This is a genomic window from Myxococcus sp. AM010, from assembly GCF_013372585.1.
GTDB classification, from domain to species: Bacteria; Myxococcota; Myxococcia; order Myxococcales; family Myxococcaceae; genus Myxococcus; species Myxococcus vastator.
Genome location: NZ_JABXEO010000015.1, coordinates 1 through 57,233, shown reverse-complemented (window position 1 = coordinate 57,233; position 57,233 = coordinate 1). Strand labels below are relative to the sequence as shown.

Here is a 57,233-nt window from a genome sequence, read left to right as displayed (position 1 = left end):
CTCGATGAGCTGCTCGCGAAGGCCACCCCCACACCGGCGAAGCGCTGACCGGAGGAGAAACCCCATGTCCACGAATCCGAACGAGGAAGCGCTGGAAGCACTCGCGGCGGCGCGATGGCGCGTGGCCGGCGTGCTCACCGTGACGACGCTGGCGGCGTACCTGGGCTTCATCCTCCTGGTGGCCTTCGACAAACCGCTCATGGGGCAGCAGCTCGTCCCGGGTCTGTCCGTTGGCATCCTGCTGGGCGCGCTGGTCATCGTCGCGGCCTGGGCCCTGACGGGCATCTACATGCTGTGGGCGAACGGGAAGTACGACCGCGCCCTGCACCAACTCCGCGGTGGGAAGTGAGGCAGGCATGAACCCGGCAGAAACGACGACGCAGCTCGGCCAGCCCAACGCGACGGCCATCCTGTTCTTCCTCCTCTTCGTCGGCATCACCCTGGCGATTACGTACTGGGCGGCGCGCAAGACGAAGACGACGTCCGAGTTCTTCGCCGCGGGCGGCGGCGTGAGCGCGGCGCAGAATGGCTTCGCGCTCGCGGGTGACTACATGAGCGCCGCCAGCTTCCTGGGCATCGCGGGCCTGGTGGCCACGTCCGGCTTCGACGGGCTCATCTACTCCGTGGGCTGGCTCGTCGGCTGGCCGGTCGTGACGTTTCTCATCGCCGAGCCCCTGCGCAACCTGGGCAAGTACACCTTCGCGGACGTGGTGGCCTACCGGCTGAAGCAGACGCCGGTCCGGCTGTCCGCGGCGGTGGGCACGCTCACCGTGGTCAGCTTCTATCTGATTGCGCAGATGGTGGGCGCCGGCAACCTCATCCACCTGCTGTTCGGCCTGTCGTACGAGATGGCGGTCGTCATCGTGGGCGCGGTGATGATTCTCTACGTGCTCTTCGGCGGGATGATCGCCACCACGTGGGTGCAAATCGTCAAGGCGGTGCTGCTGCTCGCGGGCGCCACGGGCCTGGCGGGCATGGTGCTGTCAAGGTTCGGCTTCAGCCCGCTGCGGCTCTTCAACGAGGCAGCCACCCGGTACGGCGCGGAGGTGCTGGCCCCTGGAAAGCTGGTGAGCAACCCGCTGGAGGCCATCTCCCTGGGGGTGGCGCTGATGTTCGGCACCGCGGGCCTGCCGCACATCCTGATGCGCTTCTACACGGTGCCGGACGCGAAGGCGGCGCGCAGCAGCGTCTTCTACGCCACGGGGCTCATCGGCTACTTCTACCTGGTGACGTTCATCCTGGGCTTCGGCGCGTCCGTGCTGGTGGGCCGTCAGGCGATTACGGGGGTGGACAAGGGCGGCAACATGGCGGCGCCCATGCTCGCCGAAGTCGTGGGGGGGACGGGCTTCCTGGGCTTCATCTCCGCCGTCGCCTTCGCCACGATTCTGGCGGTGGTGGCCGGCCTGACGCTGTCCGGCGCGGCGGCGCTGTCCCACGACTTGTGGTCCAGCGTGGTGCGCAAGGGCCAGGCCCCCGAAGCAGAGCAGCTCAAGGTGGCCCGGCTGGCCAGCCTCTTCCTGGGCGTCGTGGCCATCATCCTGGGCGTGGTCTTCAAGGGGCAGAACGTGGCCTTCATGGTGGGGCTGGCCTTCGCCATCGCGGCGAGCGCCAACTTCCCGGCGCTGCTCCTGTCCATGGCCTGGAGGAAGTTCACCACGAATGGCGCGGTGGCCAGCATGCTCACGGGCGCCATCAGCTCGGTGCTCTTCATCTTCCTGTCCCCCACGGTGCAGGTGGACCTCCTGGGCAACACGTCCGCGCTGTTCCCGCTGCGCAACCCGGGCGTCATCACCATCCCCCTGGCCTTCCTCGTGGGCGCGGCGGTGTCGCTGCTCTTCCCCGAGCACGCGTCCGCCGCCCGCTTCGCCGAGGTGAAGCACCGGATGCACGTGGGGGCGCCCCTGCCGGCCCCCGCGGCCTCGAAGCCGGAGGTTGGGCCGTCCCGCCCCGCCGCCAGCGAGGCCAAGGCCTGAGGACGGGCATTCCCCTGGGACACGGGTCGCCTACACTGGGCCCGTGTCCAGAGCCTCAGAGCAGGGCCCCTCCGGGGGCCTCCGCGGTCGGTTGCATGAAATCATCTTCGAGGCGGAGACGCCCGCGGGCAGGGCGTTTGACGTCGGCCTCCTATGGGCCATCCTCTTCAGCATCATCGCGGTGATGCTGGAGAGCGTCGCCTCGGTGCGGGCCCAGTACGGGAACGTGCTGCTCGGCGTCGAGTGGTTCTTCACGGGCCTGTTCACCCTGGAGTACCTGCTCCGGCTCTTCTCCGTCAGCAAACCGCTGCGCTACGCCCGCAGCTTCTTCGGGCTGGTGGACCTGCTGGCGCTCCTGCCCACCTTCCTGAGCATCCTGGTCCCCGGGGCGCAGTCCCTGTTGGTGATTCGGGTGCTGCGGCTGCTGCGCGTCTTCCGCGTGCTCAAGCTGACGCACCTGCTGGGGCAGGCGGAGGTGCTGCTCACCGCGCTGCGCGCCAGCCGGCCGAAAATCACCGTCTTCCTGGGCACGGTGCTGACCATCGTCGTCATCATGGGCACGCTGATGTACGTGGTGGAGGGCCGGGAGAACGGCTTCGACAGCATCCCCCGCGCCATGTACTGGGCCATCGTCACCGTGACGACGGTGGGCTTTGGCGACATCACGCCCAAGACGGTGCCCGGACAGTTCATCGCGTCCATCCTGATGGTGATGGGCTACGGAATCATCGCGGTGCCCACGGGTATCGTCTCCGTGGAGCTGGCCGCCGCCACGCGGCACGCGGTGGACCACCGGGCGTGCCCTGCCTGTGGCCAGCAGGGGCATGACCTGGATGCCCATTTCTGCAAGCACTGCGGGCACGGGCTCTAGGTCGCGGGCGGCGGGCATGGCGCCGCGGGGCCGGCCTCGATCGCCTGGGCCACGTCCCGGCGGCCGCGGGCTTCCAGGACTGGACGGAGGCGGAACGGGCGTCCGCTTCCGGCCGAGGCCTCCGACAGGGCGAAGTTTATCGGTGGAGCCCAGGCTCCCGATGCCCTGGAGGCAACCATGTTCTTCCGCCAGCTCTTCGACACGACGTCGTCGACGTACACCTATCTGCTCGGGGATGAGGAGAGCGGAACGGCGCTCCTCATCGACCCCGTCGCGGAGAAGCTCGAACGGGACCTCACGCTGCTGCGGGAGCTTGGCCTCTCCCTCACCCACGTGCTCGACACGCACGTGCACGCGGACCATGTCACCGCGTCCGGCCTGCTCCGGGCTCGCACGGGGGCCAAGGTGGTGGGCGGCGCGGCGGGGGCTCCGTGCGCCGACATCCATGTCAAGCATGGCGACACGCTGCGCGCCGGGGCCTTCACGTTCCAGGTGCTCGCGACGCCGGGCCACACGGATGACAGCGTGAGCTACCTGTTGGGAGCGCGTGTCTTCACCGGGGATGCCCTGCTCATCCGTGGCAATGGCAGGACAGACTTCCAGAACGGGAATGCCGGCACGTTGTACGACTCAATTACTCGGGTGCTGTTCGCGCTTCCGGACGAGACGCTCGTGTACCCCGCGCATGACTACAAGGGGCTGACGGTGACGACCATCGGCGAGGAGAAGCGGCACAACCCGCGCGTCGCCGGCCGGAGCCGCGAGGGCTTCATCCAGCTCATGAACAACCTGGACCTGCCGAAGCCCAGGCTCATCGACGTGGCGGTCCCCGCCAACCGCGCTTGTGGACTGGCGGGCACCCGCCACGTTCATGGGCCGACCTGAAACAACAAGGCAGCGAGCCCCACTCAGACATCACGCGCCCCTGCGACTCCAGGGCAGGTACGTTGATGCCAAACGCACAACTCGCTGAAACATCAAGCCTAAATGCGGGCCCCGGCGTTCACTCCGCACCACGGCAGGTAGGATGCGGTCCCATGCCTCGCACCGCGCATAGGCCGCTGGAAGTGGATGAGGAGAAGCTCGTTCTTCAATTCCCCAGCCTGGACCGCAAGGCCGTGGGTGCTTTCTTCACGCCAGCGCCGCTGGCGGAACGCACCCTCGCGCTCGCGCTCCAGCACGTGGGCGGAGGACCCCTCACCGTCGTGGACCCCTCATGCGGCGCGGGTGCCTTCCTCACCGCCGCCTCGCGGCTGCGGCCCGGCGTCCGGCTCTGCGGCCTGGAGCTGGACCCCGAAGTCGCCCGTCTCTGCCAGGCCCGCGTGCCCGAGGCCACCGTGCGCGCCGGAGACGCGCTGCGCGACGGACTGGCGCCGCTGCTCGACACCACGCCGCCGGAGCACCAGGAGCTGTGGGTGGGCAACCCGCCCTACAACGGCACCTCCTCCGTGCTGAAGGACCCGGGCACCTATGCCCGGCTGCGCGCCCTGCTCCCCCTGGCGCTGATGCCCGGCACCAGCCTGCGCGACGACTTCGCCTTCTTCCTCCTGGTGGCCGCGCACCGGCTGGCCACCCGCCCGGGGGCGCTCGCCTTCATCACCCCAGCGAGCTTCCTCGACGCCTTCATGTACGCGCCGCTGCGCCAGTCACTGCTGGAGACGCTCTCCCTGCGCGAGGTGGTGGACCTGGGCCCCGGCGCCTTCGCGGGCACGCAGGTGCGGACCTGCATCACCGTCTGGAGCTCCCTCCCGGGCCCCCACCCCGCCTCGCGCTTCGAGCGGCGCGGCATGGGCCAGCACTTCACCCCCGAGCCCCCCGAGTGGCGGCTCGCGCCCACCGCGCCCGAGGCCTCCGCCCTGGATGCCCGCTGGCGGCAGAGCGGTGAACCCTTGACGCGGCTCGTCCCCGTCAGCCTCCCCGGCGTGAAGACCCGCTTCGACGAGCTGCTGGTGGACGCGGACCCGGAGCGGCTCCTCACGCGCGTGAAGGACTTCGCCGCCACGACGGAAGAGGCCCTGCCCGAGTTCGCGAAGGCCCATGGCCTGCCCGAAGAGCTGATGCCCAAGCTGCGCGCGTTGAAGGCCGGTCCACCGCTGGAGGTGGACGCCAGCCACGTGCGGCCCTTCTACCGCTACGGCGGCGCGCGCCACCGCGGCAGCGTGCCGCCCGAGGCCCGCGCCTACTGCTACCTGGACCGGCGGCTCGTCCCTCGCGGCGACCACCGGCTGCGCGGCCCCTATGACCCGCACCTGGGCGCGGTGAAGCTGCTCTTCAACGTGCGCGAGCTGCCCCTGTCGGCCGCGCTCCTGGAGGACGAGGGCTGCGTGCATGACCATCGCCACGCGCGCTTCGCCCCGCTCTACGTGCCACAGCGCCTGCGCGACGAGGGCCTGGGCCTCACCCGGTCCGTGAAGACACGGGACGAGCTGGGTCCGCTGGTGCCCAACCTCTCCCCCCGGGGCCTGGCCTGGGCCGAACGTCTGGGCGGCCCCCTGCCCGCCTTCCAGGCACTGGTCCGCTTCCTCAACGGGCCGGAGGTCCAGGGCATCTGGGCGCCCGCCTTCGGCGCCTCCCGCGTGGTGCCCGTGCCCCTCACGGAGGAGTGAGCGCTACAGGGCACATGGCTCGGAGGCCCGCTTGCTTTCCCCAGCGGCGGGCACGGGCAACCGCTAGTGTCCACCTTCGCTCCGTAGCGCATGACCTCAGGAGGAAGACACACCCATGAAGATTCGAGCCCTGCTCACCGCCGCCGCACTGACCGCCGCCCTCCCCGCCCTGGCGCAGGAGGACGCGGGCACGCCGCCGCCGGCCAAGAAGACGCCGCCCAAGGGCCAGAAGGCCAAGGCCCAGGTGAAGAACTCCGAGGGCAAGGACGTGGGCGAAATCACCCTGGAGCAGACCAAGCAAGGCATCCTCATCAAGGGCAAGCTGAGCAACCTGCCCCCCGGTCAGCACGCCTTCCACATCCACGAGGTGGGCAAGTGCGAGGCGCCCGCCTTCACCACGGCCGGCGGCCACTTCAACCCCAGCAAGAAGGCCCACGGGCTGCTGGCGCCGAAGGGCAAGCACCACGGCGACCTGCCCAACCTCTACGTCGCGCAGGACGGCACGGTGCAGTTCGACATTTTTTCGCAGAACGGCCTCACCGTGAAGTCGCTGTTCGACAAGGACGGCTCCTCGGTGATGGTGCACGCCAAGGAAGACGACTACCACACCGACCCGACGGGCGACGCGGGCGGCCGCATCGCCTGCGGCGTGGTGGAGAAGACGTAGTCCGCCCCACACGGGCAGCAACCGGGCCTCTCCCTCGCACGGGAGAGGCCGCCGTCACACGTAGCCGAAGCGCCGGCGGGCGAACCACTCCGCGCCCAGCAGCGCGATGAGCGCCACCAGGTAGTACCAGCGGTCCCACAGCGGCTGATCCCTGGCGCGGCCCACCTCCACCACGGGAGGGTCCAGCAGCGGCACGTCCGGGAGGCCGTCCCGCGGCAGCTTGTAGGACTTGCCGCCCGTCTCCTTCGCGAGCTGCGCCATCAGCTCCGGCCGCACGGACGCGTCCGACAGCTCGGGCCCCACGGCGCGCACGGCCACCGCGTCCTCGCCCTTGCCCAGGTCCGTCTCGCCCTTCTTCGCGGAGGCCAGCAGCTTGTAGGGCCCGGGCGCGGGGGGCTCGAACTCCAGCCGCACCACGCCGTCCGTCCCCGTGGTGCCCGTCTGCACCGCCACCGGCTTCTGCGTGGCGACGGAGAAGAGCTCCACCCGCACCTGCGCGTCCTGCGCCGGCTGGTAGTCCGCCAGCCGCGCCTGCACCACGACGCCCACGGGCCGGCCCGGCTCCACGGACGGAGGGTCCGCCGTCACCTTCAGCGTCGTCAGGTCCGGATCTCTCACCAGCCACCGCAGCGCATTGCCCCAGAAGCGGTCATACGCGCGGCTGGGCGAGCCATCCTTGTGCGCCGCGAAGGCCCAGTACCAGGAGGCGTCCGTGGCCATCACCAGCGAGCGCCCGCGGCCGTAGTCCCACACGGCCACCAGCGGCGCGTTCTTCCCGCCCACCGTCAGGTGCGGGTGGTCCAGCAGCACCGTGGCCCCCGGGCGCGCCTGCGTCAGGTTGGCGCCCGGGATGGGCGGCAGCTCCGCCCACGCGGCCTCCGTGCTGGCGGCGCCCATGCCAATGCCCGTCACCGGGTGACGCAGGCCTTCGGGTGTCAGGCGCGGCTTGAAGGCGTCCAGGTTGGCGGGGCCCGTGGCCACCACCGGCAGCGCCTCCATCAGCGTGGGCATGGTGGCGCGGCCTTCGCCCAGCACACTGTCGCCGCCAATCATCACGAAGGCGCCGCCGTTGTGCACGTAGCGCTCCAGGTTGCGCTCGTACTCGGCGATGGAGAGCGACGGGTCCGAGTGCCCGAAGTTCTGGAAGATGACGACGTCGAAGGTGTCCAGCTTCGTGTCGAAAATCTCCTCCATGGGGAACGGGATGAGGGACAGCTCGCGCTGGTCGTTCACCACGCCCGGGTCGTCCGACAGCGTGCGCAGGATGTAGAAGGACACTAGGTCCACGTTGGCGTCCTGGCGCAGCAGGCCGCGCAGGTAGCGCTCGTCCCAGGAGGGCCGCCCCACCACCAGCAGCACGCGCACGCGGTCCCGAATCACCTTCAGCGTGAAGGAGCGGGTGTTGTTCTCCGCCACGGCCTCGCCCGGGAAGGTGGGCACCGTCATCGTGTAGACGAAGCGCCCCGTCTGGTCCGGCGTGAAGGTGAAGGCCACGGGCTTCACGTCGTCCGCGGACTCCATCCGCACCACCTTGCTGGCGACCGTCTTGCCTTCCTGGCTGAGCACCACGGGGATGTCCTGCCCCGCGAAGCCGCGGCCGTGAATCTCCACCTCCACGGTGAGCGAGTTGCGGACGAAGGCGAAGTCATCCACCTTCAGCCCCTCCACGGCGACGTCCTTCAGCGTCTCCTGGCCCACGGTGAAGGTGGAGACGGGGACGTTCAGGTCCGCCAGCGCCGCGCGCGCCCGGCCCACCACGCCCGCCTTGAGCTCGGTGTTGTCCGCGCCGTCGCTGAACAGCAGCACCCCGGACAGCTTGCGCGAGCCCTGCCCCGCCCCCGCCGCGGCGCGCACCGCCGCGAGCAGGTCCGTGGTGCCCGCGCGCGCGGGCGTCTTCAGCGCCTCTGGCGTCATCGGCGCCAGCTCCGGGTCGAAGCCATACAGCTCCACCGTGAAGCGGTCCTGCAGCTCCCCCAGGCGCGGCGCCGCCCGCTCCAGGAAGTCCGCCACTTCCTCGGAGCGCGTGCGTCCGCCCACCTCCGCGGGGAAGCTCATGGACGCGGAGCGGTCCACCAGCACCGCGACGCGGTTCTTCATGCGCGCCACCTGCAGGTGGCGGATGCCGGGCTCCAGCAGGAAGAAGAGCGCGGCCAGGCCGGCCCCGGCGCGCAGGGCCCAGAGGAGGACCCGGCGCCCGCGCGAGGGCTCACGGCGCACGCCCCAGGCGGCCAGCGCCACGCCCAGCGCCAGCCCCAGGGCGAGCAGGACCAGCGCCCACGGTGGCAATGGCGAGAGGGTGACGAGCTTCCAGGCGTTGAACGTGGGGGAGTTCATCCAGGCTTTCGGCGGAGGGCCGGTGCTTCAGCGCCGCTTGTTGAGGATGAGCGGCAGGTGGACGGCATCGTCCTTGTAGTCCAGGCAGAGGGCATACATGCAGACGTTGATGCCCAGCCGCACCGCCAGCTCCCGCTGGGGCTCGCCACCCGGCGAGACGTCGAACTCGAAGTCACCCGACTCGTTGCGGCTCCACGCCCCGGCCAGGTCGTTCTGCGAGTACAGCACCGCGGTGCGCCTGCCCAGGTTGCAGCCCATCAACTGGGGCTTGTTGAGCACCCGCCCGGGCGCCGCGTCCAGCAGGAAGAAGGACTTGAACACCACGTGCTTCGACGGCACCTCGGCCAGCGGGCTCTGGGGCAGCACCCGCGCCAGCTCCCGGCGGAAGGACGCGTCGAAGCCGGCCCCGTCGCTGGCGTCGTTGGCGTCCGCGAGCATGAAGCCGCCGTACGTCAGGTAGCGGCGCAGGTTGGCCACCTCCGCCTCCTCCAGCGGGGGGAACTCCCCCTCGCCGCCGAAGTAGAGGAACGGGTATTCGAAGAGGTCCGGCGAGCTGAGCGGAAACGGGCGCGCGTCCGGGACGACCTCCACGGAGGTGCGGCGCTGGAGCTCCCAGGTGATGCGGCGCAGGCCGGACAGCCGCGTGTCCCAGCGGCCCTTGTGACGGGCCACGGCGGGGATGAAGCGGTTCTTCTCACCGAAGGCATGCGCCCGCCGGGCCAGCAGTGGGGCGAGCGCGGCGGTGCCGAGCAGGAGGTTTCGACGGGTCAGACGCCGCGCGGACATAGAGCGTATCTATATACCGTCGACGGGTATGCGCATTCCCCGGTATAGAACGGCGTCATGGCGAAAGGCGGACAGACGCCCCCGGCGCCCGGCTCGGCGGAGGCACAGGCCGCCACCGTCTTCGTGCGCCTGCTCGTACTCGCAATCGTCCGATACGCGTAAGCTTCGGCGGACCGCATCAAGGAGAATCTGCCATGGAAGGCCTCCTCCAGGCCCTCGGGGCGTACCAGACGTTCAATCCCACCGGCTGGGTCGCCATCTACCGGATGCTGCCCATGTGGGCCGGCATCGTGTGCTGTATCGCCGGCGTGACGCTGCTCGTCGCCGGTGGGGGCAAGCTGTTCCGCGTGCTCGCGGGCCCCATTGGCGCGGTGATGGGCCTGCTGTGGACGCCCGTGCTCGTCATGAAGCTGGGCCTGCCGGACGTGGCGAAGATGGCCACCATCGCCGCCGCGGTGCTGATGGCGCTGGGTTTCCTGCTCCCCACGGCCATCACCTTCCTGGGCGTGGGCGTGCCGCTGGGCCTGGTGGCCGGGCAGATCGCCGGGCAGCAGGACTTCCTGCTGGGCTTCGTGCCGGGCTTCATCATCGGCGGGCTGGCGGGCGCGATGCTGCAACGCCCGGTGGCCGCGGTGGTGGCCTCCGCGGTGGGGGCGTGGATGCTCGTCATCGGCGCGCTCGCGGCGCTGCACCAGGTGGGCGGCGTGGTGCAGGCGGTGGCCGGCAAGCCCTGGGGCGTCATCATCGCCGCGGGCCTCTTCGCGGTGGCCGGCGCGGTGTACCAGCTGGCCGTCCGGCCCTCTCCCGAGGAGGCGGACAAGCTTCGCGGGGAGCGTGAGCGGCTCAAGGTGCGGCAGGCGGAGCAACATGCGCTCGAAAAGCGGTGGGGGGTCAAGTAGCCCCCAGAGGCAGGTGGCCGTGCTTTACGTCCACCTGCCCGGGGCGTAGATTCCGCCGCCTTTCCCCCCGGAAGGATTGATGGGTCAGGCCAGGCGTCAGGAGAAGCAGCACGAGTCCCCCAAGGAGTCCGCTCCCCGGCAGGAGCCTCCCGCGAGCACCGCGTGGGTGAAGCCGACGGGACTGACTCGCAAGGGGTGGGCCGTGCTCGTCGGCCTCATCCTCGCCATCCAGTTCCCGCTCATCCACTACGCGCTGCTGCGCGGCCAGCCGGACGCGCGAGCGACGGTGCCGTATTCCCAGGACTTCTCCGACGCGGGCGTGGTGGAGCGCGACTTCTTCTCCACGGGGGGCTACTGGCGCGTGCTGCGGGGCGAGCTGCTCGCTCCCGGCGTGAAGAACAACCCGCTGTGGCTCCAGGCCGCGCTGCCGGAGGACGTCGCCGTGGAGTTCGACGTCCGCTCGGAGCTGCCCGCCGGGGACATCCGGGTGGAGCTCTTCGGCAACGGCAGGGACCCCGCCTCCGGCTACGTGCTGGTGCAGGGCGGCTGGAACAACTCCATGTCCGTCATTGGCCGGCGCGACATGAACGCGCAGTCGCTGGACGCGCTCAAGCGCCGGGCCGTGCGCTCCGGCGTGGACGACGTGGACCTGAAGGACAGCGGCATCTTCAAGGAGGACACCAAGGTTCGGGTGGAGCTGCGAGGCCAGCCGGTGCAGGCGGGCCGCACGTACCACTGGCGCATCGAGCGCCGCGGCACGCTGCTGCGCTGGTTCGTGGACGGCGAGCTGCTGCTGGAGCTGGATGACCCGTACCCGCTCAAGGGCCCCGGGCAGGACCGGCTGGGCCTGTCCGGCTTCGAGTCCCAGATTTTCTACGACAACCTGCGGGTGGACACGCCGGACCGGCTGCCCTTCACGGCGGCGCCGCGCGCGCCCACGCCGCCCCCCGGCCCCTACGCGGACGACTTCAACCGCGACACGCTGGGCGACGCGTGGAACGTCACCAACCCCTCCGCGGTGAAGCTGGTGGACGGGGCGCTGGTGGTGGAGCTGATGCACAACCGGCCGGTGTGGCTGAAGCAGCCCATCCCCACCAACGCCACAATTGAGTTCGACGCCTGGACGGACAACCCGGAGGGCGACATCAAGGTGGAGGCGTGGGGTGACGGGCGCTCGTTCTACGCGGGCGACCTGCGGCTGCAGTACACCGCCACCGGGTACGTCATCATCTTCGGTGGCTGGCGCAACACCCAGTCCGCCATCGCCCGGCAGAACGAGCACACGAATGACCGGGCGGTGCGCGACGGCGCCGCGGTGGTGCCCGGCAAGCGGCACCACATCAAGATTACCCGCAACGGCGGCACCCTGGCGTGGGAGCTGGATGGCCAGCCCTACCTGACGCTCAAGGACCCCGTCCCGCTGGAGGGCCCGCGCAATCAGTACTTCGGCTTCTCCGGCTGGAAGAACCGGGTCCACTTCGACAACTTGAAGATTCAGCCGCTCGCCCCCTAGCGGTGAAGGACAATCCCACGTGCGCAGAGTAGGCATCTTCGGCTGGGGCGTCGTCGCCCCCCGGTCCAGGAACATCGAGGCGTTCGAGCGCAACCTCTCGTCGTCCGAAAGCTGGCTGTCCCCCTTCAACGGCTTCGGCCCCGACAACTTCCTCGTCGGAATGCCGGAGTTCGACCTGGCCGACTACAAGCCATGGATTGACGCGCGCTTCCCGGGCAGCCGCTTCTCGCAGCTCGAGCGGAAGATGGGCCAGCCGACGCAGTTCGCCATCGGCTCCTTCATCCAGGCCCTGGCACAGAACCCGGGCCTGGAGCAGGAGCTGCAGGCGCTGGGGCCCCGCGCGCACGTCTACGTGGGCACCGGCCTGGGCGACCTGCCCACCATCCGCTCCATCTCCCTGGACCTGTACCGCGCCCAGCGCCGGTGGGACCGCTTCTGGTCCGCGCCGGAGCGCAACGGCGCCCTGCGCAAGTGGCGTGAGACGCAGGAGCCGCTGCCCGGCCTCCCGCCGGAGCCCTCCACGGTGGACGAGGCCACGCGTGACGAGGCCGAGGACGCGTGGTGGCACTTCTGGGCGGGCCGCTCGCCGGAGCTGCGCGAGTACCTGGACGAGCTGCGCGAAATCGAGGCCATTGGCGTGCCCGAGGACGGCGACGTGGAGTCCGCCAAGCTGGCCGTCATCAAGGAGAAGCGCACGCGCAACGCCCGGCTCCAGAAGAAGTGGATGTCGCCGGAGCCGCCGTGGAACGCCGTGTCCTCCAACGTGCTGTGGAACATCCACAACACGCCGGCCTCGCAGATTTCGATGATGGGCCGCATCACCGGCATGACGTTCGCCCCGGTGGCCGCGTGCTCGTCATTCGGCTACGGCCTGCGGCTGGCCATCAACGCGATTCAACTGGGCCAGGCGAAGGCCGTCGTCATGGGCATGACGGACCCGCCGCCGATGCCACTCACGGTGGGCGGCTTCTACAACGCCCGCGTCATCTCCGCGGACGCCGCCATCTCCAAGCCCCTCACCGCGCTGCGCGGTACGCACATCGCGGGCGGCTCGGTGGTGTGGGTGCTGGGTGACTTGGAGCACTTCACGGCCAAGGGCTTCAAGCCGCTGGGCATGGAGCCCATCGCGGTGGGCGTCACCGCGGACGCCGACCACATCATCACCCCGTCCAAGGAAGGCCCCACGCTGGCCATCCGCGAGGCCCTGGCCGCGGCCGGCTGCGCCCCGGAGGACGTGGGCAGCTGGGACTTGCACGCCACCGCCACCCCGGGCGACTACCTGGAGGTCCAGAACCTGCGCGACGTGCTGCCCGAGCAGGTGCTGATTACGGCGCGCAAGGGCACCTTCGGCCACGGCATGTCCGCCGGCGGCGGCTGGGAGCTGACGGCGCAGTACCTGGGCTACGGCCAGGGCCGGGTGTTCCCCACGCCGCTGAAGGAAGCGGAGCTCAACAAGCAGATTTCCCGCGTCCACGGCCGCTACGTCTTCGACGAAGCCGTCGACGCGCCCGCGGGCTGCGCGGGCAAGCTGTCCATGGGCGTGGGCGGCATCAACGCCTGCGTCATCTCCCGCCCCTGGTCGAAGTAGGGGCGGGGCCCGCCGCGCGACTCAGGGGTGTGCGGCCAGCGCGTCCGCGTCGAAGCGCGCGGCCGCCTCCGGGTCACTGCGGCGGAGAATCTCCAGCTCGATTTCCAGGTCCCGGAAGTAGTTCTGCCGGGTGGGGAGGACGCCGCTGGCCTGGCTGTCGTTGACGGCCTGGGCGTAGTCCTCGTCCGTCTTGATTTCCCTGTCCACGTAGCCCACGCCAATGGACTGGGTGACGCGGTCCCCGCGCATCACCCGCAGGGCCGTGCCGCCGCTGGTGAGCACGATTCCCTGCACCAGGAAGCGGGACGCCGTGCCTGGGCCCAGGCTGCCACCGCCAGAGTCCAGCCACTCCGTCTCCAGCACGTAGCGGCCGGGCATCTCCTTCCAGGAGTAGCCGTGGCTGCGCAGCACCTCCTGGACGTGGGGCCACAGCTCCGCCAGCTCCTGGCGGTAGACGTGGTCGGCCGCCTTGTCGCGCACGTAGCTCTTGCGCAGGGAGCCGGAACAACCCGTGAGCGTCAGCAAGGTGGCGACGACGAGACACACTCCCGCGAGGCGGGTTGAGCGGTGCATGAGGGGTCCTCTGAAGGTGAGAGGAGAACGGCCGGACGCCCCCAGCATATCGCCAGTGCCCGGCCAGATGCCCCGCCCCCCCGTCAGGCCTTGGGACTGGCCACCAGGTCGAAGTCCGGGATGTGTTCACGCATGAACTCACGCATCCGGTTGATGAGGGCCGCCTCGATTTGCCGGGCCCGCTCCCGGCTGACGCCGTACTTGTCGCCAATGTCCTGAAGCGTCAGGGGCTCGTCGGAGACGAGGCGGCTCTCGAAGATGAAGCGCTCCTTGCCCTCCAGCGTCCGGGCGAACTCGGACAGCTTCTCCCGGAAGAGGGCCTTGAGCTGCTCGGCGCCCAGGCGCTCGTCCGCCGGGATGGAGTTGGACGGCAGGTAGCGGTCCGCCCGGGTGCTCCGCGAGTCGTCGTCGTTGCCCAGGGGCGCGTCGAGCGACATCTCGTCGTGCCCCAGCCGCTGGTCCATCTCCACCACGTCCTGCTCGGTGACGTTCAGCCGCTCGGCGAGCAGCTTCGGGCTGGCCTCGAAGCCCTGCGCGATGAGCTTCTCCTGCTCCTGGCGCAGCTTGAAGAAGAGCTTCCGCTGGGCCTCGGTGGTCCCCAGCTTCACCATCTTCCAGTTGTCCATGATGTAGCGGAGGATGTACGCGCGAATCCACCAGGCGGCGTAGCTGCTCAGCTTCACGCCGCGCTCGGGGTCATACTTCTTCACCGCCTGCATCAGCCCGATGTTGCCCTCCTGGACCAGGTCCAGCAGCGACAGCGGGTTGCGGTGGTACTCGTGCGCCAGCTTGACGACCAGGCGCAGGTTGGAGGCCACCAGCCGATAGGCGGCGTTCACATCCCCGGATTCCTTGTAGTACCGGGACAGCTCAAGCTCCTCCTCCCGCGTCAGGAGGGGATGGCGGTGCACCTCGGCCATGTAGGCCTGGAGGGGGTCCCTGGGCGTGAGCGCCGCCTCCTCCGCGCGGATCAGCGCCCTGGGGGACGCCATGGGGGTGCCCAGGTCGGCCTCCGGTTCAACCTCCGCCAGCTCCGCCGCGTCCGGCTCCAGGGAATCCGGGTCCGTTTGAGCCTCGACTTCCGCACCGTCGACCTCGGCGTCGACGACGTCGCCAACCCCGGGCGAGGCCGTCCGTTTCACGCGGGGGCGGGGGGACGTCCCTTTGGTTCTTTTCCTCCCATTCGCCATGGGGGCTCCATACAGCAAAGTGCCGCGATTGTTGCCACAGGGTAATGCAGGGGCTATGCCCATGCCCGATGAGCGACATCCAAGAGCCAAACGTGCCGGGGAGTCCGGCGCCTGACGAAGCCCCGACGCGTCCCGCCGAGTACATCGCGGACATCGGCTTCGACGACATGAACCTGTCAGAGCCCATCCGCCTTGCCTTGGCGGAGCGCGGCTATACCAACCCCACCCCCGTCCAGGCCCGCGCCTTCCGGCCCGCCATGGAGGGAAAAGACCTCATCGTTCGCAGCAAGACGGGCACCGGGAAGACGGCCGCGTTCGGCCTGCCGCTGCTCGAGAAGATTCCCACCGACGAGCGCCGCGTCCGCGCGCTCATCCTCTGCCCCACCCGCGAGCTGGCCCTGCAGGTCGCCGACGAGCTGAGGTCGCTCGCCAAGCACAAGGGCCTGAAGGTCGCGGCCATCTACGGCGGCGCCTCCATGAAGCAGCAGGAGGACGCGCTGGAGGATGGCACCCCCATCATCGTCGGCACGCCGGGCCGCGTGTTCGACCACATCAACCGCGGCAACCTGAAGCTCGACGCGTGTGATCACGCCATCCTGGATGAAGCGGATGAGATGCTCAACCAGGGCTTCTACGAGGAAGTCACGCGCATCCTCGACCGCCTTCCCAAGACGCGCCAGGTGCTGCTCTTCAGCGCCACCGTCCCCACGGACATCCAGAACCTCATCGCGCGCTACACGACGAACGCGGAGACGCTGCTGCTGTCAGGCGACGTCTTCACGGTGGAGCACATCCACCACATCCGCTACAACGTGTCGGACGCCTTCCCCAAGCCGCGCAACCTCATCTACGTGCTGGAGAAGGAAGAGCCGCAGAACGCCATCATCTTCTGCAACACGCGGGATGACACGGCCCTGGTGACGGCGGTGCTCAACCGCAACGGCTTCGACGCGGAGCTGCTCAATGGCGACCTGCCGCAGAAGGAGCGCGAGCGGGTGATGGGCAAGGTGAAGCGCGGCGAGGTGGCCTTCATGGTCGCCACGGACATCGCGGCGCGCGGCATCGACATCTCCGGCCTGGAGTACGTCATCAACTACTCGCTGCCGGAGGACCCGGCGGTGTACCTGCACCGCGTGGGCCGCACCGGCCGCATCGGCAACAAGGGCACCGCCATCAACCTCTTCTCCGGGCGCGAGCTGGCCACGTACACCGTGCTGGAGAAGAAGTACGGCATCAAGTTCGACAACCGCGAGATGCCGGCCCCGGAAGAGGCCATGCGCCTGTGGACGGAGCGCCACGTGCGCGAAATCCAGGAGGCCGCGGGCGGCTCCGTCTTCGAGGGCTTCCTGCCGCTGGCCGCGCAGCTCAAGCCCCGCGCGGACGCCGACGACCTCATCGCCTTCCTGCTCAAGTACTTCTTCAGCCACCTGCGCATGGAAAAGGCCGCCGCGGCGATGGCGGCGGAGGGGCGTGAGCCCCCGCAGGAGCGCAAGTTCGAGAGCCGCGAGAGCGGCCGGCGCGAGCGCGGCGAGCGGAAGGAGCGTGGCGGTGAGCGCCGCGACCGTGAGCGCGACGACCGGCGTGAGAAGCGCGGAGAGTCCCCCGAGCGTGAGCGCCGGCCCCGCCGTGACGACGCGCGGCGCGAGCGTGGCGGCGAGGCGGGCCGCGGCGCGGCGGCGCTGGAGGCCGGTCCGGGCGAGGCGAAGCTGTGGGTGAACCTGGGCACCGCGGATGGCCTGGGGCCGGGCAGCATCGCCACGGCGATGGAAGACGCGGGCGCCCCGGTGGGCAAGGTGGTGCGCGCCGAGCTGCGCCCCACCTTCGCCTATGTCTTCGTGGCGGAGGAGGACTCCGCCGCCTTCGAGGCCATCAACGGCAAGCAGCACGGCACCAAGACGCTGCGCGTGGAGAAGAGCAAGCCGCGCACGGAGCGTGACGCCGCGCCCCGCCCGCCCCCGTCCCCGGACGCGGGCCCCGGCGAGGCGAAGCTGTGGATCAACCTGGGCATGGACGACGGCATGGACGAGGCGAAGCTGCCCGCCACGCTGGAGGCCGCGGGCGCTCCGGCCGGCAAGGTGCTGCGCACCCTGCTGCGCCCCACCTACGGCTACGCCTACGTGGCCGAGGACGACGCGCCCGGCTTCGAGGCCGTCAACGGCAAGCCCCACGGGGAGAAGGCGCTGAAGGTGGAGCGTCACCGTCCGCGTGGCGCGCGCCCGGAGCGCCGTCCCCGCACGGAGGCCCTGCCGGAGGTTCCCGGCCAGACGCGCCTGTGGGTGGGCCTGGGCAAGCAGGACGGGCTGGACGAGGCGGGCGTCGCCGCCGCGCTGGAGGCCGCGGGCGCTCCGGCCGGCAAGGTGCTGCGCACGGACCTGCGCCCCACCTACGCGTACGTCTTCGTCGCCGACGAGGACGTCGCGGCCTTCGAGACCACGCACGGCAAGCCCCACGGCGAGCGCACGCTCAAGGTGGAGCAGGCCAAGCGGAAGTAGTCCCTCAGGTGCCGCCAGTCCCTGGACTGGCGGCCTTCCTGCGCCGCTCGCGGTGGTAGTGGGCGGCGCACAGGCTCCGGGCGAGCACCGGCTTCTCGCAGCCGGGCTCGCCGCAGCGGACGGGCTCCGGCCGGACGGCCTGGAGGTCCTCCGTTGCCGGCGTGGGCTCGTTGAACATCACCTCCGCCACCGACAGCAGCCGGTCCACGTCCGCGCGTGCCAGGCCGCGCCCCTGGACGAAGGCCTCCAGCCGGTGGACCCCCGCGTCCTTCGTGTCCTCCAGCCGCAAGAGCTCCCACAGCGGGAGCTGGAGCGCGGCGGCCACCTGGAGCAGCGTCTCATAGCTGGGGCTGCGCTCGCCCCGCTCCAGCAGGGACGCGAAGGACACGGAGATGCCGCAGCGGGCGGCGAGGTCCTCCTGGGTGAGGCCCCGCCGCTCCCGCAGCGCCCGGATGCGCCGGGCCAGTCCCTGGAGGTGTCCACTCACGGTGGAAGCATCCGGCGGTTCGGGCGGCATGGCAGTTTCCTATGGTAGCGCACCCCTTCTGTTAAGGTCGCGCGCGCCGCCATCCAGGAGCATGCCGACACATGAGCGCCGTCGAGGGTACCAACTACTACTTCCGCAAGGCCGCGCGGATCATGGACGTGGGCACCCCCATCGAAACGCTGCTCGCCACGCCCCTGCGCGAGGTGAAGGTCCAGGTCTCCATCGAAATGGACTCCGGGGAGATTCGCACCTTCCTCGGCTACCGGATTCAGCACGACAACAGCCGCGGCCCCATGAAGGGCGGCCTGCGCTACCACCCGATGCTGGACCAGGACGAGTGCGCGTCGCTCGCCTCGTTGATGACGTGGAAGACGGCCGTGGTGAATGTCCCCTACGGCGGCGCCAAGGGCGGCATCGCCTGCGACCCGTCCCAGCTGAGCATCAAGGAGCTGGAGCGCCTCACCCGGAAGTTCGTGGACCAGGTGCAGGACGTCATCGGCCCCACGCGCGACATCCCCGCCCCCGACGTCAACACCAACCCCCAGGTGATGGCGTGGATCATGGACCAGTATTCGCGCTACCACGGCCACTCGCCCGCGGTGGTGACGGGCAAGCCGCTGGAGCTGTACGGCTCCAAGGGCCGCGAGGCCGCCACCGGCCGCGGGCTGCTCTACGTGGCGCGTGAAATCCTGAGAGATTTGGGCCTGCCGGTGAAGGGCACGCGCTTCGCGCTCCAGGGCTTCGGCAACGTGGGCAGCCACACCGCGCAGCTCCTCTGGGAGGACGGCGGCGTGGTGGTGGCCGTGGCGGACGCGCTGGGCGGCGTGCGCAACCCGCAGGGCCTGGACGTCCCGTCCCTCTTCGAGCACGTGAAGCGCACCGGCACGGTGACGGGCTTCAGCGGCGGTGCTTCGTGCGGCAACGAGGACGTGCTGGGCGCGGACTGTGAGGTCCTCATCCCCGCGGCGCTGGGCCACGTGCTCACCCGGGAGAACGCCCACGCGGTGCGCGCCAGGCTCATCATCGAAGGCGCCAACAGCCCCACGCAGCCAGAGGCCGACGAGGTGTTCGAGAAGCGCGGCATCTTCGTGGTGCCGGACGTGCTGGCCAGCGCCGGCGGCGTGACGGTGAGCTACTTCGAGTGGGTGCAGAACCTCCAGCACCTGTCGTGGGAAGAGGACCGCGTCAACGCGGAGCTGGAGAAGTCCATGAAGGAGGCCTACGAGCGCGTGGCGCAGGTGGCGCGCTCCCGGAAGGTCTCCATGCGGACGGCCGCGTACATCCTGGCGATTGGCCGGGTGGGCAAGGCCACCGTCCTGCGCGGCATCTGACGCGGCCCGCCGTGTCACGCCCTGGACGTAGCGCGGCGCGGCAGACAGCCGGCGGAGCGCGCTCTTTCCTCGTGTCTCTTCCGCCCGGGGCTCGCATCCGATAGAGGCGCGCCCATGGTCACCCTCGAGGACATCCAGGCCGCGCGCGAGCGCCTTCGCTCGGCCATTCGCCCCACGCCGTGCCCGCAGTCGGATTACTTCACGGAGCGGACGGAGTGCGCCGCGGTGTACTTCAAGCTGGAGAACCTCCAGCGCACCGGGGCCTTCAAGGAGCGCGGCGCCCTCAACAAGCTGCTGACGCTGACCGGGGATGAGCGGCGCCGGGGCGTCATCGCCGCGTCGGCCGGCAACCACGCGCAGGGCGTGGCGTACCACGCGCGGCGGCTGGGCGTGAGTGCCACCATCGTCATGCCGGAGCGCACCCCGCTCATCAAGGTGTCGCGCACGCGGGATGACTACGGCGCGCGCGTGGTGCTCAAGGGCACCAACTACGACGAGGCCTACGCGGAGGCGCTGCGCATCCAGAAGGCGGAGGACCGCGTCTTCATCCACCCCTTCAATGACGCGCACGTCATCGCCGGCCAGGGCACCATTGGGCTGGAGCTGCTGGAGCAGTGCCCCGACCTGGAGGTGGTGCTGGTCCCCATTGGGGGCGGCGGGCTCATCTCCGGCATCGCGTGCGCGCTGAAGGAGACGCGGCCCGACATCCGCGTGGTGGGCGTGCAGGCGGAGACCATCGCCAGCATGAAGGCGTCGGTGGAGGCGGGCGAGCGCGTGCTGCTGGCCGCCGCGGGCACCACCATCGCGGACGGCATCGCCGTCAAGCGCGTGGGAGACCTCACCTTCCCCATGGTGCAGAAGTACGTGGACGAGGTGGTCGCGGTGGACGAGGAGGAGATTGCCGCCGCCATCCTCACCCTGCTGGAGCAGGAGAAGAGCGTGGTGGAGGGCGCCGGCGCGGTGGGCGTGGCGGCGCTGCTCCGCGGTGACGTTCCCGCCGCGCGGGGCCGGCGCACCGCCATCATCTTGAGCGGTGGCAACATCGACATGAACGTCATCAGCCGCATCATCGAGCGCGGCCTGGTGAAGGCCGGCCGTCTGGTGCAGTTGGAGGTCCGGCTGCCGGACCGGCCCGGCATGCTGGCGAAGCTCACCACGCAGGTGGCGGACCTGCGCGCCAATGTCGTGGAGATCCACCACGAGCGCGCCTTCTCCAAGGCGGGCCTGGGGGAGACCATGGTGGAGGTGACGCTGGAGACCACCGGGCCCGCGCAAATCGAGGAGCTGGAGCGCGCGCTCCACCGGCAGGGCTGGCAGGTGGCCCGCAAGTGACAGCCGTCCGGGGCAGGGCCTTGCGCCCCTGCGCCCGTGTCCGGCGATACTCAGGGCATGAGCCCCGCCGCCCTGCTCTCCGCCCTGCTGCTGACCGCCGCCCCTGCTTCTCCCGGACAGAAGGCGAAGTCGCTCGCCGCCAGCCGCGCATGGGAGGAGCTGTATCTGGCCTTCTCGGCCGGAGCGGCGTCGGACGTGCCCGCCGCGCAGCGGAGCACCGTCGCCACGGCGCTCCAGAAGGGCTGCGAGGCGTTGAGGGACGGAGATCCGGTGATGGCGTACTCGCTGGGCGAGCGCGCCGCCGTCTACGAGGCGTCCGCGGGCGCGCTGCGGTGCCTGGCCCGGGCCGCGCGGAAGACGGACCAGCGGGCCGCCGCGGAAGCCGCCCTGCGCAAGGGGCTGGCCCAGTACCCCAAGGACGGCGCCTTCGGCCTGGAGCTGGGGCGGCTGCTGATGGAGGAGCAGGACGCGGCGGGCGCCGTGGCCGCGCTGGAGAAGGTGCCGGCGAAGTCGAAGGAGGCCGCGGAGGCGAAGCGGCTGCTCGTGCAGGCCCGCGCCAAGACGGCAGAGGAGACCGCCGCGCGGCGGGAGGCGGAGCGCCTGGAGCTGCGGATGAACGGCGCCACGAGCGGGCGGCCCACCCCCAGGGTCGAAGCCCAGCCCGCGGTGGCCGGCCAGGGCCGGGGCTCCACGCGCTCGGCCAGCCTCAGCTACGAGTCGGGCACCGGCGCGGACGGCATGCGGACGCGCTCCAACAGCCGCTTCGTCATCAAGTACTTCAACAACCAGCGCGACTTCGGTCAGCGCGCGGAGTACGAGGGCCGAATCGTCGCCGCCCTGGACGAGGCCTACGACTTCACCCGCAGCATGTTGGGCGAGGTGCGACAGGCGCCGGTGGACATCATCCTGTACACGCTCGCGGAGTTCCAGACGCACTTCGGCGCGGCGAGGGCGCGAGCGGTCGCCGGGCTCTATTCCGACAACGCCATCCGCATCAACGACGCCGCGGAGCTCACGCAGCAGACCAAGGCCACCCTGGTCCACGAGTACGTCCACGCCGCGCTGGATGACTTCTGCGGCGGCTACGGCAACAACCTCCCCATCTGGCTCAACGAGGGACTGGCCGAGTACGTCGAGTGGCGCTACCTGGGTGTCGAGGACCCCCAGCGGTCGGTCCGGAACTACATGGCCCAGGCCGCCAAGGCGAACGCCCTGCCCAAGCTGGCGCAGATGGAGGGCTCGTCCCTCATCATGCAGCGGAATCCGACAGTCGCCTATGCCACCTCCGCCGTGGCCGTCCGCGAGCTGGTGAAGCGGGGCGGCACGGGCCGGTTCCTCACGATGGTCCGCGAGGTGGGACAGGGAAGACCCATCGACGAGGCCCTGTCGGACCACTACGGCAAGACACGGGCGAGCCTCGACGAGGACGTCCGGGCCGCTCTCCAGTAGGGGAAGCTGGCAGCCGGGCCCGGGCCAATTGGTTTACCCGTTCCCGGGAGTCCCCTAGACTCGCAGCCCCCTCTATTTACGCTGCGACAGAAGCTCGGCGGTACGCTGTCCGCAGCAAGGTGACGGATGTCGGACACGCGCGCAGCGATGAGAGAATTCCGTTTCCTCGACGAGAAGCGGAAGCTGGGAAGCCTGTCTCCGGTGGAGGAGGCTCGCTGGAACGAGCTGCGCGCACAGCTGGGCGTGGATGACGCGCCAGCAGCCGACGCCGCCGCATGGCAGCAGCAGGCCGCGCCCCAGGGCTACTACGCCGCTGACGGCCAGTGGTACCCCTACCCCGCTGGCTACGAGCAGCAGCCCCAGGGCTACTACGCCGCTGACGGCCAGTGGTACCCCTACCCCGCTGGCTACGAGCAGCAGCCCCAGGGCTACTACGCCGCTGACGGCCAGTGGTACCCCTACCCCGCTGGCTACGACCCGAACCAGGGTGACGATCCGAACGCGCAGGCGTATGCGCAGCAGGGCTACGACCCGAACGCTCAGGCCTATGCGCAGCAGGGCTACGACCCGAACGCTCAGGCCTATGCGCAGCAGGGCTACGACGCGCAGGCGTATGCGCAGCAAGGCTACGACGCGCAGGCGTATGCGCAGCAGGGCTACGACCCGAACGCTCAGGCCTATGCGCAGCAGGCGTATGACCCGAACGCTCAGGCCTATGCGCAGCAGGCGTATGACCCGAACGCTCAGGCCTATGCGCAGCAGGCGTATGACCCGAACGCTCAGGCCTATGCGCAGCAGGGCTACGACCCGAACGCGCAGGCTTACGCGCAGCAGGCGTATGACCCGAATGCGGACTACGCCCAAGGCGCTGCCGAAGCGTGGCAGGCGGAGCCGCAGGCCCATGCCGCGGAGTCCGTGCAGCAGCCCTACCCCACCGCTCCCGCGACCCAGCCGGCTGTCGAGCCAGACCACATCAGCCTGTCGGACGACATCGACATTCCCGCGCTGAGCGAGCCCGCGCCGTGGATGACGCCGGGCGCCGGCGGCCAGGCGCAGAGCGCACTGAGTGATGAGCAGGAACCCTCCATCGAGGCGACGCCCGCCGACGAGGAACCGGCGGCGGCGGATGATCCGTCTGCGTCGTTCGCGGACGTCACCGACGACCTCCAGCACGATGCGCAGCCCGAGTTCGAGGAGGCGCAGCCGGAAGCCCTCCGCGTGGCGGAGGATGACTTCTCGGAGGTGGGCACGGACACCCCGGCGGTGACCGCAAGCGCCGAGCCCGAGACCTCCCTGGAGGCGTCGTTCGCCGACATGTCGATGGAGGTCGAGTCAGCACCGGAGGCGCCCGTGGCGCCCACGGGCGACGCCCTGGCCTCGTCGGAAGTGGAGGTCCCCTCCTCCGAGGTCGAGTTGCTGGACGGCACCGGCGACAGCGAGCCTGTCCTGGCCCACGAGCAGTCTCCCGCCGCCATCGATGATGCGTGGGCCTCCGCGCCGCTCGCCGTCGAGCCTGAGCATGTGGACGTCGCCGATGCGGGCGACATCATCGACGTTGCCGCCATGGCGGAGCCGGAGGCGGCCTCGCAGGCTGCGGACTCGGAAATCGCGCTCGATGATTCCGACATGGTCGAAGCGTCGGCCGCGGGTACGACGGATGCGTGGGACGCGGGCACGACGACCGACGTGACGGATGACCACGGCGCGACGGATTTCAGCGCGAGCCATACTTACGAGGCACAACCCGCCGAGATTGCACTCGACACCACGGATGTGGCTTCGGCCGAAGCCGAGCCCACCGAGATTGCGCTCGATGCAGCCGACGTGAGCGACGAGGCGGTTGAGCACGCCCCGGAGACGACGCTCGACGCGCCCGCGGAAATCGCGCTCGACGCTTCCGATGTCGCCGTGGCGGAGACCTACCCTGCAACCGACTTCGCGACGGCCGACGTCAGCGATGTCGCGACGACGGAAGCCTATCCCGAGGTGGCGCTGACCACCTCCGAGACAGGCGACACGACCGCAGCCGCTCCCGAGCCTGAGTTGACGGCCGCGGATGCCAGCAGCGAAGTCGTCGCCGAGGCCTCTCCCCCCGACACCTACGGCAGCGAAGCCGCCTCGTTCGAGCCCTCCGAAGAGACTGCTTTCAGCGCAGGCGACGAGACCGCCGCTGGCGAGCCGTACACCGAAGCCGTGCTCGACGCCCCGGAGGTCAGCGACACGGCGGTGAGCGAGCACGCTTTCACGACGTCCGAAGCGAGCGAGCCGGCCACAGCCGAGGTGTATCCGGAAGTGGCACTCGACGCCGCCGACGTCAGCGATGCGGCCACGATGGAGTTGGACTCGACGACGACCGCTGTCGAAGCCACCTCCGACACCGCGTCGGCATCCAACGACTGGGGCAGCACGGACGCGGCCGAAGACTTCGCGACGACGGCGCATGCGGCCTCCGACGTCAGCGAAGTGGCTGTCATCGAGACGGCTCACGGCACCTACGAAGACTCGGACGAAGCCTCCACCGGGGCGGAGCTCGTCCTCGACGCAACCGAGATGAGCGAGCCCGAAATCGCTCTCGATGCGTCTGATGTCGCCGAATCGACTTCCGCCCATTCGCCCTCTGAAATCACGCTCGACGCCACGGACGTCGCCGAGTCCGCTCCCATCGAGTCGGCCGCGGAGATTTCCCTGGAGTCCTCCGACGTCGCCGAGCCGCAATCGGCCGAAATCGCGCTTGATTCGTCTGAGGTGAGTGAAGCGTCTCCCGCGCAGGAGGGAAGCGTCCCGACGCTGGAGCTCAACGCGGCCGAGGTTGCGTCCGACGAGCCCTCTCTCGATGTCATCGATGTCGAGTCCGCGCCCGGATACGCCGAGGAAGAAGCATCGTTCCAGGCCGCTGATGCCGGGAGCGAACAGCCTACGCTCGAGGTCATCGACGTCGGTACGGAGGCCGCTGCTCCCGAAGTGGACTCCCCGCAGGGGGCTGCGCCCTTCGCGGCGGCGGATGTCCCATCGCTCGAGATTCGGCCGGTCCAGGTGGGCCCGGACCTCCACGCGGAGACGATCGAGGTGGAGGGAGCCCCGCCGCATGCGTCCGCGCGCACGCCTTCCGCCGAGGAGATGTTCGACCTGAGCGGGAACCCCGAAGAGGCCGTGCCTCTCGCGGCGGCGAACGAGTTCCTGGCCCACGGCCACTTCGCGCCGACTGATGAGCGCGGTGTGGCGGTGGCGGAGGGTGACGCAGGTACCATCGAGCTGCAGCCTGAATGGGCCTCCACTTCCGAGCCGCACGCTGCGGAGGCGGCACAGACGGAATGGGCCCCTTCTGGTGAGCAGGCCGCTTCCAGCGATGCGTATGCAGGCTGGGAGGATCCTGTTTCGGAAACCGTCGAACTCCAGGCGGAGTGGGCGGAGCCTGTCGATGGGCAGAGCGCGCCTGTCACCGCTTCCGAGGGGACGGCCTCCGCGGAAACGGCACCTGCCACGAGCGATACGGAGTGGGCGGCTTCCGACGCAGGCACCGCCCCTGAGGCAGGCCAGGCCGACTGGGCTCCGTCCTCCGCCGAAGCCGAGCCCGTCGAACTCCAAGCGGAGTGGGCTGAGCCGACCGCCGAGGAAGGCCAGACCCATTGGGCCACGGCTGAAGCGTCTCCGAGCGAGGGCTGGAACACGGCGTCGACTGAAGCAGCGCCCGTGGAAGTCCAGGCCGAGTGGGCCGAGGCGTCTGAGGCCGCGCCCGCTGAGGTTCAGGCCGATGGGGCAGTTCCTACGTCCGACGCAGCGCCGGTGGAAGCGCACGCCGAGTGGGCCAATCCCGCCCAGCAGGCAGGAGGCGTCCTGACGGCTGAACCCGCGGCGACCGAGGTCCAGGCCGGATGGGCTGCGCTAGAAACCGGTGACGCCAGCACGGATGCCCAGGCAGGTTGGACGCCGCCGGGCGCCGAGGCCGCGCAGCCCGAGTGGGCCACGCCTGTCGAAGAGGTCGCCGCCGAGGAAGTCCAGACCGAATGGACTGAGCCAGCGACCGAAGCCGCAGCACAGCCCGAGTGGGCCACGACGCCTGCGGCGGAAGCCGCGCAGACCGACTGGGGCGCTCCCGCTACGGAAAACGCCGGGCAGCCTGAGTGGGCTACGCCTGCGACCGAAGCCGCTCCCGGTGAAGGTGCGCAGCCCGAGTGGGCTTCGCCTGCGACCGATGGAGCCCAGGCTGAATGGGCTGCGCCCGCGACCGATGTGGCGCAGACCGACTGGGCCCCAGCTCCCGCGGAAGCCGAGCAGCCTGAGTGGGCTTCGCCCGAGGCTGAAGAGGTCCAAGGCGAGTGGGCGACTCCTGCAGCCGAGACCGCCGCATCGTCGGACTGGGCCTCGCCCGCGACGGCCGAAGCCCAGGCCGAGTGGGCGACTCCCGCGGAAGGCGCTGCATCGGCGTCGGAGTGGGCTTCGCCCGCGACGGCCGACGCCCAGGCGGAGTGGGCGACTCCCGAGGAAGGGGCCGCACCGACATCGGAATGGGCCTCGCCCGCCACCGAGGAAGTCCAGGCCGAGTGGGCTACGCCCGCCACCGATGTCGCCGCACCGGCGTCGGAATGGGCCTCGCCCGCCACCGAGGAAGTCCAGGCCGAGTGGGCTACGCCCGCCACCGATGTCGCCGCACCAGCGTCGGAATGGGCCTCGCCCGCCACCGAAGAAGTCCAGGCCGAGTGGGCTACGCCCGCCACCGATGTCGCCGCACCGGCGTCGGAATGGGCCTCGCCCGCCACCGAAGAAGTCCAGGCCGAGTGGGCTACGCCCGCCACCGATGTCGCCGCACCAGCGTCGGAATGGGCCTCGCCCGCCACCGAAGAAGTCCAGGCCGAGTGGGCTACGCCCGCCACCGATGTCGCCGCACCAGCGTCGGAATGGGCCTCGCCCGCCACCGAGGAAGTCCAGGCCGAATGGGCCTCGCCCGCCACCGAGGAAGTCCAGGCCGAGTGGGCTACGCCCGCCACCGAAACCGCCGCCCAGCCGGAGTGGGCCACGCCTACGCCCGAAGCCGCCCAGAACGCCTGGGCCGCTCCCACGGAAGGCGCGCAGGCCGAGTGGGCGACTCCCGAGGCAGAGGAGGTCCAAGCCGAGTGGGCCGCCGCTCCGGCGGAGGACGCTCAGCAGGAGTGGGCAACACCCACGGAAGCCCCCCACGCCGAGTGGTCCACGCCTGCTACCGAGGAGGTTCAGGCCGAGTGGGCGGAACCCATCGAGGAAGCCGCTCCGGCCGCCGAATGGGCCTCAACGAGCGCACCTGCCGCCTCGCAATGGGACACGTCCGCCGACACCGTCCCCGCGGCCTCGGAGTGGAACGCGCCCACTGGTGACGCGCCTGCCAGCGAGTGGGCTTCCCCCTCGCCGGACACGGCGAGCGCGGAGGGGTTCACGACCAGCCACGACACCGGCGCGGCCTGGGAAGCCTCCGCCACCACCGAGTGGTCCCCGGAGCAGACGGCGAACTGGAACGAAGCGCCCGTCGAAGAGGTCTCCCTCGCGGACACGGCCACGCCCGCCTCGGCGGAGTGGAATGACGCCGAGCCCATCGAAGAGGCTTCCGCGTGGGAGGCCGAGCCCATGCAGGACAGCGCCCCCGTGACGTCGCAGTGGGCCGCCGCCAGCACGGACAGCCCCTTCGGCGCGCAGGCGCAGGACTTCACCGAGGCCACGCCCATCGAGGAAGAAGAAGTCTCGATGGAGCTCGAGCAGGAGGTCTCCGAAATCGACGTCGAGGAAGAAGCCGTGGTGCCGCCGCCCGCGCCCATGGCCTCCATCCCTGTCGTCGCGCCGCCGCCCGCGCACTTCGCCCAGGCGGCCTCCCTGGCCACCGCCGCGCAGCCGCAGCACGCCGCCGCCGTCATGCCGGCCGCGCCCGCCAACCGCATCGCCGTGGAGCGTGAGCCGCTCTTCGACGACACCGCCATCGTCGGAGGCACGGCCCTCACCTCCTTCGTCGAAGGCGAGCACCGCGTCATCATCCACACCGTCGAAGGCCAGGTGAAGCGCGGCACCATCCGCGACGCGGACCTGCTCGACGAGGTCATCTCCCTGGAGCAGCAGAGCGGCTTCGCCGCCGAGCAGATTCAGGGCAAGCGCGTGAAGGCCATCTTCTTCATGCTCGCCGCCGGTGCGCGTCAGCCGCAGGTGGAGGGACAGAAGATTCGGGTCACCTTCAATGACGGACGTCAGGTCGCGGGCTTCTCCCAGGACTTCCAGGGCAGCACGCCGGGCTTCTTCGTCATCCCCGCCGACCAGCGCACCAACACCGCGCGCATCTTCATCTACCGCTCCAGCGTGCAGGCGGTGGCCGAGGGCTGAGCGGACCGCGTCCGACGAAGGACGGGCGGGGCCACCGTGCCCCGCAAATGAAAGAGGGGCCCCCACCACCGTGGGAGGCCCCTCCGTCATTTCAGGAGAAACGAAGGACTACTTCTTGTCCGTCGCGGCCGGGGCGCCGGCGTCCGCCTGCTTCACCAGCGACAGGTCCAGGTTCACGGTGACTTCCTCGCCCACCGCGACGCCGCCCGTCTCCAGCGCCTGGTTGTAGGCCAGGCCGAAGTCCTTGCGGTTCAGCTTGGTGGTCGCCGTCACGCCCGTGCGGGTGTTGCCCCAGGGGTCCTTGGACTCCTTCGACGGGCCCGTGACGTCCAGGACGACGGGCTTGGTGACGCCGTGCATGGTCAGGTCGCCGGTGACCTTCAGCTTGCCCTGGCCCGCCTTCTGGACCTTGGTGGACTTGAAGGAGATCTCCGGGAACTTGGCAGTGTCGAAGAAGTCAGGGGCCTTCAGGTGCGCATCGCGCTTGGCGTTGCCGGTGTTGACGGTGGCCGCGTCCAGCACGGCCTCGACCTTGGACTTGGTGATGTCCTTGTCATCCAGGTTCACCGTGCCGCTCTTCACGTTGAACGAGCCGGTGACGTTCGACACCATCATGTGACGGACGGAAAAGCCGGCGCTGGAGTGCGAGTCATCCACCTTCCAGTTGGAGGCCAGCGCGAGGGACGGGAGGGCGAAAAACAGGGCAACGGCGCTCTTCATGGACGTCTTCATCGGGGGTGTGCTCCTGGGAGATACAGCGAAGTCAGGCGCGCAGCGCGAAGCTGCGCATGGACAAGGTTCCGTGATGGAAGCCCTCGAATACGGGGGTGAGACGGTCCTCGGGGAGGGCAGCTCCGAGGACGAAATAGAGCGGCATCAAATGTTCGGCCCTTGGATGCGCGAGCCGCGCGTTCGGTGCCTCCAACCATGCTTGAAGGCCGGTGAAGTCTCGCGCCTCCAGCTTCCGCGCAATCCACGCATCGAAGGCCGCGGCCCACGGCTCGACGGACGCCGCCTTCTCCTGAAAATTCAGCCGGCGCAGGTTGTGGACGATGCCGCCACTGCCCATCAACAGCACGCCCTGCGCGCGCAGCGGCCGGAGCAGCTCGCCCATCCGCGCGATGTCCGCGGGGCTCGCGCCCAGCGGCATGGAGACCTGGACGACGGGGAGCTTCGCCTCCGGGAAGGCATGCAGCAGCGGCACCCATGCGCCGTGGTCCCAGCCGCGCTCCGCGTCGGCCACGGTAGGCAACCCGCCCGCCTTCAGCCGGGAGACCACGTCCTCGGCCAGCGACGGCGCACCTGGCGCGCCGTAGCGCAGGCGGTAGAGCGCATCGGGGAAGCCATGGAAGTCATGGATGAGGGGCGGCTGCGCGCTGGCGGTGACGCGAACCTCGCCGGGCGTCTCCCAATGGGCGGACACCACCACCAGGGCCCGCGCCTGGGCCTCGCCGCCGAAGCGCCGCAGCGCTTGCGGATAGGCATCCGCGTCCAGGGCCACCATCGGTGAGCCGTGGGAGATGAACGCCGCGGGGGCCACCGCCTGGCCGCCGCCAGGGCCACCCGTCCCCAGCACGCCCGCCACCCCGGCCGCCGCCGCGCCTTGAAGCACCACGCGTCTGTCGAGTTCGTCGCCCATGACGGCCGCCTTCTAATGCAACCGGAAGACCACGACACCGAAAACTCCAACCTATTGGATTTGCTCCATTCCTAAAACCCTCCGTGCAGCGAGACTCTCAAAACGATAGAGACTCAACTCATTCTGGAAGGAGTCGTACAGCGTGGATGGCCGTTTCGAGCTGGACTTGAGTGAGCTGCTGTCCTTCGAGCCGGGGGGCGGGCTCATCCACTTCGGGGACCAGCGCGTGCTGCTGATGGACCCGGTGGCGCTGGGGCTGCTCCGCAAGGAGCTCATCGGGTTGATGGGGATGACGGCGGCGCGCGGCACCTTCACGCGTCTGGGCTACGCGCACGGCTGGCGCACGGCCGAGGCGATGAAGGGCGCGGTGCCCTGGAAGGACGAATCCCTGTGGCGCCGTGCCGGAGGGCGGCTGCACACCCTCCAGGGGCAGGTCCGGGTGGAGCCCGTCCAGCGCCGCGCGGACGAGGGCCCGGAGCCCTTCGCCGAAGCGCAGTGGCGCGACTCCTATGAAGCCGAGCAGCACCTGCTGCACCTGGGCCAGTCCGACCAGCCGGTGTGTTGGAGCCTCACCGGCTTCGCGTCCGGCTACATGAGCTACGTCAACGGCAAGCCCATCTACGGCACGGAGCTGCGCTGCGTGGGCAAGGGCGACGCGGCCTGCCACTACGTGGGCCGGCCCGCCGAGGAGTGGAGCACCGAGTGCACGGAGGTGCTGCGCCTCTATGAGACGCAGTGCATGGAGGGCATGCTGGCGCAGGTGACGGAGGCGCTGCGGCAGGCGGAGCGCAAGCTGCGCGCGAAGCGGCAGTCGCTGGCGCGCGCGGGCGTGACGGAGGACCCGGCGGGCATGGTGGCGCGCTCGGAGGCGATGCAGCGCATCATCAACCTGGCGCGCAGGGGGGCGAAGGTGGACTCCACGGTGCTCGTCACGGGGGAGAGCGGCGTGGGCAAGGAGCGCATCGCCCGCCTCATCCATGACGAGTCCGGCCGCGCGCACAAGGCCTTCGTCGCCGTCAACTGCGCCGCCGTCACGGAGAGCCTGCTGGAGAGCGAGCTGTTCGGCCACGTGAGAGGCGCCTTCACCGGCGCCACCCACGACAGGGCCGGCCTCTTCGAAGCGGCCCATGGCGGCACCCTCTTCCTGGATGAAGTGGGCGAGGTGCCCCCGTCCATGCAGGCCAAGCTGCTGCGCGTGCTGCAGGAGCGCGAGGTGCGCCGCGTGGGCGAGAATGCCAGCCGCAAGGTGGACGTGCGGCTGGTGGCCGCCACCAACCGCGAGCTCGCGGAGGAGGTCCGCCAGGGGCGCTTCCGCCAGGACCTCTACTACCGGCTGCGCGTCATCGAGCTGAAGATTCCGCCGCTGCGTGAGCGCCGCGACGACGTGCTCCCCCTGGCGCGGCTGCTGCTCGCCGAGGCCGCGGAGCGGCTGGGTCGCAGGGTGTCGGGCCTGTCCCCGGACGCGGCGGACCAGCTGCTGCGCTACGCGTGGCCCGGCAACGTGCGCGAGCTGGGCAACGCCATGGAGCGCGCGGTGGCGCTGTGCGAGGGCCCCCGGGTGGAGCGGGACGATTTGCCGGAGGAGGTCCGCGCCGCGCCCCCCAGCCTGGTGCCCACCGGCAATCCACAGCGGCTGGAGGACATGGAGAAGCACTACATCCTGGCGGTGCTGGCGCAGAACGGCGGCAACCGCGCGCGCACCGCCGAGCAGCTCGACATCGGCGTGGCGACGCTCTACCGCAAGCTCAAGCAGTACGGCCACCCGGAGGCGGCCCACTGAGCCGCCGAAGGGCCCGGCGTCAGTTGAGGTACTGGTCCCGGTCCGGCCGGTCCTTCCGCACCACCTGCAGGTGCTTGGAGCGGCCCTTCAACTGACGCTGCAGCCGCCAGTGCTGCAGGTGCAGCCACAGCTTGCGCGGGTTGGCGCCCCGCACGTAGGCGAACGCCATGCACAGGCCCAGCAGGTCCGGCACCTGCGTCTGCCAGCCGCTGGTGATGGCCGACAGCACGACGAAGCCCGCGCCGACGCCCGCCAGGGCGTTGCCCGACAGCGGCAGGCCCCAGAAGTTCGTCTGCCCCCGGCCAATGGTGAGCCCGTAGGACACCCACAGCACCGACGTCATGACGTTGCCGCCCGCGTACGCCTGTACCGTCGCGCCGGGCACCAGCATGGCCAGCAGCGAGGTGATGAGGCCCGCGCTCACCGCGATGCCCAGCGCCACCATCAACAGGCGCCTGCCGCCCCAGATGGACTCCAGGTAGCCGCCAATGGACCAGGTGATGATGGCGCCGAAGATGATGCCGATGGGGCTGGACTCGATGAAGGCGTACGTCAGCGGCTGCCAGAGGTAGAGCCTCCCGAACACCAGGTCCGGGAACAGCAGCAGCAAGCCACCCGCCTGCGACTTCGTGAGGTGGAACATCACGGAGCCCGCCACCAGCGCCACCGCCAACTTGGACGCCGTGGTCTCCAGGCCGGGCAGTCCCATGCCGCCGCCCCCGCCTCCGAAGCCCCTCATCGGTCGCATTCAGTACACCATCCTCTCGTTGCGCAGAGCCGTCCAAAGGTGGTGGAACATCGCTCGCTTCGCAACCCCAAATGACGAAGGGCGCCCATCCCCGACACCGGGGAGAGCGCCCTCGAACACCCACGCTTCGTCAACTGCCGCGCGGCCGATCAGGCCTTTGGCTTGTAGAAGAGCGTGATGGTCAAGCAGTGGAACTCCTTGTCGGAGGACTGCGTCACCACTCTGTCGACCACCTCGAGGTTGGAGTTCTCCTTGAGCCACTTGGTGATGTTCTCACCCATGTTCTCGCGGTCACGCGCGAGCGTGGTGGAGAACACCTTGACGCCCGTGAAGCTGATAACGCCCATTCCGACCCTCGTCATAAACCAGAGATTCTGGACGTTTACCCCGAGACGATTCCGCCATCAAGAATCGGGCCCGACAATCCGGCCCTGGCGCCTCTCGGGCGTCCCACCTGGGGGGTTGCGCCCGGGCCTCGCACGGAAGCGCGCGGGCCCGGGGGACGGAGCTTCACCGGCTGCTGGCGGCCTTGCGCGACAGGCAGGTGACCTCGTCCTTGCAGGCCGGGCCAATGCCCTCGGGGTGTGCCGTCAGGGGCGTCTTGTCGCTCTCCTCCACGCCACACACCACGCACTTGCGCTTGCGGTTGCGACGCTCGGCGCGGCGCTGCTCCGCGATGGCCTTGGCCCGCTCACGCGCCGTCTTCGCGTCCACCTCGTTGCTCATCTCGCGTCCTGGTTGAAGGTCCTGTGCCATCAGAGCGCCTCGACGAGCACCGCGATGCCCTGGCCGCCACCGATGCAAGCGGACCCGATACCATAGCGGGCACCGCGGCGCTTCAGCTCGTACACCAGCGTGGTGGTGATGCGCGCGCCCGACGCGCCCAGGGGGTGGCCCACGGCGATGGCGCCGCCGTTGACGTTGGTGCGCTCGCGAGGCAGGCCCAGTTCCTTCTCCACCGCCAGGTACTGCGGCGCGAAGGCCTCGTTGACCTCGAAGAGGTCAATGTCCGACAGCTGACACTGGGCGCGCTCCAGCAGCTGGCGGATGGCCGGCGCCGGGCCGATGCCCATGATTTTCGGATCGCACCCGGAGACGCCCCAGTTGACGAGCCGGCCAATGGGCTGCAGGCCGTGCTGCTTCACGAAGCTGCCGGTGGCCATCACCATGGAGCCCGCGCCGTCGCAGATGCCGCTGGCCGCGCCCGCGTGCACCACGCCGTCCTTCTTGAAGACCTTGGGCAGCTTGCGCAGGCTCTCCACCGTCGTCTCCGGGCGGTTGTGCTCGTCCCGGGACACCACCGTCTCGCCCTTCTTCGTCTTCAGCGTGACGGGGGCGATTTCATCCTGGAAGCGGCCCGCCTCCTGCGCGGCGGCGAAGCGCTTCTGGGTGAGGACGGCGTACTCGTCCACCTGCTCCTGCGTGAGCGAGTAGTCCACCGCGAGCTGCTCGGCGGTGAGCGCCATGGCCTGGCCGGTGTAGCTGTCGGTGAGGGCCGTCCACAGCATGTCCTCCAGGCTGCCCTTGCCCAGCGGCAGGCCCCAGCGGGCGCCGCGGATGACGTGGGGCGCCTGGCTCATGGACTCGGTGCCACCGGCCAGCACGACGGAGGCCTGCTCGGTGAGCATCAGCTCCGCCGCCGTGACGAAGGCCTGGAAGCCGGAGCCGCACAGCCGGTTGACGCCCAGCGCGGGCACGGGGACGGGCACGCCGGTGCGCAGGCCCACGTGGCGCGGCAGGTAGATGGCGTCCGCGCTGGTCTGCACCACGTTGCCGTAGACGACGTGCTGGACGTCTTCCGGAGACACCTTCGCCTGGGCCAGCGCGGCCTTCGCCGACTCCACGGCGAGGTCGGTGGCGCTGAGGTCCTTCAGGCCTCCCCCGTAGGTACCGAACGGGGTGCGCTTGCCGGACAGGAAGTAGATTTCCTCGTTCTTGGACACGCTCTTCATGGTGGTCGTCTACCTACTCTCATGGGGCGCGCGGTGCACGCGCGCCGTGACGTCGTGACGTGTGGGACGGGCGGCCCTAGGGCGCGCGCTGCCCGAAAAAAGCGCTGGCGACGATGGCAAGCGCGATGACGGTCCACAACAAACCTTGAAGGTTCTGTTTCCGGATTTCCTTGCGACCGAGCCCCTGGTACCAGGAACGCCCGGCGGCCACCCTGCCTTCCCAGGTGAAGTCCCCGGCGGGCTGCAGCCCGTCCAGGCGGCGCAGGTGCGCGCGCAGCAGGCGGTCGGGAGGCGCGTCCTCCAGTGAACCCGTCAGGTAGACGCCGGGGACCTCCAGCGCCGGGCGCCGGTAGTCCGCGGTGATGACGAAGCCCCCGGAGGCCAGGGGGGTGAGGAGGTACAGCCGGGGCACGCCGCCCTGCCCTGCGTGGAGCGTGGCGAAGACGCGCTCACCCGGGTGGGCCCAGTCGTAGGAGCGCGTGGCGCGCTGGAGGCGCGGCTTCTCCTCGTGGCTGCCCAGCGGCGTGAACCCCAGCGCCTGGAGCTGGTTGGCGCGCCCCGACAGCTCCAGGGGCAGCTCCATCTGGTCCGCGGGGGCCTCGGGCTCCACCCGCACGCTGGACGGGAAGAGGAAGAGGATGCCGCGCCACAGGTTCATGGACAGCAGCACGAGCGCCAGCACCAGGCCGGCGACGACGATGCCCAACTCGGCGAGGACGTTCATGAGGGGAGGACCTCCAGCTGCATCGCCCCCCGCGCCACGGGCGCGAGGAGCCGGATGAGGGAGGTCAACAAGGCGGGCCGACCGGAGACCATGGCTCCGGGACCCTAGCGGAAAGCGGCGCCCGCGTGCGCTGGGTTCAGCGCCGGGACGCGCTGGCCGGCAGCGTGCGCCAGCGCTCGACGTCCGCCGGGGTGAGCGGGTCCTCGCCGCGCAGGAACCGCTCCAGGTGGCCCAGCGAGTCCACGCCGAAGAACAGCTCGTCGTCCGCCAGGAAGGTGGGCACGCCAAAGGCCCCGGCGGCCACCGCCGCCTCGGTGTTGCGGCGGACCCGGTCCTTCACCTCCTGCGCCTGGGCCGCCGCGAGCAGCGCCTGGGCGTCCAGCCCCGCGGCCTGAATCGCCGCGCCCACGGCCTCGGGCGACTCCGCGCCCTTCCCGCCGCCCCAGGCGGAGGCGTACAGCGCGCTCACCAGCCGGCTCCGAGCCTCCACGTCCTCCACGGCGGCCGTCACGCGCAGCGCGAGCAGCGGATTGAAGGGATGCGTCGGCGGCGGCGCGAAGGGCACGCCGAAGTCATGGGCGATGCGGAAGGTCTGCTTGAAGACGTAGCCGCGCTTGGCCGCGACCTCCGCGGGGCCGAGGTTTCCCGTCGCGTTGAGCACCCCCGCCAGCAGCACGGGCACCGGCTCCACGGCGCGGCCATGGCGCGCGGCGAGCGCCGGCAGACGCGTCCAGGCCAGGTAGGCATACGGCGAGATGAAATCCAACAGGAAGCGCAGTGGGGTATGGGCCATGGCCCGAGTCTAACGCCCCACGTCCGGGCTGGGAGGACACAGTCCCGTCGACCTTCGAACGTCACATCAGGCGCTCTGACGCAGCGCCCCGGCCCGGCGCTGGAGCGCGCCCCGCAGGGAGCTGGCCAGGGCCAGCAGGCTGGAGGCCCGGGCATCCGTGAAGGCCGCCTCGGCCGCCTCCAACGCCACCACCGAGGCCTCCGCGTCCCGCGCGCGCTCCGCGAGCGACAGGCGCACCAGCCCCACCTGGAGCACGTTGCCCGTCAGCTCCGCCAGCGCGAGCGCCCTGCGCAGGTGCACCAGGCCCTCCTCACCGGGCAGCAGCGCCGCCAGCGCCCGGCGGGAGAGGATTTCGTCCCACGGGTTGGCCAGCACCGGGTCCGTGGCCCGCGCCAGCGCCGCCTCCGCCGCGTCCTCCGCCGTCACCAGGTTGCCCTGCTCCCGCTCGAAGCGGGACTGGTAGACGCGCAGCAGCGTCTCCATGCGGACGCCGCCCTCGCGCGCGGCGGCCAGGGCCACGGGCAGGGAGCGGCGCGCCGCCCCCGCATCCTCGAAGAGCACGTCGCGGCAGGCCTGGTACACCCGCAGGTGACACTGGAGCCACCGGTCCTCCGGCAACACCCGCGCCAGCGCCTCGGCGCGGGACACCACCGCGGCCACGTGCTCGTGCTCGCCGCGCTCCAGGTAGTACGGCGGCGTGAAGAGGGCCAGGTTGCGCTCCATCAACCGAGGGTTGCCCAGCCGCCGCACCAGCTCCGTCTTCTCCGTGAAGGCCGGGACGAACGCCGCGCCGTCGCCCGTGAAGGCCGCGCGCGTCACCACCGAGAACAGATGGAAGCCGCGCACGTCCGTGAACCCATGGGCCTCCGCCACGGCGTACCCGTCGCGGAGCGCCTGCGCGTCCAGCGGCTCGCCGCGCAGCGCCAGGTTCAGGTTCATCGTGAAGCCGCCCATGCCCAGCGCCCACGCCAGGCGCTTGGGCAGCCGGCCCGTCACCTCGCACAGCCCGCGCAGCCGCTTCAGGTGCTCGTACTGCGTCTCCAGCACGCCAGCGAAGCGGCCGGTGTAGGCACACAACTGCGCGGGCGCCAGCTGCGCCGCGGCGCGATAGGGCGACACCTCGGGTTGCTCGGCCCGCACGCGCTCCAGCAGCGCCGTCAGCTCCTCCGTGCGCCCCACGCTGGCCAGCGCCATGGCCTGGAGGATGCGCAGCTCGGCCTGCTTCCAGAAGACGTCCGCGGTGCTGGCGAACGCATCCGCCTCGCGCTCGCGGAACAGCGCCTTCAGGCGCGCGGGGCGCTCCGCTTCCGGCGCGGCGCACGCGGCCTCCAGCGCGGCCACCGCCTGCGTCCGCCCGTCCTCCAGGTCCACCGTGGACGCCCAGTGCGCACTCAGCTTCCTCGCGAAGGCGAGCGAGGTGGGCGGGTCGCTCGAATAGCCCACCTCCACCATCGTCACCCAGATGCGCAGCAGCAGCCTGTCTCGGCCCGGGAAGTCCGGCGCGGCCTCCAGCAGCATCGCCGCTTCCTTCAGCAGCAGCGTCGCCTCCAGCAGCGCCTGCGCCTCGATGGCGGCGCGGCCCGCGTCCAGCAGCGGGCCAATGGCCAGCTCCGGCTCCGACGAGCGCAGGTAGTGCCACCCCACCGTGCGCGACAGCTCCGGCCGCGACGAGTGCAGCGTCTGCAGCGCCACCGCCACGCGGCCGTGCGCCACGCGCCGCGCCTCCTCGGGCGTGCTGTCGTAGACGGCCTGGTGCACGGTGTCGTGCGTGAAGACGTAGCGGCCCTCCGCCTCCTGGAGGAACTGCCGCTCCACGATGCCGTCCAGCACCGCGAACAGCTCGGACTCGGGCAGCTCCGCCAGCGCGCGGAGCATGGGCAGCTCCAGGCTGCGGCCCGCGGGCGCCAGCTGGCGCAGCAGCGACACCTGCTCCGCGGGAGCGCTGCCCAGGCGCGCGAGCACCGCGTCGTGGATGCTGGCGGGCAGCGGCCGCGTGTCCAGTCCCTCGACGGCGTTCCACCGGCCGCCCACCCGCGTCAGCGCGCCCTCCTCCACCAGCGCGCGCAGGCACTCGGTGGCGAAGAAGGCGTTGCCGCCCGTCGTCTCATGCAGCCGCGTGACGAAGGCCTCGGGCACGGCCAGCCCCGGTAGCGCCAGCTCCACCAGCGTGCGCACGTGCTCGGCGGCCAGCGGCTCCAGGTCCATGCGGGTGGTGATTTTCTCGTCCACCGTCTGGAAGGCCAGGCTCAGGCGGCTCAGCTCGCCGGAGCGGAACGTGCCCACCACCATGCCGCGCGTGCCGTACAGCGCGCGGATGAGGACGTTGAGCACCTCCAGCGTGGCGCTGTCAGCCCACTGCAGGTCTTCGAAGCACAGCACCAGCGTCATCCGCCGGCCCAGCGCCTGCACCCACTCCGCCAGCGCGCCGAAGAAGGCCAGCTTCTCCTCGCCCGCCACCGGGTGCGCTTCGCCCGCGTCCGGCGTCAGCCCCGGGAGCAGCTGGTGCAGCTTCGGCCCCAGGCGGTCCATCATCTCCGAGGGCGTGAGCGGCACCAGGCAGCGCACCGCCTGGACGATGGGCGTCAGCGGCGCCTGCCCCTCCGCGCGGCACTGGCCCCGGCCGAAGGGCAGCTCCGCCAGCTTCGCCTGGAGCTCGAACTCCTGGAGCAGCCGCGTCTTGCCCACGCCCGCGGGCGCGCCGATGAGCACCGCGCGGGACTGGCCCCAGTCCGCCTCGGCCAGGCCGTTCATCAGCGCCTCCAGCTCCGCGGCGCGGCCCACCACCTCCGGCACGTGCAGGTAGCTGGCGCGCGCCGACAGCGGCTCCTCCGGCATCGGCTCGCCAATGGCGTGGCAGAGCGCCTCCATCAGCTCGCTGGCGTCCTGGAAGCGCTCGCGCGGGTCCTTCGCCAGCAGCAGGAGGATGATTTCCTCCAGCTGTGGATCCACCGGACAAATCGTGGACGGCTTCGGCGGCGGCCGCGTCAGGTGGTCCGCCAGGAGCGCCGCCGGGGTGTTGCGCTTGAAGGGCAGCCGGCGCGTGGCCAGGTAGTAGGCCATGACGCCCAGCGAATAGAGGTCCGCGCGCCCGTCGATGCTCGCGCCGCGCTGCCACTCCGGCGCCAGGTACTCCAGCGTGCCCTTGAGCCGGCCGGGGCTGGGCGTGCCCAGCTGGTGCATGACGCCGAAGTCCATCAGCTTCACCGCGCCCGCGCTGGTGATGCGGATGTTGCTGGCCTTGATGTCGCAGTGCACGTACAGCCGCGCGTGCAGGAAGGCCAGGACCTGGGACATCTGGATGAGCACGCGGTACAGCGTGCGCGTGTCCAGCGGCGACTCACGCCCCAGCGAGCTCAGGTCCTGCCCGTCCACCACCTCCATGGTGATGAAGCGGTTGCCGGCCTCCGTCATGCCCCAGTCGAAGACCTTGAGCGTGCCGGGGTGCTGGAGCTTCTTCATGGCGAAGAACTCGTGCCGGAACATCAGCACCAGCTCCTCCGTCTTGCCCGCCGTCAGGCCCGCCGGAACCTGCATCTCCTTGAGCGCCACCCGGCGGTGCTCGTGCAGGTCCGTGGCCAGCCAGATGCGGCCCATGCCGCCCTCGCCCAGCAGCCCTTCGACCCGGTAGCGCCCCGTCACCACCATGCCCACGGCCAACGAGCGGCGCTCCCCGGCGCGCGCTCCCGGCAGGGTGATGGGCGTGCGGATGCGGTCCCCCCACGAACTTGGAGGACGGCTGCGCTCGTCCAGGACTGCTGTCTTCTCCTCGTCGCTCACGAAGGGGAACCGGCGGGGTCAGCGAAATGCAGAAGTTCATGGGATATCACGTTTCCTTGCGACAGGCACACCTCATCGGTGCCGTGTCGGCGTTGAGTGGCGCACCGCGCGTGAGGCCCTGGCGACGAGCACCTGACAACACGGGGCGCCGCTGGACGGCTGCCTGGCGGCCCTGCCCGAAGCCCTGGACGCGTGGGTGCATACGCAGACGGCTGGAACCCAGGGGTGCTGGGCACCCCCTCTTGCCCCGGCCGGCGCGTGGGGTGATGCTGGGGCTTTCGCCGGGGGAGCGCGTGTGCACCGGGCACCGCCGGGCGGCTGCCTCCCTGAGAGTCGGGGTGTCGTGAAGCCGAAGGTCCTCATCGTCGAGAACTCATGGACGATGCGGGAGACGCTCCGTCTCCTGCTCTCCGGCGAGTTCGACTGCACCACGGCGGCCGACGGCGAGTCGGGGCTTCAGCAGGCCCTGTCGCACCCGCCCGATGTGCTCATCTCCGATGTGAACATGGACGGAATGGACGGCTATGCGCTGTGTGGCCACTTCCGCGCCGAGCCCACGCTCAAGCACATCCCCGTCATCTTCGTCAGCGGCTATGCGCCTCGCACGGAGGGGCCCGCGGACCAGCCCGTCCCGGACGCGTACCTCGTCAAGCCGGTGAAACCGCCCGTGCTCATCGCCCAGCTTCACGCGCTGCTGGCTCGCGCGGAGGCCGTCACCCCGGCCACGCCCACCATCCAGCCCGCGTGGAAGAGCTGAGGCCGCTCACCCCGAAGCACCCCAGCCCCGGCACGGCGCGTCCCGAGTGGGAAGACGGGCGCCGGCCGCGCCGGACCGCGGGACGTCCGCATGGCGTCCGGGCGTTGCCACCAATGAACGGGTGACACGCGGGGTGGTCCGGTGATGATTCGATGCAAGCGGGCGTACGAAGCAGCAAGCCGCACGGATGGGCGGCGCTTCCTGGTGGAACGGCTGTGGCCGCGAGGCGTGCGGAAGACAGCGCTTCCCATCGAAGCCTGGCTGAAGGACGCCGCCCCCAGCCCCGAGCTGCGGAAGTGGTTTGCACACGACCCCGACCGCTGGTCCGAGTTCCGCCGCAGGTACGCCGCCGAGCTCGCCGCGAACCCCGCCGCGTGGCAGCCCCTGCTCGAAGCCGCGCGCCATGGCACGGTGACGCTCGTCTATAGCGCCCACGACACCGCGCACAACAACGCGGCGGCCCTGCAACAGTTCCTCGAAGAGGCGTCTGGCGGCGCCGCTCCGAAGAAGCAGCCATGCGCCTCGCGGCGAGGCCGGGGCCGCTCGACGCGGCACACCTGACGTGCCGCCCCGGCGGAACGCGCGCCGCGGCTCAGCTCCCCCGGTACGTGGAGTAGCCGAAGGGGCTCAGCAGCAATGGGACGTGGTAGTGCTCGTCCAGCGCCGTGAGCTCGAACACCACCGTCACGGACGGATAGAAGCCGCGCACGCCGAGCGCCCGGAAGTACGCCCCGGTGTCGAAGGACATCCGGTAGACGCCCGGCTCCACGCGGGCGCCCTGGGGCAGGAAGTCGCGCACGCGGCCGTCGTCATTGGTGACGCCGCGAGCCAGCTGCTTCCATTCGCCCGAGTCGCCTTGCAGCTCCAGGGTGATGGGAACACCGGCCGCCGGCCGGCCCCGGTTCGTGTCGAGGACGTGAGTGGACAGGGTGCTCATGGCGCCAGCAGCTTCTCCAGTCGGATGCGGGTGATTTTCGCCTGCTCACCGGCCGCGATGCGCAGCTCCTCGTCCGGTGCGTTGTCCAGCCGCTCGCGCAAGAGCTCCAGCATCTCCGCCGCGCTCTTGCCCGTGGCGCACACCAGGAAGATGAAACCGAAGCGCTGCTCGTAGGCGGCGTTGCCTTCCGCCAGCCCTTGCAGCACCGCCTCGTCCGCGCCCTGCACCCCGCCCTGCTCCTGCGAGGACCATGAAGCGGTGGACGCGAACTTCGCACGCAGCTGGGACACGTCACCGATGCGCGGGTGATGCGTCATGGCCTCGCGCCAGTCGTCCGGCCCCGTCTGCTTCCAGAGCCACGCCGACTCCGAGAACAAATGCTCCTCGTCGCGAAAGGGCCGTGAACGCACCATGCCGTCCGCCCAGCGGGACGCCCCGCAGCAGCGCATCAGCTCCGCGCGCGCCTCCGACGGCAACATGGCGTTGAGCCGTGTCAGTCCGCTGCTCATGCCGGCCGCCCGTGGACTCGCAGCCGGCTGACGCCGCCGTCGGGATGGATTTTCAGACGCACATGGGTGAAGGGCCCCTTCGCCGCCAGCTCGGCCTCGTAGAAGTGGCGGTGGTGCGCCTGGAGCTTCGTGCGCGGCAGCAGCTCCGTCCACGCGAGCTCATGCGCGTTGGCGAAGTCCACCACCGGCTCGCGCAGGTAGCAGCCTTCAATGGAACAGGAGTCCGGGTAGTTGCCCTTGAAGAAGGCCGTGTCCACCTCCACCCGCTCCACGGTGCCCGGGACGGCGAGCTTCACCACAATCCAGTCGAAGCCCGGCAGCACACGCTTGCGCCGCGTCTCCCAGCCCTCGCCCATGTTGGCGGCGCGCCCCGGAAGGATGAGGTTGTCCTTGGGGCCGAAGAAGGAGTCGTTGCACGCCACCACCGTGCCGCCATTCTCCGCCGCCGCCAGGTCCACCGCGCCGCCGGCGTGGGACAGGCGCGCGGGGTCCGGACGCACCTCGCCATGGACGCGGAAGCGGGCCACGCCGCCATCCGGGAAGATGTTGAGCCGCAGGTGCGTCCAGCGCTGGTCGCTGGCGATGGGGAACAGGTTGCGCGTGCCGCCCTGCAGCTTGAGCTGCGGGAGGATGGGCGTCCAGGTCGCCTCGGCCAGGGCCTCGGGCGTGGGCGATCCCTCCACCTCCAGCGCGTCCACCGAGGCGTACTCGGGGAAGTTGCCGAGGAAGTGGTTGGTGTCGATGTCCACGCCGCGCACCACGCCCGGCAGGCCGAGCTTGAGGATGCACCAGTCGTGGCCCGGCACGCGCTTGCGGCGCGACTCCCAGCCGTCCATCCACTTGCCATTCTCCGTGAACTTGCCGGGGATGAAGATGCCCCGGCCGGGCTTCAGCAGGTTCTCCTTCCCCGCGAAGAACTCATCGCTGGCCAGCAGCGCCTGTCCGCCCACGTTCTCCGCGGCCAGGTCGATGAGTTCGGTGAAGGCGATCCGCAGCTTCCCCTCTTCGGGTGCGTGCATGGTGTATGTCTCCCAAGTGCTTCAAGCAGCGGCGCGCGTCCCCACGGGGCGGCGCACCCAGAGTCCCGACGGGCGCGGCATCGGCTGGCCGCGCTCGAAAACCTTCGTCCCTCGCAGGAACGTCATCTCCACCACGCCCGTCAACGTCCTGCCCGCGTACGGCGTCATCGGATGACGGTGTAGCAGGCGCTGTGGCTCCACGGCGAATGAAGCGTCCGGGTCGAACACCACCAGGTCCGCGTCCGCGCCGGGCGCCAGCGTCCCCTTCACGCCCGCGAGGCCCACCAGCCGCGCGGGGGCCTCGCACATCCAGCGCACCAGTGACTCCAGCCCTAAGCCGCGCCGCTTCGCCTCCGTCCACACCGCGGGGAGGCTGAGCTGCAACGACGAGATGCCGCCCCAGGCCGCGCCGAAGTCGCCGCGCTCCAGGTGCTTCAGCGCGGGCGTGCAGGGCGAGTGGTCCGACACCACCAGCTCGATGTCCCCCCGCGCCAGCCCGGCCCACAGCCGCTCGCGGTTCTCCGCTTCACGGATGGGCGGCGCGCACTTGAAGTGGGTGGCGCCGTCCTCAATCTCCTCCGCCGTGAAGCTCAGGTAGTGCGGACACGTCTCCACCGACACATCCAGGCCCTCGCGCCGGGCCTCGCGCAGCACGGGCAGCGCCTCCGCGGAGGACAGGTGGACGATGTGCACGCGGCAGCGGTGCGCGCGCGCCAGGTCCACCATCATCTGAATGGCCTCGTTCTCCCAGCGCTTCGGACGGGACTCCAGGTAGCCGCGGTACGTGCGGGCGTCCCCACCGGGTGTCAGGCCCTCCACCGGGGACTCCAGCTCCGCGTGGACGATGAGCGGGATGCCCCGGCGCGCGAGGATGGGCATGGCCACGTCGAGCACCTCGCGCGTCGCATGCGGAAACTCCTCCACGCCAGAGGGGCACAGGAAGCACTTGAAGCCGGAGATGCCCGCGTCGATGAGCGCCTCCAGCTCGCCCGCGTTGCCCGGGATGACGCCGCCCCAGAAGGCGTGGTCCACCTGGCAGCGCCCGTGGGCCGCCTCGGCCTTCAGCTTCAGCGCCGCCAGCGTGGTGGTGGGCGGCAGCGAGTTGAGCGGCATGTCCACCACCGTGGTGATGCCCCCCGCCGCCGCCGCGCGCGTGGCCGTCTCGAAGCCCTCCCATTCAGTGCGGCCGGGCTCGTTGATGTGCGCGTGGCTGTCCACCACGCCGGGCATCACCACCTTGTCGCCCACGTCCACCACCGGCAGTCCGGCGGGGAGCTCCGCGTGAGACACCACCGCGGCCACCTTGCCGCCACGCACCACGACCGCCGCCTCGCGCACGCCTTCGCCTGTGACGACGCGCCGGCCGCGCACCACGAACTGCGCTCCACTCATGGCTCGAATTCCTTCTCGTCGTAACCCGCCAGGGACTCGAAGAACGCGTCCCGGTCATCCACGTAGAGCTGCCGCGTCACCCCGGACACGAGCCGGGGCAGGCCGTACTTCATGCCGGAGATGCTCGCGCCCCCGAAGCCCAGCGAGAGCAGGCAGCCAAAGGTGAAGTTGAAGATGCCCTGGAGCCAAGGCGCTTGCCCCGGGTGTTTCTCTTGAAGCTCGAAGTGCGCGCCCAGGTACGGGTGCCGCAGCAGGTCCGCGTGCGACTGCCCCTCGGGCGGGGTGTACCGGTCCTTCCACAGGGCGATGTCGCCGTGGAGGCCCGCCAGCTCCGGGCGCAGCGACAGGTCCGTCACCGTGCCGCTGCCGATGATGAGCTTGTCGAACATGAACTGCCCGTGAGGCGTGGTGACGCGCACCTGCCCGTCCACCTCCTCCGCGCCGAGCCAGGGACTGCCGCCGTGTAGTTGGAACTGGGGAAAGGCCCGCGCCCGGCTGAAGGTGTCCGACGGTGGAAGCTGCCCCATCTCGATGATGCGGTGGATGAAGCGCCAGCGGTCCGCGTCCGGCAGGTCCGCGTGGTGCTTGAGGAAGCCCACGAACTCCGCCCAGCGGTAGGGATTCACATTGGGCAACGTCTTGCGCCGGTAGAAGAGGTGGACCTCGGCCGCGCCGTGCTCCAGCGCCACGGCGGCGTTGTCGAACGCGGACGCGCCGGCGCCGAGCACCCCCACGCGCTTGCCACGCAGGGCCTCGAAGTCGATGGCGTCCCGCGTGTGGGCGTACAGCTCGCGCCGCAGCCCGGCCACCACGGCGGGCACTTCCCAGCGCCCGGAGCCGTCGATGCCCGTGGCCAGCACCACCTTGCGCGCATGGACCACGTCCGTGGTGCCCTGGCGCGTGTCGATGAGCGGGACGGCGAAGCAGTCCTCCTCCGCGCTCCAGGCGATGGCCCCCGCGCGCGCGCCACACCGCACGGGGATTTCGAGCGTGCGGCGGTACCAGTCGAGGTAGTCCGCCCACAGCTCCTTGGGGATTCGGACCACCGCCTCCCACGAACCTTCGCCGTGCTGCGCCTCGTACCAGGCCTGGAAGCAGAGGTTGGGCAGGTTGTGGTCCGGGCCCGTCAGGTGCTTGGGCGTCCGCAGCGTGTGCATGCGGGCGAAGGTCTTCCACGGCCCGGCGAGGCCCTGCTCGCAGTCATCCACCACGAGCAGGTTCGTGACGCGCTCACGCATCAACCCGAAGGCGGCGGTGAGCCCGCTCTGCCCGCCACCAATGACGAGCACGTCCAGCACGGCCTGGCCATCCCGAGTGCGGCGCGGCAGCACCCAGGGCCTGCGTGGGTACTCCAGCTGCTCCAGGTCCTTCCGGATTCGAGCCTCCAGCGCGGTGAGCGCAGGGGCGGAGGGCGACTCGGCGGGGCTCGTGGGGACGCGCATGGGCCACATCGTACCCGCGCACCGCGTCAGCGAGCCAACACGCCCCGGATTGAGGGGGAATTGTCCGAAACCCCAAGGGTTCACTGGAGGTTGCGCCACCTTCCACGCTTCCCCCGCTGGGCTGCTTGGCTATGCTGCGCGCCCTTCGTTTCCGCCCGAGGTGAATCCGCGTGATCAACGCCCATACCCGCGTCCCGCCGCCGAAGAATGAGCCTGTCCTCTCCTATGCGCCCGGCACGGCCGAGCGCCGGGAGGTGCAAGCCGAGCTGAAGCGCATGGCCGGTGAGCAGCTCGACATCCCCGTCATCATCGGCGGCAAGCACCTGCGCACCGGCAAGACGGACACGGTGCGCATGCCACACAACCACTCGCACGTGCTGGCCACGCTGCATGAGGCGGATGCCAGCCACGCGGAGCAGGCCATCCAGGCCGCGCTGGCCGTCAAGGACGACTGGGCGCGCATGCCCTTCCAGTCGCGCGCCGCCATCTTCCTGCGCGCCGCGGAGCTGCTCGCCTCGCGCTACCGCCCCATCATGAACGCCGCCACCATGCTGGGCCAGGGCAAGACGGTCCACCAGGCGGAGATTGACGCCTCGTGCGAGGCCATTGACTTCATTCGCTTCAACGTCGCTTTCGCCGAGCAGATCCTCGGCTGGCAGCCGGAGGCCGCGCACCAGACGTGGAACATGACGGACTACCGCCCGCTGGACGGCTTCGTCTTCGCGGTGGCGCCGTTCAACTTCACGGCCATTGCCCTCAACCTGGCCACCGCGCCGGCGCTGATGGGCAACGTGGTGCTCTTCAAGCCGTCGTCCACCGCGGCCCTGAGCGCCTGGTACATCATGGAGCTGCTGCGCGAGGCGGGCCTGCCCGACGGCGTCATCAACATGCTGCCGGGTGACGGCCCCACGGTGGGCAACCCGGTGCTGGCCAGCCCGCACCTGGGCGGCATCCACTTCACCGGCTCCACGCCGACGTTCAACGCCATGTGGCGCACGGTGGGGGAGAACATCTCCCGCTACAAGCAGTACCCCCGCATCGTCGGCGAGACGGGCGGCAAGGACTTCATCGTCGCCCACCCGTCCGCGGCGGACGACCTGGAGGCGCTCGCGGTGGCCATCGTCCGCGGCGGCTTCGAGTACCAGGGCCAGAAGTGCTCCGCGGCCAGCCGCGTCTTCATCCCCGAGTCCCTGTGGCCCAAGCTGAAGCCACGCCTCCAGGCGCTCATCAGCGAGGTCCGCATGGGGGACGTGTCGGACTTCCGCAACTTCATGGGCGCCGTCATCGACGAGAAGTCCTTCAAGAAGGTCTCCTCGTACATCGACCTGGCCAAGAGCGACAGCGGGGCCAGCATCGTGGCCGGCGGCGAGGTGGACCGGAAGCAGGGCTGGTTCGTGAAGCCCACGCTGGTGCAGCTCGACAGCCCCTCCCACCGCATCCTCCGCGAGGAGATCTTCGCGCCGCTGGTGGGCCTGCACGTCTACCCGGATGCGAAGTACGAGGAGACGCTGCGCGAGGTCGACCAGGCCGCCGCCTACGCCCTCACCGGCGCGGTGTTCGCGAGGGACAGGAAGGCCATCGACACGGCGCTGCGCGAGCTGCGCCACGCGGCGGGCAACTTCTACATCAACGACAAGCCCACCGGCGCCGTCGTGGGTCAGCAGCCCTTCGGCGGTGGCCGCGCGTCCGGCACCAACGACAAGGCGGGCTCGGCCCTCAACCTGGTGCGGTGGACCAGCCCCCGCACCATCAAGGAGACCTTCGTCCCGGCCGTGAAGGTGCCCTACCCCTTCATGGACAACGACCCCAACGAAGGCGCCCTCTGAGGCACGTATGAACGGTCCGTCCCCCGGCATCGCAGGACTGGACACGTACGCGCTGGTGGACGGCGGGTGCCGCGTGGAGGTCATTCCTTCACGCGGGGCCCTCGTCAGCCGGATGTGCGTGGACGGTGACGAGCTGCTGTACCTCGACGAGGCCACCGTCGCGGACCCGGCGAAGAACGTGCGCGGGGGCATCCCCGTGCTGTTCCCCAACGCCGGGCCGCTGCCGGGGGACACCTACTCCGTGGACTGTCAGCGGTACACGCTGCCGCAGCACGGCTTCGCGCGGAGGCTGCCGTGGACGGTGCGGCAGGCGGACGCGTCACGCCTGGTGGTGGAGCTGTCCTCCAACGAGGAGACGCTGCGCCACTTCCCGTGGCGGTTCGACGCGCGGCTGAGCTTCTCGCTGGTGGGTAAGCGGCTGACGCTGGAGTTCGAGGTGGAGAACCAGGACACGCGGCCCATGCCGCTGCACCTGGGCTTCCATCCGTACTTCCGGGTGCCCGACGCGGCGAAGGCGCAGGCGGGCGTGGAGACGGACGCCACGCGCGCGTGGGACAACTGGCGCGGCCAGGACGTGGCCGTCACCGGGCTGGACCTCACCGCGGAGGAAGTGGACCTTCACTTGAAGGACCACTCGAAGCCGGGGACGACGTTGGCGCGGGGCCCCGGGCTCGAGCCCATCCGCCTGTCGTGGAGCCCGGAGTACCGCGTGCTCGTCGTGTGGACGCTGCGCGGGAAGGACTTCGTCTGCGTGGAGCCGTGGACCGCAGCCAAGGGTGCGCTGGCCACGGGCGAAGGGCTGCCGCATGTGCAGCCCGGAGCGCGGGCATCGCTTCGCCTCGCTATCCAGGGCTGAGCCTCAGGCAGGGCCCGGGACCTGCGGGGCGACTCCTGCACCTTGCTGTTCGGAAATGTCGGGACATTTACCGGTCGGTCGAGACCGCCCGCGCAAAACCCCCGACATTTCCAAACAGCGCCCTCCCAGACTCCGGGCCGCCCTCCGAACCTGGCCCCTATCCCGAGGGAGCTCCCGAGCAGCGGGCGCCTGGCCACCATCCGGGCCTGGCCTCTACCCCGTCAGCGTGAGCAGCTCGCCTCGCAACCAGCGGCTGCGCGGGTCCGCATCCGTCTGCCGGTGCCAGTAGACATGAAGCTCCAACGGAGGCAGTGACAGCGGCATCGGCAGGAGGTGGTTGCCCAGCAGCGCGTGCAGCTCCGCCGCGCGCCGCCTCGGCATCGTCAGCAGCAGGTCGGAGTCCGCGACGAGCTTGAACGCGGCCTCGTAGTGTTGGCAGCGGACGATGACGTCCCGCTGGTAGCCCAGGCGGCTGAGCACCAGGTCCTCCACGGCCAGCCCGGTGCGACGCGAGGACACGGTGACGTGCCGGGCCGCCATGTACTTCGCCACGTCCAGCCTGCGCCGGCTTCGGCTCACCACGCAGAAGGTGTCTTGCAGCAAGGCCGTGCGCTTCAGCTCCGCGCCGGTCTGCTGCTCCACGTCGATGGAGAGGTCGACCCGCCCCGACGCGAGGTCCCGCTCCAGCCGCGCCCGGTCGAGCCGGACGCTGGAGATGCGGACCTCCGGCGCGTGCGCCCGCAGCCGAGCCACGAGCAGCGGCAGAATCGACGGCTCCAGCACGTCGTTCATCGCCACCGTGAACTGACCCACGTCCCGGCGCGGGTCGAAGCCGCGTCCGCGATGAACCGCCTGCTCGAACAGTGCCAGCGCCTCCCGAATCTCCGGTGCCAGCCGCTCCGCGAACGCCGTGGGCGCCACGCCCCTCCCCTCCCGGACGAACAGCGGCTCTCCCAGCTGCTCACGCAGGCGGGCCAGCGCGTGGCTCACGGCCGACTGACTGAGGAACAGGACCTCCCCCGCGCGCGTCAGGTTCCGCTCCCGGAGCACCACGTCGAAGACCCGGAAGAGGTTGAGGTCCAGCCGGGCGAGCCGCGCCGAATCCTGCACAGGGTTCATGGTGACACATGACCAACATTCACTGGATGCATCAAGGCCCCATGCGCAGGATGGAGGCCATGGACTTCGAGCCCAGTGAGCGAGCCAAGGACTACCTGGAGCGCGTGAAGCGCTTCATGAGCGAGCACATCCTCCCTGCGGAAAGCCGCTACCACGAGGAGCTCCGAGCCACCGCGCAGGGCGGCGACTGGAAGACGTGGCGCGTGCCGCCCGTCATGGAGGAGCTGAAGGCCCAGGCGAAGGCCCAGGGCCTGTGGAACCTGTTCCTCCCCGACGCGAAGCTCGGCGCCGGGCTCAGCACGCTCGAGTACGCCCCCATCGCCGAGGAGACGGGCCGCAGCTTCATCGCCCCCGAGGTCTTCAACTGCAGCGCCCCGGACACCGGAAATATGGAGGTGCTCTGGAAGTACGGCTCGGAGGCGCAGCAGGAGCGCTGGCTGAAGCCGCTGCTTGCGGGGGACATCCGCTCGGTGTTCTGCATGACGGAGCCGGACGTGGCCTCGTCGGATGCCACCAACATGGCGGCCACCGCCATCGTCGACGGCGACGAGGTCGTCCTCAACGGCAGCAAGTGGTGGTCCAGCGGCCTGGGGCACCCCAACGCGAAGGTGGTCATCTTCATGGCCCGCACGCCCGACACCGGCGGGGACCGCCACCACCAGCACTCCATGGTGCTGGTGCCGCTGGACGCGCCGGGCGTGAGCATCCGCCGCATGCTGCCCGTGTACGGCGACTACGACGCGCCTCACGGCCACGGCGAGGTGCACTTCGACAACGTGCGCGTGCCGCGCGACAACGTCATCGCCGGACCGGGGATGGGCTTCGAGATTGCCCAGGGCCGGCTCGGACCAGGGCGCATCCACCACTGCATGCGCTGCATCGGCGCGGCGGAGCGCTCCCTGGAGCTGATGATTGACCGCGGCATGAAGCGCACGGCCTTCGGGAAACCGCTCCTCAACCTGGGTGGCAACCGCGAGAAGGTGGCGGAGGCGCGCATCGCCATCGACCAGGCTCGGCTCCTGACGCTCTACGCGGCGTGGAAGATGGATCAGGTGGGGGCGCTCGGGGCCATGACGGAGATCTCCGCCATCAAGGTCGTCGCGCCCAATGTCCTCCAGAAGGTGGTGGATGACGCCATCCAGCTTCACGGCGGCGCGGGCGTGTCCCAAGATACGCCGCTGGCGGGCTTCTTCGCCCAGGCGCGCAGCCTGCGCCTCGCGGACGGCCCGGACGAAGTGCACAAGGGACTCATCGCCCGCATCGAGCTGTCGAAGCGGGGCTTCTCCCGGAGCTGACGGCCATGGCAACTCAACGCATCTTCATCACCGGTGGTGCCAGCGGACTTGGTAAGGCCATCGCCCTGCGCTTTGCCCGCGCTGGCTGGAAGGTCTGCATCGGCGACGTCAACGACGCCCGAGGCGAGGAGGCCTTGAAGGAGCTCTCCGCCCTGGCGCCCCAGGCCCATCACCTGCGCTGTGACGTGCGGCGCGAAGAGGACCTGCGCGAGGCCCTGGACTGGCTTACGGCCCAGTGGGGCGGCGTGGACGTGGTCATCAACAACGCCGGAGTCGCACAGGCGGGCGCCATCGAGGACGTGTCGATGGACGACTGGCAGTGGATCATCGACATCAACCTGCTGGGCGTCGTGCGGGGGTGCAAGGTGTTCACCCCCGCCTTCAAGAAGCAGGGCCACGGCCACATCGTCAACGTGGCGTCCATGGCGGGGCTGCTCGATGTGCCGCTGATGAGCAGCTACAACGCGACCAAGGCCGCCGTCGTGTCGCTGTCGGAGACGCTGCACAACGAGCTGGCGGAGTACGGCATCGGCGTCAGCGTCGTGTGCCCGTCCTTCTTCAAGACGAACCTGGGTGACTCGCTGCGCACCACGGACCCGCGACTGGGGGCCACCATGGCGCGGCTGCTGGAGCGCTCCGCCATCACCGCGGATGACATCGCCAACGACGTGTTCGACGCGGTGGCCGAGCGCGGCTTCTACGTCCTGCCCCACGCGGATGGCCGCAGGGCCTGGCGGATGAAGCGTCTGCTGCCGCGTGAGCTCTATTCGTGGATGCTGCGCCGGAACACGCGAGGCATGCGCCCCGGCTCGCGGCCGAAGCCGAGCTGAGCCAGAAGGAGCCCACCGATGCCACCGACCGCGACCATCGACCCCGCAGGTGCCGTGCGCCCGGGAGAGGAGCTGAACCTCCCCGCCGTGGAGGCCTGGCTCAAGGCCCAGGTCCCCACGCTGGAGGGCTCGCCGGAAGTCACGCAGTACGCGGGCGGTGCCTCCAACTGGACGTACCGGCTGAAGTACGCCAACCGGGACCTCATCCTGCGCCGCCCTCCCGCGGGGACGAAGGCGAAGTCGGCGCATGACATGGCCCGTGAGTACACGGTGCAGCACGCGCTGAAGCCGGCCTATCCCGTGGTCCCCACCATGGTGGGCTTGTGCCAGGACCCAGCCGTGCTGGGCTCCGACTTCTACGTCATGGAGCGCATCGAGGGGCTCATCCCACGCAAGCACCTGCCCCGAGGACTCGCGCTGGACGCGAAGCAGACGCGGACGCTCTGCCTCAACGTCATCTCCAAGCTCGTGGAGTTGCACGCCGTGGACCCGGCGGCGGTGGGCCTGACGTCACTGGGCAAGGGGCCGGGCTATCCCACGCGGCAGGTGGAGGGCTGGTCGGCGCGCTACGAGAAGGCACTGACGTGGAACGTCGCCCGCTTCCGCTACGTGCGGGACTGGCTCAAGGCGAACACGCCCGCGGACATCGCCACCTGCGTCATCCACAACGACTGGCGCTTCGACAACGTGGTGCTCGCCCCGGAGGAGCCCACGCGCATCATCGGCGTGCTCGACTGGGAGATGGCCACCCTGGGTGACCCGCTGATGGACCTGGGCAGCGCGCTGGCCTACTGGGTCCATGCAGACGACGACTTCCTGCTGCGCTCCACGCGGCGCCAGCCCACGCACCTGCCCGGCATGCTCCGGCGCGAAGAGGTCGTTGAGTACTACCTGGACCAGACGAAGCTGAAGCCCGCCAACTGGACCTTCTACGAGGTGTTCGGCCTCTTCCGGCTCGCCGTCATCGCCCAGCAAATCTACTACCGGTACCACCACAAGCAGACGCGCAACCCCGTGTTCAAGAACTTCTGGGTGCTGGTCAACTACCTCGGCTGGCGCTGCCACCGGCTCATCCGGAAGGGGGCGCGCTGATGGGCGTGGTGTATCTGGTCCGGCACGGCCAGGCCTCGTTCGGCGCGGCGAACTACGACCAGCTCTCGGAGACGGGCCTCGTGCAGGCCCGGGTGCTGGGTGAGTCCCTGCGCGAGCGGCTGCCCCGCGTGGACGCCGTCGTCACCGGCACCATGGCGCGGCACCAGCAGACGGCGGAGGCGTGTCTCGCCGCGCTCGGCTGTGGCACCGTGGCCGTGCGGACGGCGGGCTTCAACGAGTTCGACCACGAGGAAATCGTCGCCCGGCACACGCCGCGCTACGCGGACCCGGACGTGCTGCGAGCGGAGCTGTCCCAGACGGAGTCGCCCCGGCTCGCCTACCAGGCCCTCTTCACCGACGCGGTGGCCCGCTGGGTGGCCGGCCAGCATGACGCGGAGTACACCGAGCCCTGGTCCGCCTTCGGCGCGCGGTGCCGCCGCGCGATGGACGCCCTCATCCAGGAGCTGGGCGCGTCGAAGACCGCGCTCGTCTTCACCTCCGGGGGCACCATCACCGCCATCTGCCAGGAGCTGCTCCGCATCCCCGACGCGCACGCCTTCCGCCTCAACCTGACGCTGGCGAACTGCGGCCTCACCAAGGTCCTCTACAGCGAGCGCGGCCGTTACCTGTCCACGCTCAACGAGCACAGCCACTTCGAGGGCGCCCAGCGCGCGCTGCTCACCTACCGCTGAAGCGGCGCGCCGTCATAGCGGAAGTCCTCCCACGCCAGCATCGCCCGCTTGCGTGAGGCGCCCCAGCGGTACTCCCCGAAGACCCCTGTCTTGCGCAGCACGCGGTGGCAGGGAATCAAGAGCCCCACGGGATTCTCTCCCACCGCCGAGCCCACCGCGCGCATCGCCTTGGGTTTGCCGATGGCGCGCGCGAGGTCCTCGTACGTCGTCACCTCGCCCGACGGCACACGCAGCAGCGCCTGCCACACCTGCACCTGGAAGGGCGTGCCCCGCACCAGCACCGACAAGGGGCTCGCCTCCGAGCCACCGCGCTCCGCCTGGAAGATGCGCTCCAGCCACGGCGCCGTGTCCTCGGCGGACGCCACGAACGTGGCCCGCGGCCACTGCTCGCGCAGCGAGGCGAGCGCCTCCTCCTCTGACTCACCCGTGAGGAAGTGCAGGCCACAGATGCCACGCTCACAGACGGCGAGCAGACACGCGCCGAAGGGTGACAGGTGGACGCCATGGCGCACGGTGAGCCCTTCGCCGCCCAGCTTGTACTCCCCCGGCGTCATCGACGTCAGCGTCACGAAGAGCTCATGCAGCCTGCCGGTGCCCGACAAGCCCACCTCCAGCGACGTCTCCAGCACGCTGCGACGCTCGTCGAGCAGGCGCCGGGCCGAGCTCAGCGTATGCACCTGGATGAAGCGCTTGGGGCTGATGCCCGCCCAGCGCGAGAAGAGCCGCTGGAAGTGGAACGTGCTCAGCCCCACGTGCGCTGCCACGTCGTCCAGGGACGGCTGCTCGCGGGCATGTGCGTCGAGATAGAGGATGGCCTGTTCGATGCGGGCGTAGTCGCTGGATGCCATGCCGATGCTCCTGGGGTGCGCTTCGCGAAAACGTATGTCCGCCAACACATCCTGGAGCAATCCGGTTCTTGCGCTGTCCTCGCGCGCCGGGCGCGCGTTGACATGAGGTGTCATTGTGCAACAACCGATAGCTCCACCCCGCACACCGCCGCAGAAAGGAGCGCCATGCTTCCAGAGGAAGACTTCCTGGCCGCGGAGGAGGCGCTGAGACGGGCCATGCTCGCGAGCGATGTCGCCGCGCTCGACGCCCTCCTCTCCGACGACCTCCTCTTCGTCAATCACGCCGGCCATGTCCTCGACAAGGAAGCCGACCTGGAAGCGCATCGCTCGGGAGCCCTGCGCCTCACGCGGGTGGACTTCACCGACGCACACTTCCGCTACCTCTCCGCGGGCGCCGTGGTCGTCGTCCATGCCGCGCTATCCGGTGAGTTCCAGGGCGCCCCCTTCGAAGGGAACTTCCGCTACACGCGCGTGTGGCAAGTCGTGGACGACGCGCCCCAGGTCGTCGCGGCCCAGTGCACGGCGGTGGGCTGACTTGACTCCCGACAGACGAGCGCTTATCCGTTACGGCCAATGACGTCGCCAAGCGCCATGTGTCGAATGTCGATGCCGGGTGGGCTCTCGCCCTCCAGGTTCGGCTGACGTCCGTCCGCCCCTGGTGAGCCACCGAGCCCATCCACCCGCGAGGGTTGGTGGGCTTCGTCGTTTCTGGACACGCGCCGACCTCTCCCAGCCCTCCGCGCCCTGGAGGGCCTCCTTCCGCATCACCTCCGGAGAGTTCCCGTGCCCACAGCTCACCTCACGTCCGCGCCGCGCCTCTTCGACGTCTCCCTGCCCGATTTGACGCTGGAGGCGGGCGCCCGAATCACGAACCACCTCGTCCGCGGTTGGTGGTGGGGCCCCGAGGAGGACGTCCCCTGGCTCGAGTCGCGCGCGCGCGTCCTCTCCGAGGACGAAGCGCAGGCGAGCGCGCTGCGCATCGTCCGCCGCGCCGTGGCCGAACAGCAGGCGCTCGCGGCCGAAGCGCGCCACCGGGGCCCAGCCCGAGCCCCCACGTCCGTCCCCACGGTGCTGCTGGTCCACGCGCTCACTGGTGACATGCGCGCGGGCGGCCAGGGCGGCTGGTGGGAGCCGCTCATCGGCCCAGGACGCGCGCTGGACCCGTCCCGCGTGCGGCTCCTGTGCTTCAACAACCTGGGCTCCTGCTACGGCACCACGGGCCCCGCCGACGAGGGCTTCCCGCCGCGGACGGACGACGCGCGCTTCGGTCCACCGCTGCCGCTGCCCAAGGGCGACCTGCGCCTGGACGAGCACCGCCTGCCCGCCACCGTCACGCCGTGGGACCAGGCCCGGAGCATCCTGCTGGCCATGGACGCGCTGGGCCTGGACGAAGTGGCGCTCGTCACCGGCGGCTCCCTGGGCGGCATGGTGGTGCTCTGCCTCGCGGCGCTGGCGCCGGAGCGCTTCGCCCGCATGGCGCCCATCGCCACCACGGAGTCCGCCTCCGCGTGGGTGGTGGGCCTCAACCACGTGGCGCGGCAGGCCCTGCTGATGGACCCGGGCTTCCCCGAGTCCCCTCGCCGGGGCCTGGAGCTGGCCCGTCAGCTCGCGATGCTCACCTACCGCGCGGAGCCCGGCCTGGACGCGCTCCAGGGCCGCCCCTCGGCGTGGTCCTCACGCGCGCTGCACCCGATGCACAGCTACCTGGAGTACCAGGGCCAGAAGCTGGAGAGCCGCTTCGATGCGCGCGCGTACCTGGCGCAGCTGGGCGCCATGGACCACCACGACGTGTCACGCTTCCCGGGAGGCGGCCTGGCCCGCATCCGCGCGAGCGCGCTGTGCGTGGGCATCGACACCGACCAGCTCTTCTTCCCCAGCCACATGGCGGCGCTGGCCCGGCGGCTGCGCGAGCACGGCCTCCACGCCGAGCACGCCACGCTGTCCAGTCAGCATGGGCACGACGGCTTCCTGTTGGAGTGGGACGCCATGGCCGTCCTGCTCGCGCGGGCGCTCGCCCTGCCCACCGCCAGGGGCCCGAAGCACGCCTTCACGCGCTGGCCGGAGGCGCGCCCCGCCCTCAGCCCACCTTGCGGGACGAAGGCGTGACCACGGCCACCGCTTCGTGATGGGACCACAGGGGCGGCTCGGCCTCGTGGGTGAAGGCGCGCAGCCGCCGGTACTCCGGATAGGACGCCTGGAGCGACAGCACGTCTCCAGGCCGGATGACCTCATCCCCCTGCGGGTGGAGCCGCTCCTCGCCATTGCGTTGCAGCGACAGCGCCAGGCAGCCGAACCTGTCCCGCACCTCGGAGATGGTGAGGCCCGGCAGGCCCAGGCGCGCCTCGAACAGCGAGACGACCATCAGGTGCTTCGCCAGGTGGAACGAGTGGACGATGCGCGGGTCCATGGCCGCCAGCGCCATGGCCGGGGCCGCCAGCGACGAGCTGGAGAGCGCCTCCGCCTTGAACGTCTCCCGCACCTTGCCGCTCAGGTCGTCATCGAACAGGCGGATGACCACGCGGATGTTCGGGTTCAGCTTGCGCGCGTCCAGGGCGATGTTGAGGTTGGCCAGGTCATCATCCGTGGCGCAGACGATGGCGGACGCGTCCTTCACGTTGGTGCGAGGCAGGCACAGCGGGCTGCGCGTGTCGTCGATGAGCAACGGCACCCGCTCGTCGCGCAGCGCGGACACGAAGGCCGCGTCCTCGCGCTTCTCCACCACCACCACGTCCTTGCCCATCTCCCGCAGCTGCGTCACCACGCGGTAGCCCACCCGCCC

48 protein-coding genes (1 of these 48 running past the window's edge) are annotated in these 57,233 nt (G+C 70.3%); 26 read left to right on the top strand and 22 right to left on the bottom strand.

Going from position 1 to position 57,233, the window contains the following annotated elements; genetic code table 11:
- The 7 genes from acs to HV826_RS10580 form a co-directional block, all read left to right on the top strand.
- On the top strand, positions 1-48 hold the end of the coding sequence (gene acs, locus HV826_RS10610) for an acetate--CoA ligase (RefSeq protein WP_176416889.1). It extends 1,917 nt beyond the left edge of the window; 48 of the gene's 1,965 nt are visible here — the last part of the coding sequence; its start codon lies off the left edge, out of view; the stop codon is at positions 46-48.
- 16 nt (positions 49-64) lie between these two features.
- Positions 65-349 (top strand): DUF485 domain-containing protein, encoded by a 285-nt coding sequence (locus HV826_RS10605; RefSeq protein ID WP_176416888.1) that lies wholly within the window; start codon positions 65-67, stop codon positions 347-349.
- Between the two features lie 7 nt (positions 350-356).
- Positions 357-1,973 (top strand): sodium:solute symporter family transporter, encoded by a 1,617-nt coding sequence (locus HV826_RS10600; RefSeq protein ID WP_176416887.1) that lies wholly within the window; start codon positions 357-359, stop codon positions 1,971-1,973.
- A gap of 43 nt (positions 1,974-2,016) precedes the next feature.
- Positions 2,017-2,844 (top strand): ion transporter, encoded by an 828-nt coding sequence (locus tag HV826_RS10595; RefSeq protein ID WP_176416886.1) that lies wholly within the window; start codon positions 2,017-2,019, stop codon positions 2,842-2,844.
- A 177-nt stretch (positions 2,845-3,021) separates the two neighbouring features.
- Positions 3,022-3,729 carry an MBL fold metallo-hydrolase gene (locus HV826_RS10590; RefSeq protein WP_176416885.1) on the top strand — a complete coding sequence of 236 codons (708 nt, stop codon included), beginning with the start codon at positions 3,022-3,024 and terminating at the stop codon, positions 3,727-3,729.
- A 152-nt stretch (positions 3,730-3,881) separates the two neighbouring features.
- Positions 3,882-5,450: a class I SAM-dependent DNA methyltransferase gene (locus tag HV826_RS10585; RefSeq protein WP_176416884.1), complete on the top strand. Its 1,569-nt coding sequence runs from the start codon at positions 3,882-3,884 to the stop codon at positions 5,448-5,450.
- 115 nt (positions 5,451-5,565) lie between these two features.
- Positions 5,566-6,117, top strand: a complete 552-nt coding sequence (locus HV826_RS10580) for a superoxide dismutase family protein (protein WP_176416883.1) — start codon at positions 5,566-5,568, stop codon at positions 6,115-6,117.
- A gap of 54 nt (positions 6,118-6,171) precedes the next feature.
- Here HV826_RS10580 and HV826_RS10575 read toward each other — a convergent pair whose 3' ends face one another.
- Together HV826_RS10575 and HV826_RS10570 are read right to left on the bottom strand one after the other, a co-directional pair.
- Positions 6,172-8,451: a glutamine amidotransferase gene (locus HV826_RS10575; RefSeq protein ID WP_176416882.1), complete on the bottom strand. Its 2,280-nt coding sequence runs from the start codon at positions 8,449-8,451 to the stop codon at positions 6,172-6,174.
- Positions 8,452-8,478: 27 nt separating this feature from the next.
- Positions 8,479-9,237, bottom strand: coding sequence for a DUF4159 domain-containing protein (locus HV826_RS10570; RefSeq protein WP_176416881.1), 759 nt, complete (start codon positions 9,235-9,237; stop codon positions 8,479-8,481).
- Between the two features lie 194 nt (positions 9,238-9,431).
- Between HV826_RS10570 and HV826_RS10565 the strand changes: the two genes are divergently transcribed.
- From HV826_RS10565 to HV826_RS10555, 3 genes are all read left to right on the top strand, one after another.
- Positions 9,432-10,136 carry a hypothetical protein gene (locus tag HV826_RS10565; protein WP_176416880.1) on the top strand — a complete coding sequence of 235 codons (705 nt, stop codon included), beginning with the start codon at positions 9,432-9,434 and terminating at the stop codon, positions 10,134-10,136.
- A gap of 79 nt (positions 10,137-10,215) precedes the next feature.
- Positions 10,216-11,649 carry a hypothetical protein gene (locus HV826_RS10560; RefSeq protein ID WP_176416879.1) on the top strand — a complete coding sequence of 478 codons (1,434 nt, stop codon included), beginning with the start codon at positions 10,216-10,218 and terminating at the stop codon, positions 11,647-11,649.
- Between the two features lie 19 nt (positions 11,650-11,668).
- The gene (locus HV826_RS10555) at positions 11,669-13,237 is read left to right on the top strand and encodes a beta-ketoacyl synthase N-terminal-like domain-containing protein (protein WP_176416878.1); all 1,569 of its coding nucleotides are present in this window, start codon (positions 11,669-11,671) and stop codon (positions 13,235-13,237) included.
- 21 nt (positions 13,238-13,258) lie between these two features.
- Here the strand turns inward: HV826_RS10555 and HV826_RS10550 are convergent, their stop codons facing one another.
- Both HV826_RS10550 and HV826_RS10545 read right to left on the bottom strand, forming a co-directional pair.
- A complete protein-coding gene (locus HV826_RS10550) occupies positions 13,259-13,810 on the bottom strand; it encodes a hypothetical protein (RefSeq protein ID WP_176416877.1) in 552 nt (183 codons plus the stop codon).
- An 83-nt stretch (positions 13,811-13,893) separates the two neighbouring features.
- Positions 13,894-15,000 (bottom strand): RNA polymerase factor sigma-32, encoded by a 1,107-nt coding sequence (locus HV826_RS10545; protein WP_176416876.1) that lies wholly within the window; start codon positions 14,998-15,000, stop codon positions 13,894-13,896.
- Positions 15,001-15,068: 68 nt separating this feature from the next.
- Here HV826_RS10545 and HV826_RS10540 point away from each other — a divergent pair, with 68 nt between their 5' ends.
- Entirely contained in the window at positions 15,069-17,492 is a 2,424-nt protein-coding gene (locus tag HV826_RS10540) for a DEAD/DEAH box helicase (protein ID WP_176416875.1), read from the top strand.
- Between the two features lie 4 nt (positions 17,493-17,496).
- Here HV826_RS10540 and HV826_RS10535 read toward each other — a convergent pair whose 3' ends face one another.
- Positions 17,497-18,009: a helix-turn-helix domain-containing protein gene (locus HV826_RS10535; RefSeq protein WP_176416874.1), complete on the bottom strand. Its 513-nt coding sequence runs from the start codon at positions 18,007-18,009 to the stop codon at positions 17,497-17,499.
- A gap of 71 nt (positions 18,010-18,080) precedes the next feature.
- On the opposite strand from HV826_RS10535, the gene HV826_RS10530 reads away from it, so the two are divergent.
- The 4 genes from HV826_RS10530 (at position 18,081) to HV826_RS10515 (ending at position 28,427) form a co-directional block, all read left to right on the top strand.
- Entirely contained in the window at positions 18,081-19,310 is a 1,230-nt protein-coding gene (locus tag HV826_RS10530; RefSeq protein ID WP_176416873.1) for a Glu/Leu/Phe/Val dehydrogenase, read from the top strand.
- Between the two features lie 114 nt (positions 19,311-19,424).
- Positions 19,425-20,642 (top strand): threonine ammonia-lyase, encoded by a 1,218-nt coding sequence (gene ilvA, locus HV826_RS10525; RefSeq protein WP_176416872.1) that lies wholly within the window; start codon positions 19,425-19,427, stop codon positions 20,640-20,642.
- A 57-nt stretch (positions 20,643-20,699) separates the two neighbouring features.
- Positions 20,700-22,091, top strand: a complete 1,392-nt coding sequence (locus tag HV826_RS10520; RefSeq protein WP_176416871.1) for a peptidase MA family metallohydrolase — start codon at positions 20,700-20,702, stop codon at positions 22,089-22,091.
- A gap of 126 nt (positions 22,092-22,217) precedes the next feature.
- Positions 22,218-28,427: a DUF6982 domain-containing protein gene (locus tag HV826_RS10515; protein ID WP_176416870.1), complete on the top strand. Its 6,210-nt coding sequence runs from the start codon at positions 22,218-22,220 to the stop codon at positions 28,425-28,427.
- A gap of 108 nt (positions 28,428-28,535) precedes the next feature.
- Here HV826_RS10515 and HV826_RS10510 read toward each other — a convergent pair whose 3' ends face one another.
- Both HV826_RS10510 and HV826_RS10505 read right to left on the bottom strand, forming a co-directional pair.
- Positions 28,536-29,159: a YceI family protein gene (locus tag HV826_RS10510; RefSeq protein ID WP_176416869.1), complete on the bottom strand. Its 624-nt coding sequence runs from the start codon at positions 29,157-29,159 to the stop codon at positions 28,536-28,538.
- 31 nt (positions 29,160-29,190) lie between these two features.
- Complete coding sequence (locus tag HV826_RS10505; protein WP_176416868.1) at positions 29,191-30,066, bottom strand: dioxygenase; 876 nt, start codon at positions 30,064-30,066, stop codon at positions 29,191-29,193.
- A gap of 142 nt (positions 30,067-30,208) precedes the next feature.
- Between HV826_RS10505 and HV826_RS10500 the strand changes: the two genes are divergently transcribed.
- Positions 30,209-31,846, top strand: a complete 1,638-nt coding sequence (locus HV826_RS10500; RefSeq protein ID WP_176416867.1) for a sigma-54-dependent Fis family transcriptional regulator — start codon at positions 30,209-30,211, stop codon at positions 31,844-31,846.
- 19 nt (positions 31,847-31,865) lie between these two features.
- Here the strand turns inward: HV826_RS10500 and HV826_RS10495 are convergent, their stop codons facing one another.
- The 7 genes from HV826_RS10495 to HV826_RS10465 form a co-directional block, all read right to left on the bottom strand.
- Positions 31,866-32,594, bottom strand: a complete 729-nt coding sequence (locus HV826_RS10495) for a DUF1751 domain-containing protein (RefSeq protein WP_176416866.1) — start codon at positions 32,592-32,594, stop codon at positions 31,866-31,868.
- 149 nt (positions 32,595-32,743) lie between these two features.
- The gene (locus HV826_RS10490; RefSeq protein WP_013938428.1) at positions 32,744-32,941 is read right to left on the bottom strand and encodes a hypothetical protein; all 198 of its coding nucleotides are present in this window, start codon (positions 32,939-32,941) and stop codon (positions 32,744-32,746) included.
- Between the two features lie 163 nt (positions 32,942-33,104).
- A complete protein-coding gene (locus HV826_RS10485) occupies positions 33,105-33,320 on the bottom strand; it encodes a hypothetical protein (RefSeq protein ID WP_163780860.1) in 216 nt (71 codons plus the stop codon).
- Positions 33,321-33,349: 29 nt separating this feature from the next.
- Positions 33,350-34,546 (bottom strand): acetyl-CoA C-acetyltransferase, encoded by a 1,197-nt coding sequence (locus tag HV826_RS10480; RefSeq protein WP_176416865.1) that lies wholly within the window; start codon positions 34,544-34,546, stop codon positions 33,350-33,352.
- Between the two features lie 76 nt (positions 34,547-34,622).
- The gene (locus tag HV826_RS10475; RefSeq protein ID WP_176416864.1) at positions 34,623-35,270 is read right to left on the bottom strand and encodes a hypothetical protein; all 648 of its coding nucleotides are present in this window, start codon (positions 35,268-35,270) and stop codon (positions 34,623-34,625) included.
- 136 nt (positions 35,271-35,406) lie between these two features.
- On the bottom strand, positions 35,407-36,063 hold the full coding sequence (locus HV826_RS10470; protein ID WP_176416863.1) for a 2-hydroxychromene-2-carboxylate isomerase: 657 nt from the start codon (positions 36,061-36,063) through the stop codon (positions 35,407-35,409).
- Between the two features lie 66 nt (positions 36,064-36,129).
- Positions 36,130-39,714 (bottom strand): serine/threonine-protein kinase, encoded by a 3,585-nt coding sequence (locus tag HV826_RS10465; protein ID WP_176416926.1) that lies wholly within the window; start codon positions 39,712-39,714, stop codon positions 36,130-36,132.
- Between the two features lie 469 nt (positions 39,715-40,183).
- On the opposite strand from HV826_RS10465, the gene HV826_RS10460 reads away from it, so the two are divergent.
- Positions 40,184-40,597, top strand: coding sequence for a response regulator (locus HV826_RS10460; RefSeq protein WP_176416862.1), 414 nt, complete (start codon positions 40,184-40,186; stop codon positions 40,595-40,597).
- Positions 40,598-40,738: 141 nt separating this feature from the next.
- Positions 40,739-41,158, top strand: coding sequence for a DUF488 domain-containing protein (locus HV826_RS10455; RefSeq protein ID WP_368670888.1), 420 nt, complete (start codon positions 40,739-40,741; stop codon positions 41,156-41,158).
- A 31-nt stretch (positions 41,159-41,189) separates the two neighbouring features.
- Here the strand turns inward: HV826_RS10455 and uraH are convergent, their stop codons facing one another.
- Genes uraH through HV826_RS10430 form a run of 5 tightly spaced genes read right to left on the bottom strand, consistent with a single transcriptional unit; the run spans position 41,190 to position 45,896 of the window.
- Entirely contained in the window at positions 41,190-41,534 is a 345-nt protein-coding gene (gene uraH, locus HV826_RS10450; protein ID WP_176416860.1) for a hydroxyisourate hydrolase, read from the bottom strand.
- Positions 41,531-42,043: a 2-oxo-4-hydroxy-4-carboxy-5-ureidoimidazoline decarboxylase gene (gene uraD, locus HV826_RS10445; protein WP_176416859.1), complete on the bottom strand. Its 513-nt coding sequence runs from the start codon at positions 42,041-42,043 to the stop codon at positions 41,531-41,533. The genes uraH and uraD overlap by 4 nt, the downstream gene beginning before the upstream one ends.
- The gene (gene alc / locus HV826_RS10440; RefSeq protein WP_176416858.1) at positions 42,040-43,062 is read right to left on the bottom strand and encodes an allantoicase; all 1,023 of its coding nucleotides are present in this window, start codon (positions 43,060-43,062) and stop codon (positions 42,040-42,042) included. Before alc ends, uraD begins: the two co-directional genes overlap by 4 nt.
- Before the next feature lie 21 nt (positions 43,063-43,083).
- Complete coding sequence (gene allB / locus HV826_RS10435) at positions 43,084-44,454, bottom strand: allantoinase AllB (protein ID WP_176416857.1); 1,371 nt, start codon at positions 44,452-44,454, stop codon at positions 43,084-43,086.
- On the bottom strand, positions 44,451-45,896 hold the full coding sequence (locus HV826_RS10430) for a SidA/IucD/PvdA family monooxygenase (RefSeq protein WP_176416856.1): 1,446 nt from the start codon (positions 45,894-45,896) through the stop codon (positions 44,451-44,453). The genes allB and HV826_RS10430 overlap by 4 nt, the downstream gene beginning before the upstream one ends.
- A 170-nt stretch (positions 45,897-46,066) precedes the next feature.
- Here HV826_RS10430 and pruA point away from each other — a divergent pair, with 170 nt between their 5' ends.
- Both pruA and HV826_RS10420 read left to right on the top strand, forming a co-directional pair.
- Complete coding sequence (gene pruA / locus HV826_RS10425; RefSeq protein ID WP_176416855.1) at positions 46,067-47,722, top strand: L-glutamate gamma-semialdehyde dehydrogenase; 1,656 nt, start codon at positions 46,067-46,069, stop codon at positions 47,720-47,722.
- A gap of 7 nt (positions 47,723-47,729) precedes the next feature.
- The gene (locus HV826_RS10420) at positions 47,730-48,578 is read left to right on the top strand and encodes an aldose epimerase (RefSeq protein WP_176416854.1); all 849 of its coding nucleotides are present in this window, start codon (positions 47,730-47,732) and stop codon (positions 48,576-48,578) included.
- 213 nt (positions 48,579-48,791) lie between these two features.
- Here the strand turns inward: HV826_RS10420 and HV826_RS10415 are convergent, their stop codons facing one another.
- Entirely contained in the window at positions 48,792-49,697 is a 906-nt protein-coding gene (locus HV826_RS10415) for a LysR family transcriptional regulator (protein ID WP_176416853.1), read from the bottom strand.
- 59 nt (positions 49,698-49,756) lie between these two features.
- Between HV826_RS10415 and HV826_RS10410 the strand changes: the two genes are divergently transcribed.
- From HV826_RS10410 to HV826_RS10395, 4 genes are read left to right on the top strand one after another with little or no spacing between them, the layout of a single operon-like run.
- Complete coding sequence (locus tag HV826_RS10410; protein ID WP_176416925.1) at positions 49,757-50,992, top strand: acyl-CoA dehydrogenase family protein; 1,236 nt, start codon at positions 49,757-49,759, stop codon at positions 50,990-50,992.
- Positions 50,993-50,997: 5 nt separating this feature from the next.
- On the top strand, positions 50,998-51,822 hold the full coding sequence (locus HV826_RS10405) for an SDR family oxidoreductase (protein WP_176416852.1): 825 nt from the start codon (positions 50,998-51,000) through the stop codon (positions 51,820-51,822).
- Positions 51,823-51,840: 18 nt separating this feature from the next.
- Entirely contained in the window at positions 51,841-52,914 is a 1,074-nt protein-coding gene (locus HV826_RS10400; protein ID WP_176416851.1) for a phosphotransferase family protein, read from the top strand.
- A complete protein-coding gene (locus HV826_RS10395; protein ID WP_176416850.1) occupies positions 52,914-53,606 on the top strand; it encodes a histidine phosphatase family protein in 693 nt (230 codons plus the stop codon). The genes HV826_RS10400 and HV826_RS10395 overlap by 1 nt, the downstream gene beginning before the upstream one ends.
- Here HV826_RS10395 and HV826_RS10390 read toward each other — a convergent pair.
- Positions 53,597-54,454 carry a methylated-DNA--[protein]-cysteine S-methyltransferase gene (locus tag HV826_RS10390; RefSeq protein ID WP_176416849.1) on the bottom strand — a complete coding sequence of 286 codons (858 nt, stop codon included), beginning with the start codon at positions 54,452-54,454 and terminating at the stop codon, positions 53,597-53,599. The two genes, HV826_RS10395 and HV826_RS10390, sit on opposite strands and share 10 nt — an antisense overlap.
- A gap of 165 nt (positions 54,455-54,619) precedes the next feature.
- On the opposite strand from HV826_RS10390, the gene HV826_RS10385 reads away from it, so the two are divergent.
- Together HV826_RS10385 and HV826_RS10380 are read left to right on the top strand one after the other, a co-directional pair.
- Entirely contained in the window at positions 54,620-54,988 is a 369-nt protein-coding gene (locus HV826_RS10385) for a nuclear transport factor 2 family protein (protein WP_176416848.1), read from the top strand.
- A 249-nt stretch (positions 54,989-55,237) separates the two neighbouring features.
- Positions 55,238-56,560, top strand: a complete 1,323-nt coding sequence (locus tag HV826_RS10380; RefSeq protein WP_176416847.1) for an alpha/beta fold hydrolase — start codon at positions 55,238-55,240, stop codon at positions 56,558-56,560.
- Here the strand turns inward: HV826_RS10380 and HV826_RS10375 are convergent.
- A partial coding sequence (locus HV826_RS10375; protein WP_176416846.1) for a TrkA family potassium uptake protein occupies positions 56,532-57,233 on the bottom strand: 702 nt, incomplete at its 5' end. The two genes, HV826_RS10380 and HV826_RS10375, sit on opposite strands and share 29 nt — an antisense overlap.

Excerpts from the sequence above, each read along its gene's own strand:
- HV826_RS10605 (WP_176416888.1), top strand. The coding sequence starts at position 65 with ATGTCCACGAATCCGAACGAGGAAGCGCTGGAAGCACTCGCGGCGGCG.
- HV826_RS10600 (WP_176416887.1), top strand. The coding sequence starts at position 357 with ATGAACCCGGCAGAAACGACGACGCAGCTCGGCCAGCCCAACGCGACG.
- HV826_RS10590 (WP_176416885.1), top strand. The coding sequence starts at position 3,022 with ATGTTCTTCCGCCAGCTCTTCGACACGACGTCGTCGACGTACACCTAT.
- HV826_RS10585 (WP_176416884.1), top strand. The coding sequence starts at position 3,882 with ATGCCTCGCACCGCGCATAGGCCGCTGGAAGTGGATGAGGAGAAGCTC.
- HV826_RS10580 (WP_176416883.1), top strand. The coding sequence starts at position 5,566 with ATGAAGATTCGAGCCCTGCTCACCGCCGCCGCACTGACCGCCGCCCTC.
- HV826_RS10575 (WP_176416882.1), bottom strand. The coding sequence starts at position 8,451 with ATGAACTCCCCCACGTTCAACGCCTGGAAGCTCGTCACCCTCTCGCCA.
- HV826_RS10570 (WP_176416881.1), bottom strand. The coding sequence starts at position 9,237 with ATGTCCGCGCGGCGTCTGACCCGTCGAAACCTCCTGCTCGGCACCGCC.
- HV826_RS10565 (WP_176416880.1), top strand. The coding sequence starts at position 9,432 with ATGGAAGGCCTCCTCCAGGCCCTCGGGGCGTACCAGACGTTCAATCCC.
- HV826_RS10560 (WP_176416879.1), top strand. The coding sequence starts at position 10,216 with ATGGGTCAGGCCAGGCGTCAGGAGAAGCAGCACGAGTCCCCCAAGGAG.
- HV826_RS10550 (WP_176416877.1), bottom strand. The coding sequence starts at position 13,810 with ATGCACCGCTCAACCCGCCTCGCGGGAGTGTGTCTCGTCGTCGCCACC.
- HV826_RS10545 (WP_176416876.1), bottom strand. The coding sequence starts at position 15,000 with ATGGCGAATGGGAGGAAAAGAACCAAAGGGACGTCCCCCCGCCCCCGC.
- HV826_RS10540 (WP_176416875.1), top strand. The coding sequence starts at position 15,069 with ATGAGCGACATCCAAGAGCCAAACGTGCCGGGGAGTCCGGCGCCTGAC.
- HV826_RS10535 (WP_176416874.1), bottom strand. The coding sequence starts at position 18,009 with ATGCCGCCCGAACCGCCGGATGCTTCCACCGTGAGTGGACACCTCCAG.
- HV826_RS10530 (WP_176416873.1), top strand. The coding sequence starts at position 18,081 with ATGAGCGCCGTCGAGGGTACCAACTACTACTTCCGCAAGGCCGCGCGG.
- ilvA (WP_176416872.1), top strand. The coding sequence starts at position 19,425 with ATGGTCACCCTCGAGGACATCCAGGCCGCGCGCGAGCGCCTTCGCTCG.
- HV826_RS10520 (WP_176416871.1), top strand. The coding sequence starts at position 20,700 with ATGAGCCCCGCCGCCCTGCTCTCCGCCCTGCTGCTGACCGCCGCCCCT.
- HV826_RS10515 (WP_176416870.1), top strand. The coding sequence starts at position 22,218 with ATGTCGGACACGCGCGCAGCGATGAGAGAATTCCGTTTCCTCGACGAG.
- HV826_RS10510 (WP_176416869.1), bottom strand. The coding sequence starts at position 29,159 with ATGAAGACGTCCATGAAGAGCGCCGTTGCCCTGTTTTTCGCCCTCCCG.
- HV826_RS10505 (WP_176416868.1), bottom strand. The coding sequence starts at position 30,066 with ATGGGCGACGAACTCGACAGACGCGTGGTGCTTCAAGGCGCGGCGGCG.
- HV826_RS10495 (WP_176416866.1), bottom strand. The coding sequence starts at position 32,594 with ATGCGACCGATGAGGGGCTTCGGAGGCGGGGGCGGCGGCATGGGACTG.
- HV826_RS10490 (WP_013938428.1), bottom strand. The coding sequence starts at position 32,941 with ATGGGCGTTATCAGCTTCACGGGCGTCAAGGTGTTCTCCACCACGCTC.
- HV826_RS10485 (WP_163780860.1), bottom strand. The coding sequence starts at position 33,320 with ATGAGCAACGAGGTGGACGCGAAGACGGCGCGTGAGCGGGCCAAGGCC.
- HV826_RS10480 (WP_176416865.1), bottom strand. The coding sequence starts at position 34,546 with ATGAAGAGCGTGTCCAAGAACGAGGAAATCTACTTCCTGTCCGGCAAG.
- HV826_RS10475 (WP_176416864.1), bottom strand. The coding sequence starts at position 35,270 with ATGAACGTCCTCGCCGAGTTGGGCATCGTCGTCGCCGGCCTGGTGCTG.
- HV826_RS10470 (WP_176416863.1), bottom strand. The coding sequence starts at position 36,063 with ATGGCCCATACCCCACTGCGCTTCCTGTTGGATTTCATCTCGCCGTAT.
- uraH (WP_176416860.1), bottom strand. The coding sequence starts at position 41,534 with ATGAGCACCCTGTCCACTCACGTCCTCGACACGAACCGGGGCCGGCCG.
- uraD (WP_176416859.1), bottom strand. The coding sequence starts at position 42,043 with ATGAGCAGCGGACTGACACGGCTCAACGCCATGTTGCCGTCGGAGGCG.
- alc (WP_176416858.1), bottom strand. The coding sequence starts at position 43,062 with ATGCACGCACCCGAAGAGGGGAAGCTGCGGATCGCCTTCACCGAACTC.
- allB (WP_176416857.1), bottom strand. The coding sequence starts at position 44,454 with ATGAGTGGAGCGCAGTTCGTGGTGCGCGGCCGGCGCGTCGTCACAGGC.
- HV826_RS10430 (WP_176416856.1), bottom strand. The coding sequence starts at position 45,896 with ATGCGCGTCCCCACGAGCCCCGCCGAGTCGCCCTCCGCCCCTGCGCTC.
- HV826_RS10420 (WP_176416854.1), top strand. The coding sequence starts at position 47,730 with ATGAACGGTCCGTCCCCCGGCATCGCAGGACTGGACACGTACGCGCTG.
- HV826_RS10415 (WP_176416853.1), bottom strand. The coding sequence starts at position 49,697 with ATGAACCCTGTGCAGGATTCGGCGCGGCTCGCCCGGCTGGACCTCAAC.
- HV826_RS10410 (WP_176416925.1), top strand. The coding sequence starts at position 49,757 with ATGGACTTCGAGCCCAGTGAGCGAGCCAAGGACTACCTGGAGCGCGTG.
- HV826_RS10405 (WP_176416852.1), top strand. The coding sequence starts at position 50,998 with ATGGCAACTCAACGCATCTTCATCACCGGTGGTGCCAGCGGACTTGGT.
- HV826_RS10400 (WP_176416851.1), top strand. The coding sequence starts at position 51,841 with ATGCCACCGACCGCGACCATCGACCCCGCAGGTGCCGTGCGCCCGGGA.
- HV826_RS10395 (WP_176416850.1), top strand. The coding sequence starts at position 52,914 with ATGGGCGTGGTGTATCTGGTCCGGCACGGCCAGGCCTCGTTCGGCGCG.
- HV826_RS10390 (WP_176416849.1), bottom strand. The coding sequence starts at position 54,454 with ATGGCATCCAGCGACTACGCCCGCATCGAACAGGCCATCCTCTATCTC.
- HV826_RS10385 (WP_176416848.1), top strand. The coding sequence starts at position 54,620 with ATGCTTCCAGAGGAAGACTTCCTGGCCGCGGAGGAGGCGCTGAGACGG.